We start from the raw sequence: 51,752 nt of genomic DNA, 5'->3' as shown, positions 1-51,752 counted from the left end.
AAAAAATAATTTTGGGCTTAAGGATGAAGACTTTATCCATGGAGAGGTCGACTATGCATTTAACCTGATAGGTGCTTAAATTCAATCTGCATTTGGTTTTCAATCTGACAATCTGAAATTGATGCTAAAAAAATGAATGGATCGGGGTTTAAGGTCAGCTTACTTGAAATCTTATTAGCCTTGTGCTAAATCCTTCTAATTAGTAATACCATCTTGTTCTAAAAATAATACTCTGTTGATCTAAAACGGAAAACATTGATTATTTTAATACTGAATTAAGAATGGCAATATTGAACTGATACAAGGCTTTTTTCGGCCTATTTATTAAAAATTATGAGTAAACTGAACAGACGAAAGTTTATTAGCATGAGCGCTGGTGCGGGTATTGCGACAGCATTATGGGGTCCCTTATTGGAGAGAGCATTGGCTGTTGAGGCACATAATGCGAGCCGATCGATCAAAGACGTCGAACATATTGTTATTCTGATGCAGGAAAACAGATCTTTTGACCATTATTTTGGCACAATGAAAGGGGTAAGGGGTTTCGGAGATCGATTTCCTGTCCCTTTGAAGAGTGGTCAGCGTGCTTTTCATCAATCCGATGGCAATAAGATTGTCCCTCCTTACCGGGCACATGGTAAAACTTCCAATGCGGCATTGGTTACAGGTACTCCGCATAACTTTTCGGATATGCAGGCGGCGTGGAATCAGGGCAAATATGGCTACTGGCCTTTATTCAAGACTCCATTTTCGATGGCTTATTATACCCGTGAAGAGCTTCCTTTTCAATATGCAATGGCCGAATCCTTTACGATTTGCGATGCCTATCATTGTTCCATTGCGACAGGAACCGATCCCAACAGGATTGTATTCTTTTCAGGATCCAATTTTGATCCCGAAAAGCGGGCTGCAGGTATTAACTGTACAGATGAAAATTCCGAACCGGTAAATCTGCGCTGCTGGATTAAAGGTGCCTTACCGGAGCCGGGATATACATACAAGGGAAGTGCATTCAAGTGGCCAACCATTCCCGATGTGCTTGAAGAAAAAGGGATCAGCTGGCGTATTTATCAGAACCCTAATGATAACTGGACAGGAGCAATGCATGGCTGTCTGGCATTTGAAAGTTTTCGAAATGCCAAACCGGGTTCTCCTATTTACGAAAAAGGTATGCGGCACTGGTCTCTGGAGAACCTTAAAAATGATGTCAAAAATGGCACCTTACCGCAGGTAAGCTGGATATTGCCATCACAGAAAAACTCTGAGCATCCTGGCGCGCCATCCAGCCCGTACCGTGGTGCAGATTTTACACATGATGTATTGGAGGCCATCACGTCAAATCCTGAAACATGGAGTAAAACCGTTTTCTTTTTGACCTTTGATGAGAATGATGGTTTTTTCGACCATTTGCCTGCGCCTGCGGTCCCATCTTACAAACTGGATAATACCCTTGCCGGAAAGTCTACAATTGACCTTAAAGGAATGTATTTTGATAATAGCAAGGGACAGACTAATTACCTGGATAAGCGGGATAATATTTCGGGTAATTTACGTCCATGGGGGATGGGGCCACGCGTTCCTATGTATATTTTGTCGCCCTGGAGCAAGGGCGGCTGGGTTAATTCAGAAGTAGCCGATCATACTTCGGTTGCTCAATTTATCGAAAAGCGATTTGGACTAACCATCCCCGCAATTACTCCCTGGCACAGAGCAGTGAGCAGTGATCTTACTTCAGCATTCGATTTCGACAGGCCTAATGATCCTGTCTTTCCTAAAATGCCTGATACCTCAGATCATGCAATGCGGGATGAAGCTTCTAAACGTTTACCAAAGGCCGTGGCTCCTGAAACTCCTTCATCACTTTTTCAGGAAAAGGGGACAAAATTTTCTCGTGCCCTACCATACCGGCTGCATTGCCATTTTCGGACTTTGAAAAACGATAATAAGATAAAACTGATTTTTGAAAATAAAGGCCTGGCCGGTGCCGTCTATCATGTTTATGATTTAAATCGTTTAGATGATATCCCACGACGTTATACAGTAGAATCCGGTAAATCACTTGAGGATGTATGGGAAACAGTATCCGGAGGAAAATATGATCTAGAGGTTTTTGGTCCTAATGGATATTTTCAGAAGTTCTCAGGGAATATCTCAGGGAATGAGCCTCTTGCGACGATAAGCTATGATCATCGCAGAGGCGGTATAATGCTTAATTTGAAGAATGAAGGGAATAGTAAATTACGGTTAAAGCTATCCTCCAATGCCTATGATTATGCAGAACAGGGGAGTTTTGATTTAGAAGTAGGAAAAAGTAAAAGGAAGAATTGGGAACTGAATCAAAGCGGAAACTGGTATGATTTTTCTGTTCAATCAGAAGAGGGCTACCTTCATCGTTTTGCCGGAAGGGTAGAAACTGCCAGACATAGTGTTAGCGATCCTGCGATGGCTACGGAGATTTAATGTATCAAGACAATTTATTAAGGGATTAAATGTCTTTTGAGTTAACAGTATTTCAATCACTGAAAATAGAAAAAACCGCCTCATAGTAAATATGAGGCGGTTTTATTAAAATTGAAATGCTTATTTGAATTGTGCTGAAATATATTCAATTAAGCTATCATCACTCATTTTATTAGATGTACTTTCTGTTGCCACTACATTTTTATACTGCGGAGTTTCTTTTAAATATTTAATAAATTGTTCCTGTACAGTACCAGTTCCGGTCACATGTACTTCGTCAACATTTTGCATATGAGAACTTATGTTTTTAAATAATTTCTGAAGTGAATCCCTTTCAGAATTATTCGCAGCATTTTCACTTGAATTTCCATGCTGATTATCTGCCTTTTCATGGGCTAATACCTTAAAATTTCCGGAATCTACATTTTCTTTACCTACAACAGTTGCATGTTGCGAATCCATCCAAATACCAAATTGTTTTTTGTTTCCTGACATTATCTCTATTTTTTTATTTCATTAAACTTGCAATAAGCATGCCATGAAGGGTTTAATATTTGGCCATTCAGATATTTGGTATGAACTTTGGATTTTTAACAGGAGGATTAGCTGCGCTGATCCTGAATAGGGGGCGTTACAATCGAAAAGCCTGACGCTTCTCGTACCTCGAAGCTGGCTTTGTTGTTTTCCTCCGTCCCTTCAAGCCACGGGCTTGGGGACTTTGTAAAACAACAAAGCCCTTTCTGCTTTGCAGAAAAGGCTTTTCGTTTGTCGGGGTGGCAGGATTCGAACCTACGACCTCCTGGTCCCAAACCAGGCGCGATACCGGGCTACGCTACACCCCGAACATTTAACAAGATTTGCCGAAGCGTTTCAGTTGTTAAGGGACTGCAAAGATAGACTTTTCGGCATTTGTGACAAATATTTTTCAAAATAATTTGAACATATTTTAATGCATTTCTGTAATTGACTGAGAGATAGGCTAAATAATTTGAATGATTAATATTATGCTGATTTTATTTAATTAAAAAACCCCGGAAAGATCCGGGGCTTTTTAATTATTAGGTTAATCTGTTCTTATTTGTTTGAATATGAATTAATGTTTTATAATCTCAATTAATAAATATCTTTACAGCTCACAGCTCACAGCACATATCCCATATCTCACAGCTCAATTCACATGTCCCAAATTAATACCATTATAAACAATATTAAATTCTGTTCTTCTGTTTAATTGTTGTGTGGCCAGTGAGCATGAAGGATCATTATTACATGGATTTCCCATATCAGGTCTGCCATGTTTTTCAATTAGTAAACGATCAGCAGATATACCCTGAGAAATCAGATAATTGATCGCTGATTGGGCTCTGCTTGAAGCAAGTTTTTCATTGTATTTAGACATTCTGCTATCTGAGTAGGCAGTAGTTGCTACGTTAATACCAGGATTATCTTTCATCAGAATCACCAGACTATTTAAAACAGGAATAGCGTCAGGACGAATAGTAGCGTCGTCCAGATCGAAATAGATATCTGCAACTGCAAATGCTTTCTTCAATAAACTTAGATTGTCAAAAACAAATTGCTCAGAGATCATGTACATTGCTTTTCTGTTCAGGATACCATCCGTTTCATTTGCCTTAACATTAGATCTGTTATTTCCGGGATCAAGCACGTTGTCATTTAAATCGATAGCAGAAGTATGAACTGCTATATAATTTGCAGATCCGGAGATTTGTGCAAAAACGCCATTTGATAAAATACTTGTTGAGAGAGTTAATACTGCGATAAATAATTTAGTTTTCATATCACTTGTATTTTTATATACTCTGTTACGTAGAGAATATATCAATGGTTACACAATTATTTGTTTTTTCTTTATATAAAAGATAAAAATATCCTTTATATGCTTTGTGTAAGAATGACACCCTCAGTTATTAAGATATAAATACCTGATAATAAATAAATTAACTAGTTCTCTGTGGATGTAGTGAGAGAAGTGCCAGATGTGTAGTAATGACAAATAAATGACTTAGGGTTTTTCATCGTGCTGAATCGCCGGGAAGATAAGTAACCTCATAATTAGTGAACCGAATACTATCCCAGTAAAAATAACAAGCAATAATACCAGAAATGGCATACTGATACAATTCTCACCTGCACCAAACCATGGGAATCTGTTATCGATATAAAGCCACATGAAAATTGTTATAATAAACAGATTGATTGAGACAATAAGAATTTTTATTAAAAGCTTTTTCCAGCGCCACTTTTCTCCCTTGTCTTTGATCTGATAAATCAAAATAATGATAATTAATAATGAAAGTAATCCGAGAAAAACATTAACGATGGTTAATAGCAGTTCATCCGGATGATCGTATTGAGCATCACATGGAAATTGAAGGGCCCGGTAATAAGCTATTGAATTTCTTTTAATATATCCCCAGACAGATTGGTCTTTGGCTACTACAGGCTTAAGAGGTACCAGTTCTTTCGAAATGGTATCTATTCTAATAAATTTACTGGCCAGTACATCCCATAATTCACCGTAACCTTCATCAGCTCCTAAGTCTCTGATCGCTACCCCGCCAAGCCCGTTCTGAATAATAAAGTCGTATTTTTGCTCCAGAGAGCTTTCATTATCGTAATAAATATGTCCGGTAAGATTCCCATCATCATCTCTTGTTTCAATAGAAGCATAGGCCTGGTCATTATTATAACTAACCGGTGCATACTGATAATTTAATCTGATCTGGCTGTATGGAATATATTGCTTGAATTTTTCAACTCCTGTACGGGCATTTCGCTCAAATTCGGCACCATAATAAGTTAATCCTAAAATAAATTTATAGGGTGGTATTCCAATATTCAGATATCTGGAAACGCTCGACTGAATATTGTAATCACTGTCATCGCTGAGAGGGGCGATAGGTCCCGGGAAATTGGTTGGTTTCTGACTGAAATCAATGATAAACCTGTCTGTCAGTGAATCAAGTGCAGGAATGTTATAGGCATTACTTTCATCATAAACAGGTAAGGTGATTATAACCTGATATTGTTTATTTTTTGACCTGTATGCTTTTGATAAAGCACTGACAAAATCAACAAAATAGGGTCGAAGCTTTTTATTGAGACCTGTTAATGCAATGTTTATTCCTTCGCCATTACGTTGCTCCAGAAGATCCAGGGTATTATTTATCAGGTTGTTTTTTGCCACTTCACTGGTCAGAAATTTTGCTGTTTCGAGTGAGTTTTTATTGCTTACTGTCAGAACAACTTTTGCACCGCCTTCCTGTACATTATTAATGATGGAAGCGTCTTTCCAGCGATTAAAATTTTTGGACAAACCACTTGCAGGATCCAGTTCATAATAATCATAAACCAATGTACTGATTGTACTAAGATTATACTTGCTGGGGATGATCCTGGTATCAAATGGATAAACTCCAAGTACTTCGGCTCTGTGCCCAAGTTTAAGCCGGTATCTTATAACTGTACTATCGTTGATAGTATCTAGAAATGCACTCTTACTCGCATAAACATCCCGCATTAATTTTAACTGTTCCTGTCTGTCTTTTTTCTTCTCCTGCTCTTCTTTATTATCTGTTAATATCGGAAGGAGCCGGTCTACAAGATCATTTATGTATTTATCATTAGGATCAGGTTCTTTTTTTAATTTGAAAGGTTTATTTCCTGTGGAAATGCTGTCAGATTGATCAGAAGCTGGGGGATTTTCAGAAATTTTTAGTTCTTTAATCAGATCAAGTAGAGCTTGAAATTGCTCTTTATTTGATTCTGCAAGTTCCCGTTTAAAATCCTCAAGGTGCTTCACTGTAACAAGAGAAGTATCTTTTTTAATTATTTTTTCAATTAAAACTTTTACCCTTTGCTGCTCTTTTGTAATTGCATTTTTTTTAAATTTTAATGCGTCAAATAGTAATTTAAGCGGATTTGATTTTGGTTTTTCGGCCTTGGCACTATCCTGAAATATGCTGGTTTCCTTATGATAAAAATTGCCACTATCGCTTTTTTCCCTTGAGTAAGAGTGAGTTAACGACAGTGTTATAAGACAGATAAAGCAAAACAGGGATCTAAGCATTTTTGTTCTTCGAAGGACGCAGGTAAAGATGAATAAAAAAAAATATTTTTTTAAAAGTTCAAATTATTTTCTTAATGTTACAATAAATATCTCTTTACATGTTAATTTAAAATGAAAATTTTAATGCAACATGTAGATTGTTTGGAATTAATCTGGTGTTGGTTTAGGATATTTAACAAAATGATTTACGAGGCATTGTCATGTCTGGTTGATGAAATTAATGAACATTTCAGAATCAGGCTTAAAGTTTCAGAAGATAAGGTCAGCTTATCAGCCATTGTAAATCAGGATGGTACCATTGCCATCCAAGGCGAAAATAAAATCCTCCTGACCCTTATTAATATTGAAAAAGAAACTGTAGGAATGAATAATTCCGCTATATCAGGTTCTCCACTCGGTATTAATAAGTCACCTGTATTAACCATTAACCTTTATGTACTTTTTTCGGCTTATTTCAGTAATGGAAATTATCCGGAATCATTAAGGTTTATCTCTTTTATTATCGCTTTTTTTCAACAAAAGAGCGCTTTTAGCAGGGTCAATACCCCCCGTTTAGACCCGGAGATAGATAAGTTAATATTTGAAATGGCAAGCATAAGTCCCGAACAATTAAACAATGTCTGGGGAAGTCTGGGAGCCAAATATATGCCGTCAGTCATTTACAAGGTGAGAATGCTGACATACAACAATAATATAATAAGGGAGATCAGACCAGTAGTGTCGGGTGTGGAAAGCGATAACAATATTGCTAATTCATAAAAATGAAATACCACTATGAAGTGTTGTTAAACGTTTCGTTTAACCACACTTATTTTTCAAACAAGTTGTTTGCTGGACTGGCTTTTACGCCCTCCTCATCTACACAATTGTTATTTTTGAACCACGGGTTGTTTTTTAAAACATATCCCGGCGGTTTTCGAATTGTGTTCGACACAAATTTCAATGGCACTACAAGAAGCAGGGAAGATCTTATATCAAATATACTTGACTGTAGATTTAATGCCTCTCTGACTGATAGCAGTTTTTATAATTATACTGCTGTTGAAAGCACTGATATCAGCAAAAAAATATTTCATTTTTATAATGCAGCTGCGGATGAAACTATGTTGAGAACTTCAGTGCATACAGGTGATTTTGTTTCAGCAAGCGATTTTAAGCTTATCAATGAATTCGCCGAACCTTATTTTGTTAAGCCTTTTGCAGTTTTAGACCTCCGGCTTGCCCCGGGTCTTCCTGAGAATTATACCATAAGTTTTAAAGCCAAAGAAACTATCTGGAGATACGTTTTGATGAGTGAGGATCTGCAATCACTGAATAATCCGGCAATACTTGACAGTACAGGAACCGAACCATTTGAAGGACCCGAATTATTGAAATTCAGTGGTACCTCCGGCCTGGCATTTAAATCTAAACAAGCCATCAGTTTTACAGAAACAAGTACTCAAAATTTTCAGTTGGTTGAGAATTATGATTCCGAAACCGGAAGGTATAAAGTGGTTATGCGTGCATTGCCAAAAGCAAACCCTGAAATGATCACCTTGATTAAAAATGAAAACACATTAGAAAACAACAATTACTCAGAAATATTTATTAACTAAACTAAATTAAAAAATGGCATCAACACTAATGACACCAGGCGTCTACCTGGAAGAAAAGAACGCCTTCCCTAGTTCAGCAGTTGCAGTAGAAACTGCTGTGCCTGCATTCATTGGTTACACATCAATGGCTGAGCGTAACGGGAAATCGTTGGTAGGAAAACCTACCCGGATTACTTCATTTGCAGAATACATCGAATGTTTCGGCGAAGGGTTCAAATCAAAATTTACAATTGAGGATTCGAAAGTAGGTGACGATGAATCTTTTATGCTCGACAGGGCTCCTAAAAAGGTTGCATTTAAAGCAGGTAACATCGCTTACATGTTCAACAGTATCCGTTTGTTTTATGCAAATGGGGGCGGACCTTGTTATATCCTTTCAGTTGGTCTTTACGAAGGAGCTGATTCTCTTGAGATAAAGCCCGGTGATTTTGAAGTGCTGGATATATTGGAAAAGGAATTTGAGCCAACCCTGGTTGTAATTCCTGATGCGATTGCACTGGGTGCAGAGTGCTATGGTATTTACCAAAAGGTACTTGCACATTGTGCAAAAATGCAAAGCCGTTTTGCAATTCTTGATGTTGTGAAGCAGGAGCCTACTGATGAAACTGCCGAAGTAATTAACAACTTCCGTGAAGCTATTGGGATTAACTTCCTGAATTATGGTGCAGCCTATTATCCATGGTTAAACACTTCCATTGTTCAAAATGATGAAATAGATTTCGAAAACGTTGATGCTGATCTTACTAAATTATTACCTGAAGTTGATGCCAAGAACATCTATGCGAAATACAATGAAGATAGTGCCAAGCTTGAAGCAGGTTCAGCTGATTTGCTGACTGCAAAGAAACATTTACATCAGGGTTTAAAGGCTGTTAGTCCTACATACAGCAATATTCTTTCTGAAATTCGTACCAAATTAAACCAACTTCCTCCAAGTGGAGCGATGGCAGGTATTTATACTCAGGTTGACAATAGCAGAGGAGTATGGAAAGCGCCGGCAAATGTTTCTGTAAATATGGTGAATGCACCAGCTGTTAACATTTCAAGTGAAGGTCAGCAAAGTCTTAATGTGGATGTAATGGCCGGTAAATCGATTAATGTTATCCGTTCATTCCCTGGTATTGGTTGCCTTGTTTGGGGTGGTCGTACATTAGACGGAAACAGTCAGGACTGGAGATATATCAATGTGAGAAGAACCCTGATCATGATTGAACAATCAATTAAATTAGCAGCAAGGGCTTATGTATTTGAACCAAATGATGCAAATACCTGGGTAACTGTTAAAAGTATGATTGAGAACTTCCTGATTAATCTCTGGAAGCAGGGGGCACTTGCCGGTGCTGCACCTGAAGTCGCTTTTGATGTCCAGATAGGTCTGGGATCTACAATGACACCAACTGATATTCTTGATGGAAAAATGTTGATTACTGTAAAAGTTGCATTGGTTCGCCCTGCTGAATTTATCGTAATTACTTTCCAGCAACAAATGCAACAATCATAATCAATTAATTAAACTTATTATTTACATTTAAATATTACAATTATGGCAGAAGATGGTGCAGCACAGTCAACGGCAACCTGGCCGTTAGTCAAGTTCTCATTTCAAGTTAAATGGGACGATGCAGAGCTTATATTTCAGGAAGTAACCGGCTTGTCTTCAGAGACTCAGGTTATCGAATACAGAGGTGGTAACAGTAAGGTTTATTCTACTGTAAAAATGCCCGGCATACAGAAATTTGGTAATATTACTCTCAAAAAGGGTATATTTAAGGGTGATAAAGCACTTTGGGATAAGTATAACCTGATCAAAATGAATACAATTAAGCGTTCTACTATTCTGATCAGTTTACTTGATGAAACCAATGCTGTGGCTATGAGCTGGAAACTGTTAAACGCATTTCCATGCAAAATGACTGTTTCAGATATGAAAGCTGACGCGAATGAAATCGCAGTTGAGACAATGGAACTGGCCCATGAAGGCCTGTCATTAAGCGCATAATAATTAATGGGAACTACTGATCAATATTACCCGCCTGTCGGCTTTAGTTTTAAAGTGAATGTTGAAGGAATAACGGGAGTAAATGAAGGTAGTTTTCAGGAAGTTAGCGGACTTAATGTTAAAATAGCTCCAAAAAATATAGAAGAGGGTGGGGAAAATAGGTTTGTACATCGTTTCCCCACCCCTCCTAATTATGAGAACCTCATCCTCAAAAGAGGAATGCTCATTGGCTCACCGCTCATAACCTGGGCCAGAAATAGCTTCGAATTATTTACTTTTACGCCTAAAATTGTTAATCTTAACCTACTCGATCAGACAGGTGCACCAATATCCACCTGGAGGTTCGTTAATGCATATCCTGTAGCAATGAAAATTTCAGATTTCAAAGCTCAGGAAAATACATTGGTTGTTGAAACCATGGAGTTATGTTTTGATTATTTTACAAAAGTAAATTAAGATGCCTATAGAAATCAGAGAACTAGTTATTAAAGTATCAGTCGACCAGAATAATAAGAGTTCAAATCCCGGAATTGATCCAAGGGAACTGGCAGCTCTTAAAAGCAAAATCGTAAAAGAGTGTATGGAAACCATTCGTCTTCGAATGAAAAATACTTCTCAGCGCTGATATGCAAAATCTGGTTAAACTAAAAATACTTGGGTTTAAAGATCCTTCCTGTAAAGGAGTGGAGTCAGATTCTATTGTGGCTTTCATAAACCCCTCTGCTTATGAACGCTCCCTGACAGTTGATTATACTCAGGATCAGACTATTGGATCAAGTGCAAGCACCCAAAGCTTTAAAAGTATGGGTCAGAGTGATCTCAAATTAACATTCTTTGTCGACGGTACCGGTGTGGTTAAATTACCTGCCGGATTCACTGATGTAGATCAATACATTAAAAAATTCACTGATCTGGTAACCAAATATCAGGGTGAAATTCACCGGCCTTATTACCTCCTTATCATCTGGGGAACATTGAAATTTACCGGTGTGTGTTCAAAAATTGACATCAAATACAGTCTGTTTAATCCTGATGGCAAAGCATTAAGAGCTACAATTGATATCACAATTACACAGAGTAAAGATTATAAAACCAAAACTCAGGAAGGAGCGAATTCTTCTCCTGATCTGACACATTTAAGAACTGTTAATGCCGGTGATACACTTCCATTAATGGCTTATCGCATTTATGGCGATAGTTCCTATTATGTTGAAGTTGCAAGGGCAAATGGCCTGAATAGTTTTCAGGATATTAAACCCGGGGATCAGATATATTTTCCACCAATAAAAAAGTAATATGCCGATAGCATCACCCGAAAACACCGCAGGTCAAACAGTAACGTGCAGTATTACTGTAAATGGTTCTGCATTGGAGGATACCTATCCATTGGTTTCTATTCGTACATTTTATGAAATAAATAGAATACCATACGCCGAGGTAATTCTGATAGATGGGGCACCTGATTCAGGTGATTTTGTTCTCTCAGAAAAATCAACTCTTATTCCAGGAACTGAAATTTCAATCAGTGCCGGTTATGATTCAATAAATGAAGTAATATTCAAGGGTGTGATTGTTAAGCAGGCGATTAAAATCAGCAATGATAGTACAAGCAACCTGATTTTAACCTGTAAGCATAAGGCCGTACAAATGACCTATAACAGAAAGGATTCAGTTTTCTTAAAGATGAAAGATTCTGCAATTATTTCTGCAATCATTAGTAAATATTCCTTGACTTCGACTGTTGACGCAACAACTTTTGAGTATGAAAATCTATATCAGAAATCGGCTACCGATTGGGATTTTATCCTATCCAGAGCAGATTTTTGTGGTTTGATTATAAGCTATAATCAGGATTCGGTCCTTGTCAAAAAACCTGCATTAGATGCTTCTCCCGTGCTGGCTGTAACCTATGGCGAATCTATTTTTTCATTGAATGCTGAGTTTGATGGCGAAGGCCAGGCCAGCAGTATTGAAGCTATTGGATGGGATCCTGCAACTCTGGCAGTAAGTTCGGCCTCAAAAGCTTCAGAACCCACTTTGAATGAACAGGGTAATCTGGAGGCGAATACTTTATCTAAAGGATTCGTAAATCAGGATCTCACCATTTATTCCGGAACTCCAATGGATACTGCAAACCTCAAGGTTTGGGCCGATTCAAAACTTCTCAGAATGAGGCTATCTGCTTTAAAGGGATCTATTACCTTTCAGGGAAGTGCAAAAGTAAATGCCGGAGATATGATTCAACTTGCTGGTTTGGGTGACCGTTATAATGGGAAAGCTTTTGTCTCTGTTGTAGAACATATCATTGAAGAAGGAAGCTGGACCACAAAGGCTGATTTTGGACTCGATTCTAAACCAATCTCTGAATTTCCTCAATTCTCTTATTCCCCTTCTGCAGGACAATTTCCAGCAGTTCATGGATTGCAGGTTGGAATTGTAAAAAAATTGGATGCAGATCCGCAATCCCAATATAGACTTTTGGTAACCATTCCCGGAATGACAGGAAATGAGGCCTTATGGGCCCGAATGGCTAGTATTTATGCGACAAATGCTGCCGGTTTTTATTTTCTGCCAGAAATTGGTGATGAGGTTATACTTGGCTTTGTGGATGATGATCCATCACATCCGGTTATATTAGGTTCACTATATAGCAGTAATCATTCTACAGCTTATGCTACAGAAGCCAAGAACAATACAAAAGCGATAACTACCAGATCCAAAATGGAAATTAATTTTGATGAGGATAAAAAGATTATTAAGATTTTTACTCCCGGCGGAAATAGTATTACATTAGATGACGAGGATAAAGGAATTACAATTAAAGACCAAAATAATAATACCCTGAAATTGAATTCCTCGGGCATTGAAATGGAAAGTCCCAAAAATATTGTGCTTAAAGCTACAGGAAATATAACACTGGATGCAAGCGGAAAAATTGCCTTGAACTCAAAACAGGATGTTGCCGTAGAAGGAATGAATATAACAAACACCGCAAAAGTTGGCTTTACTGCAAAAGGTAATGCCTCTGCTGAAATTTCTGCATCAGGTCAGACAGTAGTAAAAGGTGCAATGGTAATGATAAATTAATATGCCACCAGCAGCAAGATTAACAGATATGCATACCTGTCCGATGCTTACGCCAGGTTTACCACCAATTCCCCATGTTGGAGGACCTGTTATAGGACCTGGTATTCCAACGGTATTGATTGGCAAAATGCCGGCGGCAGTAATGGGCGATAATTGTGTTTGTGTCGGTCCTCCGGATGCAATTGTAAAGGGCTCTGCAACGGTAATGATTGGAAAAAAACCGGCAGCCAGGATGGGTGATACTACCGCTCATGGGGGTTCAATCGTCCTGGGTTGTCCAACAGTTATGATTGGCGGATAAGTAACATGGAAGAAGTAAAATCTTTTTTAGGAACAGGCTGGAGTTTTCCTCCTGTGTTTAATAAGTCGGATCATTCGGTTTCGATGGTCTCGGATATTAACGATATTGAAGAAAGTATCAGGATTATACTTAGTACAACACCTGGCGAAAGGATTATGCAGCCTGAATTTGGCTGTGATCTGAAGCGTCTGGTGTTTGAAAAGATTGATTCAACTTTGATTGCAAGCCTCGATCATCTCATATACCATGCGCTATTGAATTTTGAACCAAGAATTACCTTTCTGAATACTGAAGTGCTGGAGCAGAATGATGCAAATGGACTTTTGCATATTAACATCCATTATAAAGTAATTATCACCAATTCCAGACATAATATTGTGTTTCCTTACTATTTAATAGAAGGAACTAATGTTTCATCTGTATAGTCTCTGTATAATAAATGGCTAATGATCAGCTTCTGGATTTAATTGATGGAATGACCCAGGATGAAAGGCGTATCAAAGCGCTCGATCCGGGTTATGTCAAAATTGATGACCGTAAAATTTCTGATTTTTTAAAATTCATGTCTGATTTTGCCGCACAGGTTAATTTCTATAATGAAAAGGATAAAATTGAAGGCGACTGGCAGGACTTTTTTAAATCAGATAAGAACATTCTTATTCTGCTGATTACCCAATTTGATCTTACCAGTCATCTGATTCAGTTTGAGAAGCTTGAGACCAGAATTCATATAGCATCCGGCGATAAAGAAGCCCTTGAAGCCCTTAGAAATTTATTCGCATTTCTGCATAAGATCATTGAAGTTTTCAATTCGACCTGTAAAAGACTTGAATATGGAAATAATTTCGATAAAGTAAGCCTTGAACTCGGAGGAATAATTAAAGGCCTGAGCAAGGAGATCTCTGAGATAATTGCATACAATAAACAGGCTGAACATCATTTCGGTGAACCATTTGCTTTTCTTCATCCCGAAGAGCTGATTGATCTGACTATCACTGTTCCTGAAATATTTCCCGCCGCCGCAGAGATAAAATTAAGGATAATACCTGCTCTGCATTTTATTAAAGAAACCTTTTCTAATCTCAGGTCAAAATATCACAATTTTCTTGCAGTAACAGCCTTCTATTATAAGGATTACGACATCCTTAAAAATGAATACCCGCCACATATTTCGTTATGTATTACTTTTCTTGAGCTATTCAAACATCTTGTTAATCAGATAAATAAACTTAGTTCAGAGCATCTTGATTTTTATTTTAAGAGAGTTCTTGAACTTCAATTGAATGCAGCCACACCAGATTCAGTACATATAGTGTTTGATCCGGCAACACTCGACAGGGTAGTTCTGGAACGAGGTGAAGAATTACAGGCTGAGGTCGATTCTAATCTGCTTTTTTATTCAATTAATGAGGATCTTGCGGTAACCAAAGCCAGAATTCCGGAATTAAGAACTTTAATTCTGGATGAGCACACTCAGGTTATTTCGCCGGATATTGAATATCAGGATGTAAGAGAGATAGAGCTATATAAAGCATCCCACAAAAACATTCAGGCTGCACAATACTCTGATCAGCAATCCGGAATAAAACCCTGGCCTGTGCTCGGAGAAAGCCAGTTTGAATTATCAGATGAAGACCGTACAATGGAGGATACGGAAATAGGGATCATACTTGCCTCTCCGGTACTTTATCAACCAGAGGGACAACGCTGTATAGTGTTGAGCATCTATTTTGAACAGGTATCTTTTTTGCAGATGATTCAATATTTTAAGAATTATGCAAATGTAACCGGCAAGCTTTTACAAACAGTTAGTTATGAATTACTTTCTGATGCCTTTGTAATCAGTTTTACCTCAGCAACTGGCTGGGAGGAGGTAAAATGGTATACCGTAAAAATCAATATGGAGGAAAGAAACTTTGAAATAAAGTTTGAACTTTCTCCTGTGGATAAGGGTATTGACATCTATACAGCAGAAGTTCATGGCGAAAATTACGAGGCAGAATGGCCAATTATTAAGCTGATTCTGAATAATTATTCAACCCATAATCCATTCTCATTTTTCAGAAAGCTGTTGCTGGAACGGGTTACTATTACTGCTAATGTAAGTGGCAGCAGGGCAATAAAACTTCAGAACAATATTGGAAACCTTAGCCCGGACAACCCCTTCCATCCATTTGGTCCTCAGCCTGTTATAGGATCCTATATCGATATCAAGAATACCAATATATTTAACAGATATACGAAGGATTTTTGTATCAGGATGGAATGGATAGATCTGCCCAGGGTTTCAGGTGGCTGGGAGACTTATTTAAAGGAATATCAGGCAAATATTACCAATGATTCCTTCAAGGTAAAGTTGAGTGGATTATCACAGGGTAAATTCAAACCTGCTTTATCTAAAAGACAGGAATTTAATTTGTTTACTACGACCAGAGGTGATTTCGGATCAGAAATATTATCTGAAGTGTCTGAAATTGGGGATATTGATTTAAAGAAGCTTGAATTACCCAATCGCCCTTTATTAAACAAGGAAGGGATAGCCCAGGATGCCAACTTCACAGAAGGTGCTGTAAGACTTGAGTTTTCCGCTCCTGAAGAAGCTTTTGGTTCAAAACTTTATCCCCAGATTTTTCCAGAGGTTGTTCTTCACAATTCAAAGCGCTTTTCCAAAAAGCGCCCCTTACCAAATCCTCCAAATATTCCGGTCGTAAGATCAATAACAGTAGATTATACTCTTGAACATTCAGAAGTACTGATCAAAACAGCCAAGAACGAAGACTCGGGCTTAAAGATCATTCATCAGTATCCATTTGGCTACGAGAATGTTTACCCTGAAAGTGACAAGCAACCTTATAATTTTATTCCTGATTTTGAGTTTGAAAATAACCTGTATATCGGCATACAAGATCTTTATCCAAAACAGGAGCTCAGCCTTTTGTTTCAGTTTCAGGAAGCAAATTTTTCTGATCATGCAAAAGAACCCAAACCAATTATCTGGAGTTATTTGTATGAGAATTCATGGATAAAACTGGATAAAGGAGAAGTGTTATATGATACAACCAATAATTTTATAAATACCGGTATTGTAAGAATCAGAATGCCTGCGGATGTACAAAATGGCAATACAAGGATATTACCCAATCTGTATTGGTTAAGGGCAGCCTCAGGAGGGCAATGGAACTTAAGGTCTAAAATGATAGGAGTTTATCCTCATGCACTAACTGCAACCCGTATCATGGATTACAATTCTCAGTTAAGGGATATTAAACTTCCACACAATACAATCAAATCTTTCAGGAATAAAATTCCCGGAATTACGGGTATTAATCAAATGTTTTCATCTTTTGGAGGAAGGCCTGCCGAGACAACAGATCAGTATTATATCAGAGTTAGTGAGCGATTAAGGCATAAAGACAGAATGGTTACAAACAGAGATATTGAGGAAGCTATTCTGGAGCAGTTCCCCCAACTACTGATGGCAAAAAGCATTTCTCCCGAATCATCCTTTAACAGTATCTATTCATCCGGAAGCAGGAAGATCAGGGTAATTATAGTGCCCAAAGAAGCAGATGAGGCATTTTTTACCAATAATCAACCAAGGGTAAATCTCGCAGATCTTTACAAGATCAAAACATTTGTTAAGGCGGGTATTTCACCATTTGTGGATATTGAGATTGAAAATCCGGTTTATGAGAAGATTAAACTTATAGGGAAGGTCAAATTCGGCGGTAAACAAAGTGGTGATATTGGATATTATATGCAAAAGCTAAATGAAGATATAAGAAGATATTTATGTCCATGGCTTTATGAATCCAGTTCATCATTTAAGATAGGCTCCCAGATTTACATAGCGGAACTCTTGAATTATATCAAAAAAAGACCTTATGTTGAATATCTGACAGGTTTTTCAGTACTTCATTTTTTCAATTGGCATAATGAACGTACCGGCGAAGTGCTCTCAGGGATGAATGATCTGGGAAGAAATAATATGAATTTCATCAGGGGATCAGTTCCGGAGGCTGTTCTAATTCCTTCAGATGAACATATGTTCACTATTATGGAAGAAGCGGAGTACGCTGATCCTGTAGAAATAGGGATTGGTAATCTGGCAATTTCTGAAGAACTAATTGTTTATGACAAAATATTATCCCCAGGTTCAGAGGAAGGGCAGGCTTCAGCCAGCAGTTTGGATGAAAACGAATATATTAACCTTTTTATCAGCCATAATATAAAATAAAGGTATGGGAAAGAAAAAGCAGTATCAAAGCAGAGAGCAGCTTAAAGAGTTCTTTAGAAATGGCAAAGTACCTTCTGAGAAGCATTATTCTGATCTGATCAATTCTATGGTCCATAAGGTTGATGATGGCTTTTCAAAGGACGAAATTAACGGATTACGGATATCTTCTACCGAAGAAGCAAAAAATCTGATCTCATTCTACAAAGACCTGAATGAACAGGATCCCTTCTTTTTGATCGCCAAAGATGAGCTTGATCCTACAAGTCTCGCTTTGAAACCATTTGAGGTTTCGGAGGGAGTGAAAAATGATACCGAAAACAGTTTCTTCTTTCATAATAACGGAAAACTAGGCATAGGTACCAAATGTAATGATTCCTATAAAATGGAGGTCAATGGTTTTGTCGGTATGCAGGGCAGAATCGGTACTTATAATAACGGTTCCAGACCTGCAGATGGTAAATGGCATACCATTCTTGAGAAACTTGATCATTGCCAGGCCTTTGAGATTATGGCCAGAACAGGTAAAAAGGGAACTGGCAGATTTGCTCTGATGCAGGCTGTCGCATTAGGTGTTTACGGACCAAGAGGTAGTAAGATCAAAAAAACTCAAACCTATTACGGCTTTTTCTGGAATAAATTAAATCTCAGGTGGACCGGAACAACACATGATTATAACCTTGAAATAAGATCTAATAGTAATTATGGTGAAGATGTAGCTATCCATTATACAATTACCCGCTTATGGGATGATTTTCTCTTTCTTGATCCAACCGAATAAAATCTCTTAGCTATTAAATGATCAAGCCAGTCACTATAGAAAAAGCCTCCCCGAAAGAACCCTCAATGGATTTTGAGTTTTTACGGAAAAGAGGAATTGAGTTACTTCAGCAGCTATCTGGTAAAAGCTGGACAGATTTTAATCTGCATGATCCGGGTTTAACTATTCTGGAACAATTATGTTTTAGTATTACAGAACTAGCCTATAGAACAGACTTTCCACTTCAGGATCTTCTGGCAAATGAAACTGGCAGGATCGACTATCATAAGAATGCTTTTTTTATAAAGGAAGAAATATTAACAACCAATCCGGTTACCATTAATGATTTCCGAAAGGTTATTATTGATGAGATTGAAGTAGTAAAAAATGTGTGGTTATACCCGCTTACATCTGCTTATTCTGATGGAGCTTTAAGTGGTTTATACAAAATCCTTGTTCAGGTTGATCCCAAAACTGCCGAAAAACTATTGGTGGATGATAATATTTCGGCTGGTATTGCAGATCAGGTTCGTAAGTGTTTTGTTGCAAAAAGAAACCTTTGCGAGGATATTGTTAGTGAAATTGTTATTCTTAAACCTGAGAAGCTGACAGTTGAAGCTGAGATCATGATAGAGCCTCAGCGGCTGGCCGAAGAAGTACTGGCTTATGTTTATCATCAACTCGAAAATTCCCTTAATCCTCCTGTGAAATATTACACGGAGGATGAACTTTTAAGCAGAGGCTTAAGTATTGATCAGATATACAATGGTCCGCTCTTAAAAAATGGATTTATCCCGGACAGCGAATTAACGGACAGGAGAATCTTAATTGATCCAACAGAACTTATTAAATCGGTATCCCAGATTGATGGAGTTCTGTCGGTCAAGAATTTAAAAATAATTAACGGTCAGCAGGGCAGTTATAATAAGCCATTTAAAATTAATGATAACGGGTTTGCGTTGCTTGATATAAAATCTTCAGAGCAGCATATTAAACTGTTTAAAGATAATTTCGAATTAAATGTCAAGCGACCAGTCTTTCGTTCTATCCTCCAGAAGGTAAGGGAAACAGATAAGAGAGACTTCATATCTTCCTTTTATGGTAATTCTTACAGGAATCAGATTGAAGGAAAATTCCGGAATAATAAAGTTTATCATTCTATTCAGAACCAGTTCCCAAAGATATATGGAATCGGCTACGAAGGTCTTACCAATAACACACCCAAATCCAGAAAGGCACAGGCAAAGCAATTGAAAGGATACCTGCTGTTCTTTGAGCAGATCATGGCCAATTATTTAGCTCAGCTTTCAAATATCGGCGATGTTCTGTCTATTGATATTGACAAAGGTGATTCTTATACTTATTATGGAAATCCTTTGTATAATGTTCCGGATGTTAAGTATTTAATCAGGGCATTTACTTCACAATATCCTGAAATGTCTGAACGGGATTGGGAGCTGTTTAAAAAGGACGAAAATAACGGATACATGGAGGCTTTAAATGGGTCACTTGAAACCGAAAAAACATTTGAAGAACGGAAAAACCAGCTTTTTGATCATCTTCTGGCAAGATTTAATGAGTTCGTTACACCTTATCCTGTTCAGCTTTATTGTACACTCTATGAAACCTATCTGAATGATAATAGAATAAGTACTGAATTGAGGTGGAAATCCAATATTCTAAAAAGCCTCCCTAAATTCAGTTCAGGCAGATTCAGGGCTATAAATTACCTCAAAACAAGGAAAACTGGAGATCAATGGGATTTTGCTGCTAAAATGCGATTACTACTTTATATCTCCGATGAAAGTACCGGAAGAAAGCTTGGAGCAGCATTGGATAATGAAAATATCAGTATTGAAGCTTCCGGGGATAAATCACTTTTTACATCCGGGCCGGAAAGTAAACCTTTAGAGGAAGCATCCTGGCAAAGTGATATGCCTCAAATTCTGATTGATAAATCTGAAATTATTTCTCTCTTTAAGGAGGGTAACATAATTAGAAATGAAAATGTCCCGAATGATGCATTTTTATTTCAAAAGCAGGATATCAGTATCCTAAAACATGCATTAGATATCAGAAATTTCAGAATTGGGCCGGATCCTGAAAAAGAAGGCAGCTTCATTATAATCTATAAGGCTCCTGATCAGGAAAAGTGGACACTGATCAGCCGATTTTTGACTCATGCAAGTGCAATGAAATCATTAAAGAGTCTGATTGATTATATCAGAAAGATTAACATCAAATCCGAAGGGTTTTATTTGCTCGAACATGTTCTGATTCGGCCTGATATGAATTCAAATGTATTTGGATTCAAATTCGTGGGGAGAAATGGACAGAATTTAATGGAGCATAGCAAATGGATGACATTTCAGGAGCGCGAGGATGTGCTGGCATCATTACTCCGGCTTTTATCTGAAGAAGAAGTTAATGCAGAGAAACTGGCACCTTACTGTAAAATAAATCTTTATACTCTGGTCTCTGATCTTCCTGACTCGTACTCTGTCGAACACACGGGTTATGAAGATCAAAACTTGTTTAATTATTTAAAAATCTATGCGGGCCAGAAAGAGAAATTTCTTTCCAAATTTCAAATGGTTGTAAAAGGAGAGGATCATCTGATGATCAATGAAGATTTCTTTAGGCTTAAAATGAGTGTCATTTTTCCGTCCTGGCCAGCTCGTTTTCAGGATAAAAGTTTCAGAGATGCTGCAGAAAACCTTTTTCGTTTAAACGCACCGGCACATGTTAAGATCAATTTTATCTGGATGGGATTAAGCCGGATGAAAAGGTTTGAAGCCTGGTATTCCGACTGGAAAAAATTTACTGCAGAACAGATTGATTATGATACCAGAGAGATTCTCAGGAATGCCCTGGTTCATATGCTTTATCAAAACAAATAATATTCAATTCTGATTGGATATGGATAAGCATCCTCATATTATCGGGCGCCAGATTTTCGATATAGATTTCGCATCAAAAGAGGCCAGTGAAGTCCTGCAGGATAAAATAAGTGCGATCTTTAATAATCGCCTGATGGATGAGATGAATAGTTTGTTTGATCGGGTTCTTCCTACAAACAGAATAATTAAACTCGATACATTAAGCATAGATATAGGGAATATTAGTTTTGAATTATTGGATACTGAATTACCAAACAGGGTGATTCAGAAACTCGAGCAGGAGCTGATGCTTATCCTTCTGCATGATAATGCCGCAACTGCCGCTGAATCAGATTTTATTTTTCAGGAAGATAAAAAAGGCAGCTACCTGCAGCTACTGGAGTTTTTTCTACTCAAAGGTTCTTTGCCCTGGTGGGTGTCAGGAACTGAAGGACCAACAATATCTGAGGTATTGGAATTTTTACTGCTGAATTCTTCTCTGAAATTAAAGGAATTAATCATGCGCGTTGGGCAGAGTTCCTATTCCAGGAAGCGCCTGGTTTATCAGTTCTCAGAACAGCAAATCAAATACATTATCGTAATACTTGAACCTGAAGAAGCTGAGTTTATTTTTGACTATCATCAGAATGTAATTCAGGTTCAAAGGGAAGTCTTGCTGGTTAAAAACGAAGAAAGTGATTTCAAAAAGGCAGTTTGGGTATTAATAATTAGCTTTCTGATCGTTGACAGAGGTTCGCATTTCAACAGAAAAGAATTCGTCAGAAACATGCTAAGGGCAATGGCGGATCATTTCAACACTGATTTTAGTGAACTTATTGCCTTGTTTGCTGCAGGACTTAAATCAGGTTCTTCTGAACTCAGAAATATTGATTCACTTCAGTCTATTATTCTTGAATTATTTGTGGAGGTGGAGTCTGTCCCGGAGAGGGAAGCTTTCAGGGATAAAAAAGCTACTGAGAAAGATTTACTTAAACTTTCCCGTGATCTTGATCTCCTCAGATATTACCTGACTTTTGGGAGCTTTCCATGGTGGTCCTCTTATCCTGATCAGCAATCATTGGATATGATTCTAAGCGGGATGCTAAATACTCAGCCCAAAACGATGGCGGTTCTGCTCCGTAATATTGGACAACAACAATACAGCAGGAAGTTATTAGTAAGAACTTTTAGTGAAGAGATTTTACTGTCTATTGTTACTCTGCTAGAACCCGAACAGGTTGAATTCATTTCTGATTACATCACAGAAGCAAAGGATACTAATAACAGAAATTCAAAGCTCAGCGTACAGAGTAAAGATCTGCAGGAAGCAGTATGGGAATTTGTGCTGGAGTATTTACTGGTAGACAGGGGTTCTGAATTCAACCGGCAGATGTTTCTTGAAAGCAATATCCGCAATCTGGCAAACCGTTTTAATGTTAATTATGCCGACATACTGGTCTTTCTTGTTCAAAGTATTGGAGTCAGGCATCAGGCAAGCGCAAGACATATTTCCCTCATTCGCGATTTAAATGCACTTTATACTATTCGTATTAAGGAAACAGAATCGCCAATCTTAACTAATAATGAAAAGCCCACCAGCTCCAGGATTCTGGAGCTTGCAGAAGCTAAAGGTTTAAGGGATGGGCTTTATTACTGGTTAAAATTTGGTCATTTCCCCTGGTGGACAGCAAAGTTCGCTAAGTTAGGTGCATCTCAATTATTGGAACAACTACTCAGGGAATCACCTGCCGATGCTCTTTTATTTTTTAAGTTTAGTGGTCATAGTCTCACTGGCCGGAGAAGGATGCTAAACCAGATTCCTACGGCAATACTCTTTAAGCTTTTTCGAAATTTAGCAGATGGAAATAAGGCTGTCAGGTATACAGAAAGTGTTATTTTACTTTTTTCGGGCAGTACTTTACTCCATTCTATAGAGCGGAAAAGTCTTGAGCAAATCGCTTTAGCTTCTCTGTGGGATATGTACACAGCTAATTATTATGAAAGCTTTAAATCGGGAGATTTCCTGAAATTACTGATTTTAAATCTTTCAATAAACTCTGATTTATCCTTTAAGGATATTGCTTCTTTTCTGAATAATTTAGTGCTTGATAAGCAAATAAGGACTCAATTAAATAAGGTTTTTCGGAATTTAGAGGAGAATGGAAACCATTCTGATATTTATTTATCTAATAGAGAATTACCTGTTTGGTCTGCGCTTCCCGATATTGATATGATATTGACTAAGCAGTTAAAATCTGACAGCTTAGACCATGATCTGATTACAGCCGACAAAGTTTCTAATGAAGCTACTTTTATTTTACGTTATTTTCTTCAGTTTAATAAATTACCTGAAAAATACAAGCAAATTTCAACTGTTTCTATCAATTCCTTTTTAAAGCAACTGCTTCTTTTCCTGCATAAGAACAGTCCTTTTGATCTTGATGGGATTCTGAACTCGGAGAAGTATGCTGCAGAAAATCTTTTTCGTCTGCATGATATCTTCCGGCAATCAAATTCGATTGAGGAAAGTAATCTGAAGAACCTGCTGACAACAAAATTCGAAAAGAATATTCTATTATTTATCCGTCAAAAGGGAGGGATCAGTTTAAGTGAAAGAAGTCTCATTCAATTTATTGAGAAATTAACAAAGAATCCGCTTGCTGAAAATAATATCAGTATTTTCAGATTATTATTAAATTATCCATCAGTAACTGCCCATTTTGCTCGTTTTTTGAAAGCTGCTAGTGTTTATGAATTATTGAATGCTGAACAGAACATAGGAGTTCAGGTACCGGCAGAGATAAAAAACTTGAACATCTGGTTATCAGGACTGCTTACTGACCAACTCGACAAGGAAAGTTTTGAACTCTTTATCCGTAATTTCAATCTGATGATAATTGGAGGAATTATCCAAGCAGGAAATATTAATTCTTACTTTAAACAGTTTCTGGATTTTCTTGCTGAGAGTAATTATCAGTTAATGCTTAAAATTACTTCTTCAATTAGCAAATCACTGAATACAACCGATGGATCAGCTCGTTTAATAGTCGCACAGATTCCTGAGATTGGTAAATTAGTCTCCCACTACCAAAAAAAGGAGGAGATGATGGATGAGTTGAATGAAGCTCTAGAAGAAGCAGACAGATCCTTAATTAATGATATATTAAATACAGACCCCGATGAACTCAGAGAAACTGAGCTAAGACAACTTAAACAGGAACTAAAGGAGCAGCAACAAACTGAACAAAAGAAATCTGCTGATGAAATTTTATCCGATAAGGATTCCATTTATATTCATAACGCAGGTCTTGTTATTCTTCATCCCTTTTTGAGTACATATTTTAATCGGCTTAATATGTTCGAAAATGGAGATTTCAAAACAGAAGAACTGAGACACCGCGCTGTTCATTTGCTTCAGTATCTTGTATTCGGAACAGAAACTAACGAGGAGCATGAATTGGTTTTAAACAAAATACTCTGTAATATACCTATTGATGAACCCGTCAGTGCGGGAATAGTTATGACAGATAACGAAATAGCCGTTTCTGCGGAACTTCTCAATGCCATACTGGTACAATGGGACAAACTAAAAAACACTTCGCCGGCTAGTTTTCAGACCTCCTTTTTGCAAAGAGATGGTGCTTTGTCAAGGATTGAAGAAAACTGGAATCTTAAAGTGGAAAGCAGGGGTTATGATGTATTATTGAATACTTTGCCCTGGGGATTGGGAATGATTAAAACTTCATGGATGCCTGAATTTATATATGTAGAATGGATTTAAAGCCTTTAAAAGCAAATGCTGAAGTATTAGCAAGGGAAATGCAATGGCTCGCACTTGTTATAGACACGCGAATGAAATTATATTTTTCACAGGATTCAGAGTATACGGATATATATAATATTCCTTTACCTGAACTTGTAGCGACTGATTCTGTTTATAGCAATATTGCTGCTTATTATCAGATGACCTTCGATGAGCGAATTATCCTTGCTTTGGCACTTGCTCCTCATATTCAGCCTCATTTATTGGATATTTTCTTTATTAAAAACTCTACGTACGACCGTGGTTTTACAGAAGTAGGGGGTATCAAGGGGCAGAACCATGGAGGATTTATTCCTACCGGCGAAACAGCAGCATTTATTATTGCCGGTCTGGATCTTGAGAAGAGATTTAACCTGATTAACATTTTTAGTGAAGATCATTTTTTTAGAAAATTCAAAATACTTGATCTGGTCCATACACAGCCACATGAACCTTTTTTAAGTGGAGTAATAACCGTAGCCCCTGAATACCTTAGTTATTTCACAAGCGGTGTTTCTCATAAACCTGATTATGGTATTAATTTCCCGGCTAAATTAATAACCACAAATCTTGACTGGAGCGATCTTGTGCTGGAAGAGAATATCCTTGAAGAGGTTAACGAAATAAGAGACTGGATAGATTACGGACATACATTATTGAATGACTGGGGGATGAATAAGAAGATCAAACCCGGTTTCCGAACCTTGTTCTATGGTCCGCCTGGAACAGGAAAAACACTGACTGCCAGTTTGCTGGGTAAATCATCTGGTCTGGATGTTTACCGTATCGATCTTTCAATGGTAGTTTCCAAATTTATTGGTGAAACTGAAAAGAATCTCGCCAATGTCTTTGATCAGGCGGAGAACAAAAACTGGATTCTGTTCTTTGATGAAGCTGACGCCCTATTTGGTAAACGGACCCAAACCAGCAGCTCCAATGACCGGCATGCAAATCAGGAAGTTTCCTATCTTTTACAGCGGGTGGAGGACTTTCCGGGGGTAGTAATTCTGGCAACCAATCTTAAAGCGAATCTTGATGATGCTTTTTCCCGCCGTTTTCAGTCAATGATCTATTTTCCAATGCCAGGCCCTGAACAGCGCAAACGACTCTGGAAACAGGCATTTTCATCTCAAAGTATATTAGAGCCGGGTTTGAATTTGGATGATATTGCCCAAAAGTATGAAATGGCCGGTGGTGCGATTATTAATGTTAGCAGGTATAGTTCTATGAAGTCTCTTAAAAGGGGTAGTAATGTGATTTTAAAAAAAGATATCCTGGAGGGAATTCGAAAGGAGTTCGGTAAAGAAGGAAAGATCGTTTAAAATGGATTTTGTCGACAGATCACTTATATATCGCTTTCATCAGGAACGTATTCAGATGTTCGGTGAAGGTACCAGTGGTGCACTTGGGTGGAAATCTGATGAAAGTCAGAAGATTCGCTTTGAGATTTTATCTCAGATAGGGGATATGAGCGGACTTTCTGTTCTTGACCTTGGCTGTGGCCATGGCGATCTGTGCGGCTATCTCAGAAAAAAGTATTCTGATATGCGTTATGCAGGAATTGATCAGATGGAAGAGTTATTGGATGTTGCAACGGCAAGATATGGTTCAATTCCCGACACCACTTTCTATCTCGGAGATTGCTGGTCGGCAGATCTGCCGAATATGGATTATGTATTGGCATCCGGATTATTCGCTTATAAAAACAGCAGAACAGACTTTATATTCAGAATGATAGATCGTTTATTTGCAAGCTGCAGACTCGGTATCGGCTTTAATCTGTTGAAGAATGTCCATGACCCTGAGGGAATACTTGTAAATTATAATCCACAGGAAATTCTGGATTATTGCCGCCGGCTCAGTCCCAAAGTTGTGTTAAGAGAAGGCTATGCTGAAGATGACTTTACGATATTTATTTACAGGTAAAACTGGTCTTTAAATAATTCTGGAATAAACGGTTTTCAGTTGCAAGCAATTGTATTTCGATTCTCAAGATGATTGAGATTCCTTTCCTGCTCTTGCGGGAATTAGGGCATTTCGATTCCAGGGAAAGCTGGAATCTCCCTATCCATCTCACCGGATTTGTCATTCCAGCGGATGCTGGAACCTCCCCATAGTTCATTTCGAAAGCAGGTATGACAAGGATTGCTTGGGGTTCCTCTTTTCACAGTATCCGAAAGTTTTCGAATGACAAGGGTTGTTTTGGGTGAGGAGATTCCAGTATTCGTCCGAACGACGAATGTTGTTTGAAGGATTGTGGAGGTTCCCACTTTCGTGGGAATGACAAGGGTGTTTTGGGTGAGGAGATTCGAGTATTCGTCCGAACGACGAATGTTGTTTGAAGGATTGTGGAGGTTCCCACTTTCGTGGGAATGACAAGGCGATGTAATATATAACAGGAGATTCCGGCCTTCGCCGGAATCGAAGTGTGAGGTCGTTTCCATTCCAATCCCGGCGAAGGCCCAATGTCATTAGGTTAAGAAGAAAATGAGGTCGTGGCCTCCGCCACGATGACGGTTCAATATTTAATAGTAGGGGAGATCCTGACTTTCGTCAGGATCGGAGTTAGTACCTAAAAAAGGCCTTTTCAATGTGTAAATTGCAGCTATTGATAAAGCTCCAATTCCGGCCTTGAGCCGGAATCTCCTCTCAACACCCAAGGAGTTGTCATCCGATAGCTATCGGATCTCGCGAAAGCGAGAACCTCCTTTGTAATTAACGCGTAATTTATCCTTAAATAATGACATTGGGCGAAGGCCGGGATCTCCCAATTAACAACAAAACGTTGTCATTCCCGCGAAAGCGGGAACCTCTTCATCAATTTGTCATTCCCTCTGGGATCAGCATACTAATTCCTGTCATGAGGAAGAACAATCGAAATTGAATCAAACCTTTTAATTCATCACATTACTCCTAAAGTAATTCTTATCTCAACTAAAACCACGACCGGTTAGAATGGTCCACTATTTTCATAGTCCCGTTTTTGAAGAATTGTAAACGTGCATCTCCACGTCCTTTACCACCAAATGTTGATCCGGCATCCATCGTTGGAACCCCGCCTACACCGAAATGAAGGTTAAATCGCGCTTCACCAGAATTTCTCGCACTTATCCTTTCTTCTATGGCAGCTTTCTGATCCTCAGATAATGAGCCGTTGCTTTCCAGGCTGGATATAGAATACCTTGGTTCCTCATCTTCAGCAGGTTTGTAATTTTTGTTTTTTATTGCCTTGTACAGCTCTGAACAGACCTGCTGGAGCATAACACCGCTATTGATCGCATCAGTAATCCCCTGAATCAGAGAACTGATAAATTCTTTATTTTTTCGTGTGGCATCCGTTGCATCCCTGATAGTGATAGCTTCGGCCTTAATCTCAGCTGCATAGGCTTTTAAAGTCTGATCACCATCCTTATTCCATTCCTTAATCATTTGAACAGGTTCAGCACTTTTCATTTGTAATGCTTTTGAACCCATCACATCTGCTTCATTTTCCAGGCTTTTATCATCATTTACCGGAACACCTTTTTGCAACTGGACAGTTGGTTTAACCCTTCCCTGTTTTTGCTGAACGGTATGCCATGCTTCATGGGGGAGATGCCTTTCCTGACCTGGCGCTATATGAATATCTGATCCCTGGGCATAAGCCAGAGCATTTAGTTGGGCAGGTTTTGACGAATTATAATGCACTTTAACATCAGCCAGACTTATTCCGGATAGGTTTTCTACTCCCGACTTAAGATCATCCGGGAGGCCATTCTCAGAGCTCTTTCTCTGAATGGGATTGAATTTCCCCTGAACAGGATCTTCATCCTTACTCATTTTCTGTACAGACCTGGCAGGGAATGATAAGGCCCCTGATGAAACACGCTCTGCAACAGCGGATTTCCTTACAGGTTCATTTCTTGGTTCCTTTTTTAAAAAAGACATATCAATATTTATTCATTATCCATTGCAAGTTTGCTCATAGCATCGGCAAGAGTAGTTTTTCCTTCGTTTAACCCGCTTAGTAATTCCCTGAAACTTACCATGCAATCCTGAAATAAATTAAAAATTTCAATAAAATTCTCTTTTTCTGGCAAGTCAAAGCGGGATACAGGGAATATATATTTAAAACCAAGTTCAGCCATTTTGTTTACTGATATTGAACCGATTGGTAATTGGGCATTTATCTCATTAATCAGATAAAACAGATCAGTCTTCCTTTCAGGTTTAATTGAAGGAATAATTAAGGAATATAGCTGCATTAACCTTATTTCCTGGAAATGATCTTCAGGTAGCGGCACGTACATCAGATTGGAAGAGCCATTAACAGGATCGGTAATCAGCAATAGATTTACAGGTATTAAATCAGAAGCCTCCAATACTTCTGCACTTAAAGGAAGGTCTTTTAAATATGCTTTAATCTGAGCCAAAGCAAGCTGATCTTTCAAATTTATAAAGTTGTCATTCATGGTGATTGTTTCAAAATTATCTTCCGGCCTTCATTGACTCAACAATCAGACCAACCTGAGTGGTGATTTGGGAACTGTTAGTGTAATCAGTATTGTAAACAGCAGGGAGATAAACCCCTGTCGATTTCAATAATTGCTCAGCTTTTGTTAGCTGTGGCGCCTGGGCAGAGGTAATTGGCTTTTCTATATTGTCTATAAAGTAGTATATGCTTTTCGCGTGATTCACGTATTCCTTGTGTTTGGCTTTTGTTGAACGATTGGCATCACCACCCAATATTGCACGATCGCGGGCTTGCTTTTGGAGAAATTTAGCAGCAGACTGTGCCACTTCAATTCCCGCAGCTGCACCTTTTAATGAACCTGCAACAACACTGCCCGGACCAGGGAAGAAACCGGCTATATCGCCTGCAATTTTAATAAGCCCGGTAAGTATGCTTCGTGCTCCTGCTACTTTTCGTTTCTGATTTATTTCCTGCATTTTACTTCCCAGTTCATAAAATCTGATAGCTATATAGAGCGAATCAAAATTTACAGTTGATGGAATATCAAACAGGGTCTTAAATGCATTTTCACTCGTGGTTTTCGCCTTCGGATCAGCAATTTGCTTGATGAAATCCATTCGTTCCATCATTTCAGGTAATAAACGTAAGTAGGTAATACGGTTACCAAATTTCCCTCTCTTTTCTTCCTGGAAGAGTTTTTTATTGTCTTCCGGCTTTTTCTTAAGTAAATCTTTTAGGTTGGACCTGTATTCTTCGCTCACCGAGGTCATTTCCTTTTCATTCTGCCTGGATGCATAGGCATTGTAAGCATTTACGAGTAAATCAGCAGCATTAATGGCCAGGCCAAGTCCTGGCAGCATACTCACTATACCAGGAGTTACCGAGCCGGAAACAAATTTTTGAATACTCATTCCAGCTTCAAAACCCGATTTTAGAGCTTCCATAAGTGCTCTGGTAGCCGAGACACTCGCTGCAATCTTACTTTCATCGCCTTTGTGTGCACCATAGATTGTTTTTACTACTGAAACAATATTAACTACACTGCTTATTGCACTCCCAATTCCACTTAAAATATCACCCTCTGCTTTGCTTACAAATGCAGAGGAACCCTGAGTCTTTTGAAGTTCTTTTGATTTATCTGCTGAACCTGATAATTCAGTTGTAGCATCCCCACTGAGTGAGGTAACACTGCCAATACCTCCGCCCACTGTAACTCCGGTTCCTACATTGTCTGACCCTGCAACCAGATTGGTCCAGACTGGATCAGCAAGTACTACAGAAGCCTTTTCAGACATGGATATCAAACCTGCATTCTTTGCTTTAAATGCCATGTCGGGATCTTCAGTCGATACTGAACTGCTGCGACCTCTGACAGGGACATCCGTCTCACCCTCCAGTTGGGCGACTAATGAATTGTTCTGTTTTAATTGTGCAGAAGTATTTATTTGAGTGTTTTTTCCAGCCTCAACAGCTTTTGCACCCATTACATCCGCTTCATTTTCCAGTCCCGCATCATCATTGACAGGTATACCGGATTTCATTTGGAGGGTTGGCTTAACACGTCCCTGTTTTTGCTGGGCAACATGCCAGGCTTCATGGGGGAGATGTTTCTCCTGACCGGGAGCAATGTGAATATCGCTTCCCTGGGCATAAGCATGTGCCTGAAGCTGGGCTGGTTTCGACGAGTTATAATGTACTTTAACATCATCCATCGAATAGCCTGATAGGTTCTCTATACCTGACTTCAGACTGTCAGGTAAACCCGTTCTATTGGATTTCCCGGCTACTTCTTCCCTTTGAACCGGATTAATGCTTTCATTACCGGAACTTATGCTCTTTAATTGAACCGCTCCCTTCTTTTTTGCATCAAACTTTCCCTGTAATGGTTCTTCTTCCTCTGCTTTCTGTATGGTGTCAAATTTTCCCTGAAGGGGTTCTTCCTCTTCAACCTTCTGAACGGTCTCAAACTTTCCCTGTAATGGTTCTTCTTCCTCTACTTTCTGTATGGTATCAAATTTTCCCTGAAGGGGTTCTTCCTCTTCAACTTTCTGAACAGTCTCAAATTTTCCCTGTAATGGTTCTTCCTCTTCAACCTTTTGAACGGTCTCAAACTTTCCCTGTAGTGGTTCTTCTTCCTCTACTTTCTGTATGGTATCAAATTTCCCCTGAAGGGGTTCTTCCTCTTCAACTTTCTGAACAGTCTCAAACTTTCCCTGTAATGGTTCTTCTTCCTCCATGAGCTGAGCAGGTATCTTTTTCATTTGTAATTCCTCTTCTGCTCCCTGCCTTTGTAAGGCCGGGACAGCCGGAAATGAAAAACCTTTTCTTAAAGCCACGGCTTCGGATACAGAGCTGCTACCGGAATTTGTTCTTTGAATATTCTTCTTTTGATAAGACATGATCTGAAAATTGAGACCTTAATTCAGCTAAAAATACAGGAATAATAGTATTAAAATTATCAAAAATTTAGACAATTGCAATATATTTTGTGTTCAAAGGAGCTCCAGGGCAGTTCCTGATCCCCTTATCCTGTTTATATAAATTTCCTCAATTTAATATTTCATTAAAACCATAGGTTTTTGCATTTTTAGGAAAAAATCAGGATATGAGTTCACAATCAAACAGTAAACTGGAAAAAATTAAGTTCGTACTCATTTTTTTGTCAGTTCTGCTTGTATTTATCCTTGGCATTCTTGGATTTAAAGAAACTACCGGAGAAGATTTTAACTTTTTTGCTGCAGTTTATTCTACAATATGCCTGTTTCTTATGGGCAATGCAGACCCGGTTCCCGGAAGTACATTTCTTTTAATTGCACAATATCTTGCCGCAATACTTTTCGGACTGGGAGTGTTTTCTCTGGTATTTGATCAGGTTCAAAATGCGTTTGTAATCGCCAGAATCCGATTTACGTATAAGGGTCATATTGTATTGTTTTCTCTTAATGAAATAGGACATAAGCTTGCCAGGGAACTTCTGGAGAAAGGACATAAGGTTGTAATAGTTGAATCTGATAAGGAGAATAGTTTTATTTATCAGGCAAAAGAACTGGGCGGATTGATTATTATAGGAAATGGTTCAGATGGCAATGTCATCAATGATGCCGGTTTGGCATTGGCTAAGACCTGTATTATTTGCGGAGATTCTGATCAGGAGAACATGGAAATTGCGAATGAAGTATTATTCTTTCGCCAGAAAAAGGAAGCTCAGGATTCTTTAAAAATATTATTACATATAACTGATAATAATAATATCAATATTCTGAAAGACTATCTGGATATACATAATCAGGACGAGGATTATGATCTGGAGACCTTCAATGTTTCTCAGCTGGCAGCACGTATGATCTATGATCAGTACCCGCCTCACGAATACCTTAATCCAGGGAAAGACGAAGAAAATGCAATTGCCATTATCGGGTATAATCAGGCTGCTGAAGAGTTTCTACTCGAAAATATCATATTAAGTCATTATCCAGAATTAAATAATCTAAAGGTATACCTTCTTGATAAAGATGCAGATACGCATTACAATGAGTTTAATTTTAAATACCCATTCCAGGCCGAATTCATTGATTTGATTCCTGTTAAACTGTTGAACGCTAGTTTTTACGCCAATTTTGCCTGGCATAAAAAGGACATAGAGAAGTTAAGTAAAGTCAAAGTTGTGTACATGTTTGGAAATAGTGATTCTGAATTACTCACCAGTTCAGCAAACCTTCGTCAGTTTCTCTACAATCAAACCCTTAGCATTTCCCAGATTCCGATCATACTTTGTTTACCGGAAGATGCCGGGATAACTGAGCTCCTGGACTCCAACAGAGATGCTAAAACAAATGCTAGTTTTGTATTCAGCAAACGTCTGAATATTCAGCTTTTTCACCGGATTACAGATACCTGCACCACCCGTAATCTCCTTGAGCAAACTGAGCTTATTGACAAGCTATCAAAAATCATAAACTATTATTATTCAATTAAATATGAGTTTTCATATGAATTAAAAGAACACTGGAAAGTGGATAATGCAGATACCCTGATAAATGAGCTTGAAGTCTTAATGCATGAGATACCAGAGAGAGATGAAAAGATAAGCGAGCGCACGATACAAAAGCAATTGATCAGGCATCTCTCCGAAAAAACGGGTATTCATTATAATTCACTTTATTCCCGCTTATCAGTTGAAAAAAGATGGAATATTTTAACTCACCGGAAGAAAGATTCAAATCGCTATGCCGCCAGACAACTTGCACTAAAATTCAGCTCACTCAAACGAATTGGCTGCGACCCACTGACTATTGAGAATATTACCCGTTTTTATGCCCGCTTGGCTCCAATGGAGCATAAGCGCTGGAGTGCTGAAAAAATGGTTTTTAATTATAAATATGGTCCATTGGTTTCTGATAAGGCCGAACGCTATGTTTTGAAAGATGTTTTGAAAATTCATGATCAGCTAATTTCATATGATAAATTAACTGAAGTTGAGAAAGAGAAAGATCTGAACCTCTTTCTTTTACTGCCTTTATTAAGTCACATTTACAAGTCAAACTGAGCCGGTGCCCATGCAATTCCCCACAGATATATTCATTAGTTATGCTCATATAGACGATGAATCGCTGATCCAGAATCAAAAAGGATGGATCTCCGAATTTCACAGGGCTCTTGATATACGGTTAGCACAGTTATTGGGCAGAAGGCCGGTAATCTGGCGTGACGATTCCTTACAGGGGAATCATGTTTTTGATAAGCAGATCGTTGACCAGTTCTCGAAAGTTGCAATCATGATCTCTATTATTACCCCGCGTTATGTCAAATCCGACTGGTGTATTAAGGAGGTTGATGAATTTTATAATACCAGCCAAACTAATATCGGATTCACTGTAAGTAATAAAGCACGGATTTTCAAAGTCATCAAAACACCTGTGCGCATTGAACAGCATCCTGAGAAGATTTCCGGTGTATTGGGATACGAATTTTATTCTACAGATCCTGGTACAGGTCGGGTGAAGGAACTTTCTCAGGCTTTTGGTAATGAAACAGAACGACTATACTGGGAAAAACTGGATGATCTTGCCCATGATATAAGCTCATTTTTGGAGAGCCTTGAACTTCCTCAGTCAGGCTCAGGTTCTTCTGCTGGCTTATCATCGGCAAGCGTACAGGCCGCTGAAAAAGTATTTCTTGCCGAATCCAGTTATGATACTCAGGACTTTCGGGACAGCCTGAAGCGGGAACTTCAGGGATATGGTTACCATATTCTTCCAGATAAACAGTTGCCGCTTATTGCAACACCCCTAAATGAAAGCCTCATTTCTAATCTCAGTGAAGCAGTTTTAAGTATTCATCTTCTTGGTGAGAACTATGGTGTTGTACCCGAAGGGGCACAGAAGTCTATTGTTGAGATTCAGAATGATGTTGCTGCATCCTATAGTGCTGCGCATTCAATTCCCCGATTTATCTGGATTCCTGAAGGCTGTGAACCTTCTGATGACCGGCAGATTAGTTTCATCAATAAGCTGAATTCAGGAAAAGAAGGAATAGCTGGTGCTGATCTGGTTCAGGGTTCATTGGAAGATTTTAAGAGCGTTGTGATCGACAAGCTGAATTCGATGAAGAAAGAGATTAAGAAAGAAGAGGAGCAGCCTGAGATCTATGATGAATCATCCAAAATTATCTATCTGATTTGCGATCTGTCTGATATTGATGAGATCAGACCCTTAGAGGATTTCTTATTTGACAATGGTTATGAAGTAGTGATACCTATTTTTGAAGGCGATGAATCCGGAATCAGGGAAGATCATATTGAAAACCTTAAAACCTGTTCTGCAGCTATTATATTCTTCAGTAATGCAAATGAGCTCTGGCTGAGGTCAAAAACCCGTGATTTCCTGAAAATAAATGGCTATGGCAGGGCTAAACCTCTGGCTTTTAAAGCCATTTATATCGCTCCGCCTGATAGTATGTCAAAACAAAGGTTCAGAACACTTGATGCTGAAGTAATAAATGCACTGAATGGTCTGCCTGAAGAAAAATTAAAAAGCTTATTGTCCAAAATATAATCAACCTGGTATATGTTAGATGATATAATACAGAATCCCTTTCCGGGACTCAGGGCATTCGAAGAAGAAGAGGATATATTATTCTTCGGTCGTGAAAAGCAGGTTGATGAACTTCTCAAAAAGCTGCGTACACAACGATTTTTAACCGTCATTGGATCATCGGGCAGTGGTAAATCATCACTCGTTAAATCTGGTCTGATTCCTTCTCTGCACAGTGGCTTTATGTCCGGAGCAGGTTCTAACTGGAAAATATGCTCATTAAGACCAGGGGTAAATCCAATTGGTAATCTTGCCCGCGCACTTTCTCAAAAAGGGATTTTATACGATTATGATTCAGCTGATGATGAACAAATGTATTCATCCATTAATGAAAGTGTACTTAGGAGAAGCAATTTTGGGCTAATAGATGCATTTACCCAATCAGGAATAGATCCCAAAAATAATCTGCTGATTCTTGTAGACCAGTTTGAAGAACTGTTTCGCTTCATAAAATTTGAGAAAGAGGCCAGGGAAGGTAAGCGGGATTCGGTAGCCTTTATCAATCTGCTTTTGAAAGCTACCGAGCAGCGCGAATTACCAATTTATGTTGTATTTACAATGCGCTCGGATTTTCTTGGCGATTGTACCGAATTCAGGGGACTACCTGAAGCAATAAATGAAGGGCAGTATCTGGTGCCCAGAATGACACGCGAAGAGCGCAGGGATGCTATTGTCGGTCCGGTTGGAGTAGGCGGAGCAAGTATTAGCCCTCGATTATTAAACCAGCTGCTGAACGATGTCGGAGATAACCCGGATCAGCTACCTATCCTTCAGCATGCGCTGATGCGTACCTGGGATGCTTATAAAAAGAACAATCCCGAGCCATACTCTGAAAAGGAAATCGATCTTGATGACTATATCGAAATAGGAACCATGGAGCATGCTTTATCTCAGCATGCCGAAGAAGCCTATGCCGAACTGGAAAGCCCTGAATTAAAACAAATCTGTGAGTCGATATTCAGAGCCCTTACCGAACGCGGAGCAGATGCAAGAGGAGTAAGACGTCCCAGCCGGCTTTCCGAACTCTGTCAGCTTTCCAATGCAAAGCCCGAACAGGTAATACAGGTTATCGAAATTTTCAGGAAAAAGGGCAGAGGATTTTTGATGCCTCCTGTTGGAGTTCCGCTTACAGAAGATTCAATTATTGATATCTCGCACGAAAGTATTATGCGGGTTTGGGAACGCTTAATGCTTTGGGTTGAAGTAGAAAACCAGTCAGCTTCTATTTATCTTCGTCTATGCGATGCAGCCGATTTATACGAAGCCGGAAAAGGTGGCCTGCTAAGAGATCCTGAATTACAGGTTGCATGGAACTGGAAGGAAGAAAATTCACCAAATGCTGTTTGGGCATCAAGGTATAATGATCTTTTTGACAAGGCAATTCTGTACCTGGACCATAGTAAAGAGCAGAATGAGAAGGAAATGCTCTTTAAGGAAAGAATGCAGAAAGAGCGTCTTAAAAAAGCCAGAAGAATAACAATAATCATTTCAATAATTGCTTTTGCTGCGTTCCTGCTGGCTATATATTCTTTCGAACTGAGGAATCTGGCAACCAAGCAAACTATTTTGGCGGAGAAGGAAAGTGAAGAAGCAAAAAGACAAAGAAAACTCGCAGAAGATCAGAAATTAATCGCCCAGCAAAGTGAAGCCGAAGCCGAGGAAAGTGCGAAACAGGCGCTCATTCAAAAAGGAATAGCCGTTGCTGAACAGGAGAATGCGAAAAAAAGTGAGAAAAATGCCTTGCTGCAAAAACTTATCGCAGAACAACAAAAAGCCTATGCAGAGCGTCAAAAAACTATTTCAGAACAAAATGCAGAAATAGCAAGACAGCAGCAAGGTATTGCTGAAACCCAGACCGAGCTGGCCATAAGCAATGAGAAGATAGCTAAAGAGCAAACTTCAATCTCCTCAAGATTGAAGGATATTGCGCAGGCAAGAAACCTTGCTTATGAAGCAATGATGCTTTTGAATGATAACAAACAGGAGGAAAGCAGAAAAAATATTATTAGTGCCTATAAACTTAATGCAGATAATAATGGTCCGCTTCAGAATAGCGATATATACAATGCACTTCATTTTAACTGGATTCGAGCTATTCAAAATAAAAATCAATTCTCTGCACACAAATTTGCTGTTAGAAGTATTGCACAGGGCCCGGCCAGTAACCAGCTGATTTCAGTAGACGAGGCAGGGATGCTGTATATATTGAAAACTGTAAATGGTGTCCTTGAGCCGCTGACTTCTTACGACCTTAAGGATGAAGCCCGTTCGGTGAGTACCTCTCCGGATGGTTCAAAGGCCCTTGTGGTTACCTCAACAGGTAAGGGAATCTTACTTGATATTGCTTCAGGAGGCAATTCAATCAAAGAAAGCACCCGTTTCAGCTTTACCGGAATTGCAAAACTGGCTATCTTCAAAACTAATTCTGAATTTGCAATCCTCACGAATAAGGGTTTGGGTATTTATCGTACAGGAAATACAGTAGAACAAGTCAGGTTTGCCCCGGGTAATTTCTCAACAATTAGCTATAGCCGTAGTGGTAAATTATACCTGGTATCAGGTAATAAGGCTTCTGTATACAGTAATTCAGAGAATATTCCTGAAAAGCCGGAATCTGTAATTAGCCTGAATTCCAGAATTACAAGCCTTGCAATTAGTCCGGCTGATGATTATTTAGCAGCAGGAACCTACGATGGCGGTATTTATATCCGTGAACTTAATTCTAACAAGGCTGCAATTAGCTTTACACCGCATGCTTCTTCGGTTAACGACCTTAAATTTAAATCAGTTAACGGGAATCTTCAGCTTGCTTCAGCGAGCAGCGATCAAACAATCAAGCTTATGGATGTAAATGCAATTATGACATCTAAAAACACTGAAGATATCCTCACATTAAGAGGTCACAATAAATGGGTTTACAATCTTATTTATACTCCTGATGGAAAATTCCTTTACACAGCAAGTGAAGATAAGCGGATAATTGGATGGCATACCTCAATGAGTGGTATTTATAAATCTCTAACCTCTGATAAAAACTAATTATGATCAATAAATTACGTTTAAGGCTGTTATTGATATTTACCATTTTGATCATTGGCAAAGCTAATGCCCAGGAATGTGGTTTAAATGCATTAAATGACGCTGAGGGCCAGTATAATATTGGCAAATTTTACGAAAGTATAAACAGATTAAATTCATGTATCTCCTCAAAGGGATTTACTTACAGTGAAAAAGTCCAGGCTTACAGACTTTTGTCTATGTCATATCTTGCTTTAGATTCAGTTGAGAAAGCCGATGAAAGTATCGAAAGACTCTTGCTCTTAAAAGATAATTTCGAAGCAGATACCAGGGATCCGGATCGTTTCAGATTGCAGGTATTATTCCTCAGACAGCAAATGCGTGCCAAATTAACTTCTTCGGTATCAAAAAAGGCTGAAAGTATTGAACTGGCGCCTGCTACTATTCAGATTATCACCTACGAAGATATTCTGAACCGGGGCTATACCGATCTGGAGCAGCTTTTTCATGACCTTCCGGGATTTGATATCTCAAGAAACTCAGGATTATCTTATTCTGATATGTACCAGAGGGGATACCGGACTGCTGCCAATACCGACCGGACACTTTTACTCGTCGACGGTGTTGAGGATAATGAGATGTGGTCAAATTCCGCTTTCATCAGTCGCCAGTATGCCCTGAGCAATATCAAAAGGGTTGAGATCATCTATGGTCCCGCATCCACAATTTATGGTGCCAATGCCTTTCTCGGAGTGATTAATATAATAACAAAAAATGAAGAGGATTATTTTAAACAGGAGCGGGCTTGGAATACCGATGAGAAGACTTCCAGATTTGGAGTGACAGGACATGGTGGCATGGGATCATTAAATACAAAATTCGGAGATGTCACAGTTTCCGGAATGGGCAGGGATATGTTCTTTGCAGTAACAGGCAGGGCTTATCAATCAGATGAACATGACCTTTCATCTTTCCCCGACTGGGATAGTAAATGGTCGGCTGATGAATTTGGTCCAAACCGTTATCAAAATATCCTGACTCAGGATTATACCGCTGCAAGAGAAGCTGCTTATTTAGCCAGTGATCCGGGCAGAAGGTATTTTACAGTGAATGCCGATAAGACTAAGATCCTGCCAACAGCAGCAGCCATCTTCAGAGCCGATTCATTAGATCAGGCCAATTATAAAAAGGGCTATAACGGGATAGGTACCCAGTATTCTGATGAAGCAAAAAACTATTATCTGTCTGCCAAACTTCGCGTTGGCGACTTCAAATTTGGATTGGAATACCAAAAATGGTCGGAAGGAGTAGCCCCAATCTATATCGATAAATATTATGCAGTTAGTAAGGAACTTACCCATTGGGAAGTACGCCAGCAATATTTTTATGTGAGATATGATAAGAGTCTTTCTGAAAGGATCTCTTTTTCCAATTTTTCATATTTCCGCACAAGTGATTTTGGTAAAGAATCGGTCGTAACGCGTTTTTATGGTTTTGCAAATGCCGGTATTGCTTTTCAGGATCTGATTACCGGCCGGAATCCTTACTTCTTACCAACTTATTTCTCACAGCAATCCAAACAGTTCAGATCTGAGTCAAAACTGAACTATGTGATTAACGAGAAGATGGACTTTAACCTTGGGGTAGAATTGAGAAATGGTCTTTTACAGGGCGATTATGTCAATTCGACCACTGAAGATCCTATAACTACCGGAACTTCTGCGAATGGAATTAAGGGAGGTAACTATTACTCAATAATGGATCTGGGAGTTTACGGACAGTTAAGTTATCAGGACAGGGCAAGAAAACTGAATATCAGTGCTGCCGGCAGAATGGATAATAATAAGATCAATAGTATTTATGGCTATGGAACGGTATTCAATCCAAGATTGTCTGTGGTTTATTACCCTGGTAAGTTCATTTTTAAATCTATTTATTCAGAGGCCTTCCTCGACGCTTCTGTCTACAATAAATTCGCAACATCTTCGGCCCGATTGGTTAATAATCCCTTATTAGAACCTGAACGTGTTAAGAACCTCGAGGTTTCGGCCCGTTTTACCCCATTTAATCAGACATTTTTTGAAGTAGCCTACTTTAATGCTTCTTACAGTAATACTCTTGGGACTGTCAATATTGATACTTTGGGAGTCAGAACTACCCAGTTCCGGGCGATTGGAAAGTCCCATATTCAGGGTATTCAATTTGCCGGAGAGACAAAACTTCTTGAGAAAGTAAGTCTGTTTGCTAATTTTTCAATTATTGATCCAACCAGGATTTCTGCCGGTACAAGCGGAAGCCAAAAGGTTAGGATAGGGGATATTTCCAATTTTTCGCTTAATGCAGGTGTAAATGCCAAATTCATCAAGGATAAGCTGAATCTGAATATAAGAGCTAATTTTGTTGGAGATAAACCTACCGGAGCCAATACATCAATCAGCGGAAGCCCTTTCAGTGAAACTCCCGGTTATACCCTTATAAACACTGCGGTCAGCTATAACCTGAACAAAATGTTTATGCTCCAGTTAATCACTAATAATTTATTTGATCTGGATTATGTGTCACCCGGTGTAAGGGCGGCCAGCGGTGTTCAAAGCTCAAGGATTCCGCAACCCGGACGAACGCTTACTGCACGTATTATAGCTAATATAGGTAAGTAATATGGCGATTATTAAGGGATTATCGGGAGTAATAAATCTTCGGCCTGAAGAACAAAAATCGTTCAGATCTCTGTTCCTTTTGTCGCTGATTACCGGTATTGGTCTTTCTTATTACTTTGTTGCTGTAAATACCTTTCTGATTCAAAAAGCAAGTGTATCCAATCTGCCTTATGCTTATATTATTTCAGGATTAGGAGGGGTGCTGCTGATTAAGATTTACCAGCAGCGTCAGCGCAGTCGCGGGATAATCAATAGTTACAGGGAAAGTGTGATTGCCTTTTTTCTGGTCGCTGCATTTGTCTTTATGGCTTTCATCAAACTGGGTGATAATCAGGCCTATGCTGTTTATCTTGCCTACCTGGGCTTTTTGTTTAATATGCCATTTACAATCATATTTGCATTAAGTTTTTCTGGTATTTGTTCGCGCCTTTACAATATGGCACAAAGCAAGCGCTTATTGGCACTTGTTGGAACAGGGGAGATCATTGCATCCATTATCGGTTATCTGACAGCACCTTTGATCAGTCAGTTAACCGGAAGCCCTAACTATTTATTACTGCTTGCTGCGGCCTGTATACTTCCTGCTTTAATACCAATTTACAGGCTCGCCTCAAGTAATCATGAAAAGCTGAGCCATATTGTGGTAGCAAAGACAGCACTAAAGAAGTTGAATTTGTCTTTCTTCAGCAATGAAAAGTTCTACCTTCTGATTGCGGTAGTTTCTGTCTTCTCAGTTTCAGCAATTTATTTTGTCGACTATTCATACCTCGTCTCTGTGAGATTTATGTCGGCATACAGTGGTATTGAAATTGCAACTATTGTGGGTTTTTTCTTTAGTATAGTAAAGGTTGGTGAACTTGTTTTTTCTTTTCTGTCAGGTCATATTTTAAGTACCAAGGGAGTTAAATTTTCAATACTGCTGCTGCCGGCTTTACTGACAGGATGTTTTGTCTTTGCAATAACAGGCAGTCTACTGTTTAAGGGTGAACCAATCTTTATTCTCTCATTCGTATTTCTCGCAAAATTTGCTGAAAGAGTGATCAGAAAAGCGATCTCAACTCCTGCAATAAAAGTTTTATACCAGGTTACAGGCCCGGATCGTTTGAGAATTGAAGCCACAATTGAAGGGGTATTGAATCAGGTGGCAACAGTAATATCGGGTCTGCTGCTGCTTGTGTTTTCAGGTCTTTTTGCAGGTTTTGAACCTTTGTTTTTCCTGAGTATTATCTCAGGCGTCTGTTTTATATTATTTTTAGCCTGGACTGGCTTAAGCCTGAAATTGCATGAGAATTATAAAAAGAAAATATGGACCTATCTAACTGAGATCAGATCAGATACTGGTTCAAAAAGAAAAGAAAACCGGGAGATTGACCTTGAAAATTCAGGTAGTATCATTGCTGCAGGAGATCAGCACCCATTATCTGAAGCTTTAAACAGAGCTTTAAGTGCAATTTCTGAATCCAGAAATACCGGGGATATAGATCAGCTAAAAAACTATTCACCAAGAGATTTAAGTCACATTGAATCAGATGATAAAGATCTTTTAAGCCGTAAGATTATATCATCTTATTACTCTACAGATAATTTCTTTCACAGGCTGCTTGTAATTAATTTCTTAAAAACTGGCGGGCAGAGGCTGTCTACAAAATTATTAAAGGAGCTTGGTGAAATATCAGATCTGCAACTGAAATATGAACTTTTGTTAACATACAACCTCGACACCAGGAAGCCCGAAACAGCCGATATTTTTTACTTTGAGAATCTTTGTGAAAAATACTCCAATGAATTAATTCTGGCAATGTCAGCACAGTTTGATCTGCAGGAAATTGATGATGCTGAATTACAAGCGGAATTGAAATCATATACTGATATGTTAATCAGAATTTTATTCGAATTACTGAAAGTATTGTATGACCCTTCCGCAATTCAGGTTATTTATGAGATTATAACTAATGATGAGAACCAGGATATCGAAAACAGACTATTTGCTCTTGAGTTACTGGACAATATCCTGAATGATGAATTAAAGAAAAGGCTTATACCTATTTTTGAACCGGCACCCTTTGATCAGAAAATTCACAGACTACAGCAATTCGTTCCCGTTCATTCTGAAAGTAAGGAGAAGAAGCTTAAGGAATTATTGATGAAAGATTTCACATTGGTGAATCCGGGTTTGAAGGAAGCCTGTCTGATTGCATATTTTAATCTGACGAAGGATGAGTCTGTACTCAATGCTTTCTTTACCAGTAAGATCAGAAATTTACATTCAAAGGCTTCTCAGCTTTTAAACAATGATGATCGCAGTACAAAAGATATAATGATCGCAGAACTAAAAAAGACCTATAAATTAAGTTCATTGCAATGTTCCTACCTGTTTAATCAGGCTGTACAGATTCCCGGGACTAAATCGGATAAGATAGGAACTGCTGCGAAAGCTAAAATGGGCAACCCTTATTCAGTTAATATGGGACCTGCCAATGGAGGATTGATACTCGATGCTTATGCTCTTGCTTTATTTATTGATAGAAATCAATCCGGGGCATAGCCAATCATCAGAAAACGATCTGCATTCTCTTCTCTAAGATTGAAACGTTGAAAAACATCCATGCCAAGGTTTTCAGTTGCCTGAATTAGCCTTTGTTGTTCACTTAAGGAATATAAAGTATTTTCTGCTACAGAACGTAAAATAAATGGATGCTGTTTATCTACAGGTATTCCATTAAATTTTTCGGCAATGATTCCACGTACTATTTTTTCACCTTGTTCATCGTAATTTCCATTCATATCCGGTTGTACAGCAGATACATATTTATTAAACCAGTAATAAACAATAGGGGTGGCAGTTGTCCACCATAACAGAAATTTTCTGTTTTCCTGCTTTTCTCTTTCGCGGCAATCTTCCATGAACTTCAGATAGAGTGATTTGCCGAGGCCTTTTCCTTTAAGATCATCCCTGCAGCCACTTAATCCGAGATAATAGGTGTCTTCACCATTCACCTTCTCAAAGTTGATCATGAAAAATGCCAGGAGTTCATCCTGATCATTATTTATAATATAAATATCCTGATTATGTTCAATCTCACGTTCAATAAGCTGAGTATTGGTAATATAAGTAGCATTTGTAAGTTCAAGAATCCGGGAAACCAAACCGGTATCAGATTTGAAATTTGTACGTAGTTGAATTGTTGAGATTTGTTCCATTTATATTTTTAAAGATAAATAAATTGAACAAAAAGGAAATATATTTATTGGGGAGTGGGAAATGGGCAATGGGCAATGGGAAATGGGAAATAGGGAATAGGGAATAGGAACCCGATAGCTATCGGGTAGGGAATAGGAAATATTACTATCGGTATTCTCGAATCTCACATCTCATTGCTCACATCTCATATCTCATTGCCCATATCTCATTGCTCATTGCTCATTGCTCATATCTCATTGCCCACATCTCACCTCTCATAAACCCCAATAGTCCCCCGATGCAATTTATCTGCATTGGCTTTACTATCAGCAATAAATAGCTTTTTGCTGGAGTATCCAACGATTCCCAGGGATACATTGAAGTCGTTTTTATCAAGAATTTTAAATTTTGCATCTGTTTTAATGAGTTTAGGGCTACCATAGCATCCAAACCACCATTGACCTTCATGAAATTCGGCTGTTTGAATTCCCTTATAGGTATAGCCGCTTGCAATCACATGGCGTTTAATGAACTTAAAATCTTTATTGTACTCGTAGATATAATTTTCAGTAGCTCCCTTTGGTAATCCACCTACGACAAAGAAATTTCCCTTATAAGTAGAAATACCACCGGCACCATGAACCAATTCAGGCACTTTATACCTCCCAAGTTCTTTTAGGTTCGCGGCATCATACACAAAAACCCATGAATCTTCCTGACCTGGAAGTTCATTAAATTTACCCAGGTTGACTGCGACATATACTTTCCCTCCCTCAAAACACAGATCACCATGATGGTTCAAAACCTTAATACGGTCCAATATCTTGCCTTTGAGATCTGTTCTGACCAGTTCGTTTGTAAAACTCCAATAGATATTGCTTTTCTTATCGGTACTGATACCCTGTAAATGCATAGGGTATAGGCCCTCGCATTGAATAGTCTCAGTTAGTTTGTAATCATAAATTACACCGTCTTTGGCTGTCGCTGAATTGGGTATTGAGCTTAGAGCTTTACCTGGCAAATTTTTAAAGGCAGGGGCTAATAAAAAAAGTAGAAATAACAGATTTTTCATCTCAATTGAATTTTTATAAATGGTTGATTCCTTTTTTCATTTATTAATTAAAGCTGCAAAGTACCAAATGAATGATAAACTAATCATTAACATATCGTTAACAGGGCACAAATTAAGTATTTAAAGCGTATCTTTAAATATATCAGGTTTCCCTGAATTATTCGTTTAACTTCTGTTACCATTAAATAATTTAATCCTATACCTATGAAAAAGATATCTATTTTATTTACATGTATTGCTTCCCTGTTTATTTACAGTTGTAATCAGGGTGCTAAAAAGAATCAGGAAGCATCTGCTGATGCAGTATTAATTACTAACTGTTATATCGCAGTATTTGAAAAAGACACAGCCCATTTAAAGACTCAAACCGATACGAGTGGTAAGATAACCGGCGACCTTACAATGAAATATGGTGAGGTACAAGCTAATGCCCTTGAAAAAGTAATTAATGTTGGCACCATAGCCGGTGAATTCAGAGGAGACACGCTTTTTGTGGATTATACTCATACCAGTGGTTCAATCAATAAAAAGGGATTTAAAAACCCATTGGCATTTTTGAAGGTAGGCGAAAACCTGATTCTTGGTGTAGGCCAAATTGAAACACATCTTGGAAGATCCTATTTTGTCAAAGATAAACCGATTGATTTTGCAATTGGCAGGTTTAAGTTTGTGCCAGTCGATTGTGAGAAATAAAGATTATCATAAATATTAAAATTGACATTAAACAGATCAAGGCAAGTTTGATAGCGGTTATTTTTGTGTATTATACAAATTAAACATTAATAAAATATGAAAAAGTTAAGTCTGTTTGCCCTTGTGGCATTATTTGCATTCACAGCATGCAACAGTAACACAGAAAAATCAGAGAGTACAGGTACAGATACTGTGGCTCAGGAAACTGTAACTGCACCGGTTGAAAAAGAAGTCTCAATTACTATCAATGCCGGAGATGATATGAAATATGATCTTGCTGAAATTAAAGTTAAAGAAGGTCAAACGGTAAAACTAACACTGAATCATACTGGTAAATTAGCAAAAGAAGCGATGGGACATAACTGGGCATTACTTGCTCAGGGAACAATAGTTTCTGACTTTGCAGCTAAAGCCATGCAGGCAAAGGATACAGATTATATTCCTGCTGGCGCAACTGAGGTAATCGTACATACAAAACTGATCGGTGGCGGTCAGTCTGATACCATCGAGTTTACTGCTCCTGCAAAAGGAGTTTATGAATTTATCTGTACTTTCCCAGGACACTCAGCAGTGATGAAAGGTACTTTCTATGTTGAGTAATCTTTAATAGTAAAATGAATTTTAAAAGCCCGGAATTTAGATTTCGGGCTTTTGTGTTTACTAAAAGGTATCCATTTCCTATTCCCAATTCCCCTAGCTCTTTTTTTCGCTATTTACTATCCCACAACATCCACAGAGCCTAAATACAAACTATCCGACCACCTCTTACCTCTTTTCTCAACCAGATATAGATATACATGCACCGTATCATCCTTATGCCAAGAATCCAATTCCAGTTCAGTTTCTGCCTGAATGCGGGTAATTTCCTGGTCAGAGAATTGATAATCAAACGATTTTGGTCGATAGATCAGTATCATAACCTGATCATCCTTAAAAGATTTGTAATTGTCAGTCTCTGTACCCCAGCTCAGCTTCAGCTTCAATCCATTGACTTCCATTTTCAGATTTTCAGGTAATGTCAGTTTTCCCAATGCGAATACTACTGAAGGATAAAGGATTTCCAAATCTGGATGTTTCCCTTTAATGGAATGTTGAAGCATATGACTGATTGCCATATTATACCCGGTGGCACCACGCGGATTAACATTGCTGAAACCCATATCAACAATTGGTTTTACATAGCACAGAAATTTTACAGCCAAAGCAAATCGCTGTTGTTGTTCAATCTGTAAGGGGCTGCGGGCTTTCGTGATCTTTTTCTGTAAACCTTTGATATAATAGATCCCCCTCCAGCTACTGCCAATAATGCTTCCGGCTTTGCCGGAGAAAGGGCCATTTGGACCCCGGTTAAGTCTTCCCATTTTTTAAGTATTTGAATAAAAAATATAATCGACTATTTAACTTTAACGATAATTCTTAATAATTTTTCATTTCCCTGCCTCGCTTATTTTTATTTTGTTAGGCCTCTGGCTATATATTGTGGCAGTCATGTGGAGAAATGCTATATAAGAGAACCGAGAAAGATCCAGTAAGGATTTGGGAAACATTCGGTATTTTCCCGAAGCCTTCCCGGAACTGTCCCGGAACCATCCCGGAACTGTTACGAACCAGATAAGAACAATTTCCCTACGATTCCCGAAGGAAACTTGCATAGCTTAAGATCAGAAATTGTGGGATGGATGATATTTCTTAAAAGTTAAATGGCTTTCAAGAAATTTACGGCTTATATAATAATCGCTTGAGATTGCAGATATTCTAAATGAATATAGGTTTTTTTGGGGAGATTTGCAAATGGGATTAGGTTTGATAGTGGGGAGTGCTTGTTTTATGAAGTTTTTTTTGTGAATAAGGAGGTTTATGCCTTCACATTGTTATTGAGCAATAGCTATATATCGTCTGATTTAAATCCAATTCTTTTCCGTGGCTTAGGTTCTGATTTCTTTTCAATCAGTTCATCCATATAGTGGAAAACAAGCTCTATATTTTTACCCTGGCTATCCAGTTTGTTTTTGATATTTTTAACCTCCAATCGTATTCTGTATTTTCCATCAGCATTTGACGGATTCGGGTAAATATCCGGATGATCTGAATGTTTACATTTATGGCTCTGCTGCTGCATTCTCTTCCAAAAAGCCTTGTAATACCAATGAGTGATTATGCTCTTTATCGCGGGCAGCATACAGGAGAGTAACTGTTTTTGACATTTTAACCCGGTCCAATAAGTTTGCTATTGCTTTATTCCCTTCAAGTTCAATTATGTAGCGTTTTTTAAATTCCTGCCACTTGTCGGGGTCATGATCAAACCATTTACGCAGGTCGACAGAAGGAGCTGCCTCTTTAAACCATAGGTCTATTTGGGCATCTTCTTTCTTCAGGCCACGTGGCCACAAGCGATCGACCAGAATTCTTAATCCATCCGATTTCTCTGCTGGATCATATATTCGTTTAATCCGGAACCTTGTCATCTATATGATTTGTATTAAGGTTTAATATACTTGTGTATTCAATTGCAAGTAATTCAGGAACTCATTTTTACGAACAGTCTCAAGAAACATCCCACTATATTCAGCAGTTATTGTGCTGCTGCTTACATCTTTAATCCCCCGTGATGAAACACAAAGATGTACCGCATCGATCACTACTGCAACATCTTCCGTATTCAGAATAGCTTTAAGTTCATTTGCTATTTGTAATGTGAGCCTTTCCTGAACCTGCGGCCTTTGTGCATAATACTGAACAATACGGTTAAGCTTTGACAAACCTATAACTTTTCCTGACGAAATATAAGCGACATGTGCCTTACCAATGATGGGAACGAAATGGTGCTCACAATTCGAATACAGTATAATATTCTTTTCGACAAGCATTTGGCTGTACCTATATTTATTATCAAATAAAGCTATATCAGGTTTGTTCTTTGGATTTAATCCGCTGAAAATCTCTTTCACATACATCTTCGCCACACGCCCGGGTGTGCCATTTAAACTATCGTCACTTAGATCCAGGCCAAGAGTGATCATAATTTGACGAAAGTGACCGGATATTATCCTGATCTTTTCCTCATCGCTTTGGTCAAAAGCATCATTTCGCAAAGGGGTATCGTATGAGGTTCCAATGTGCTGTTCCCCTAAAAGATCCTCCAATTCTAAGAGCGATTGGCTATTTCCCGGTTCACTTATATTTGTATTAAGTTCCATGCTATTTTTCATAAATAATATGTGATTTATCAACTCCCAGATTTTCCAGGTTCGCCATCATGTTGAAAGTGAATTTATCGGGGCCGCAGATATAGTATTGGCTAAAATTCCCAACATATTGCTTTAACATACTCAGGTCAATGATATGCCTGCCGAAGCCCGCTCCCTGATCCTCAATCACATCGGAATAATTCCCGCCAAGCATTTCATGTAATTCATCCCGGAGAATGATATCGTCGACTGTACGGTTGGCAAAAAGCAGGTGGTTACCATAAAGTAGTTTATCATGCTTTAGCTGGCGCAGGATTGAGATGAACGGGGTAATGCCAGCCCCGGCAGCAAGAAATAAGCCGGGGCCATGATAGGTAATGGTGCCAAAAACGTCATGTATAATCAGCTCGTCGCCTGCATGAATATTAGCAAGTTTCTCTGTTATACCATTATGCCCATAATAGATCTTGATTGAAAACTCAAGATGCTCTGATGTATTTATAGAAGTAAATGTAAATGGCCGGAGCTCTTCTTCCAGTCCCGGCTTGTTAATAGAAACATCCGTTGCCTGGCCGGATATAAAAGTAAATCCGGCAGGCCTTTCTACAATAAAGCGTTTTACATTGTGTGTCAGAAAATCTGTTTCCAGCACTTTGACTATTTGGCTGCTCATTGGTGTTTACTGGCTTTAATAATCTTTGAAATCTCTGCTAAAGAATAGGCTCCTATCGCCATCACAATATCCCGCACAGCTACATCCAGGTATTTGCCGGAGGAGATTAAAGTCAGCGCTATCAGAACTAACCAGACAGATACCAGATAAGCACCTTTTTGTGCGTCGATAAAAACCAGCAATCCTGCGATAATTTCTATTGCTCCAACAATTAGCATGAATGTGGCAGCACTGAATGGGAGCATTGCAGCGACGGCAGGATTCAGATAATCAGACCAGTTTGTCAGTAAATTTGTAAATTTATCTGCCCCGGCCACAATCGGGACCAGACCATAAGTAAACTTCAAGATCGTTTGGATCTGACTTAATCCTGCTGATGAATTTTCCATAATTGTATATTTTTTGGTTAAAGTATACATGTTAGAGAGAGGCAAATAATAAAGGGTTACAATATTTATTTTGGAGTTGTTTGTAACCCTTTACTTATCAGAATACTCCATTATATATAATACTTAACAGATCATGCCATTAAAAGCCGCTACTGAAACTAAGCTTAACAGCGATGAAGAAACTGTTGAACGCATTCTGAATGGAGAAATAAAATTATACGAAAGCTTAATGCGGAAATATAATCTTCGCATGTACAGGGTTAGTATGTCTATCATTAATGATGATATGGAGACTGAAGATATTATGCAGACTGCCTATCTGAATGCTTACCTGCAACTTCGAAACTTTCAAAACAGGTCGAGCTTTGGAACCTGGTTAACCCGTATAGTCATTAACGAGAGCCTGCTGCATAAAAAGAAGAAATTAAAACTAGAGCAATTATTCTCTAATAAGGAAGAGGATATTCCGCATAGTGAAACACCATTAAAGGATCTTATGAATAAAGAGTTGAAAGCCATACTTGAGAAAGCAGTTTCTGAGCTTCCCGAAAAGTATAGGATGGTATTTGTTATGCGGGAAATTCAGGAAATGAGTACCAGTGAAACAATGGAAGTTCTTGAAATTGGGGAATCTAATGTTAAGATCCGATTGACCCGCGCCAAGGAAATGCTTCGCGACCAATTGAGCAATTATTACAAACCAAATCAGCTCATGGAATTCAACCTCATCCATTGTGATAAGGTTGTGGATTTTGTAATGAGCAGGATCAATATGGAGAAGGGGATATGATCTCTCTTTAAGGTACCAATCTGGCTCCTTAATAATTGTACATCTCTGGTGTTTATTCAAACAGAGAAACATTCTGCATTCTTTTTAACTGCCTGGTCTTTACCTGATAGAAAATAAATATGGTTCATAATGATTTCATCTGCTAATTTCTGAATAGATAATTGCTCAGGATATGGGCGTTATGTATAAGTATTGGTTAGAATAAAGAAACAAGTTTACCTCATAAATCATCAGGTTTATAACCGATTCGTTTTCTTGGTAAGGACTCTGTTTTTCGCTCAATCAGCTCGTCGAGACAGCGGAAAACAAGCTCCATGTTTTTACCCTGGCTAT

Annotated in this window: 39 protein-coding genes and 1 tRNA gene; 25 read left to right on the top strand and 15 right to left on the bottom strand. The window is 38.5% G+C overall.

The window, feature by feature from the left end; translation table 11 throughout:
• Positions 1-333: 333 nt before the first annotated feature.
• On the top strand, positions 334-2,460 hold the full coding sequence (locus tag VGE44_RS01785) for a phosphocholine-specific phospholipase C (RefSeq protein WP_331076051.1): 2,127 nt from the start codon (positions 334-336) through the stop codon (positions 2,458-2,460).
• A 120-nt stretch (positions 2,461-2,580) separates the two neighbouring features.
• On the opposite strand, the gene VGE44_RS01780 is transcribed toward VGE44_RS01785, so the two are convergent.
• The 4 genes from VGE44_RS01780 to VGE44_RS01765 all read right to left on the bottom strand — a co-directional run bounded on the left by VGE44_RS01780 (position 2,581) and on the right by VGE44_RS01765 (position 6,553).
• Positions 2,581-2,955 (bottom strand): hypothetical protein, encoded by a 375-nt coding sequence (locus VGE44_RS01780; protein WP_331076050.1) that lies wholly within the window; start codon positions 2,953-2,955, stop codon positions 2,581-2,583.
• Between the two features lie 273 nt (positions 2,956-3,228).
• Positions 3,229-3,302, bottom strand: a tRNA-Pro gene (locus tag VGE44_RS01775).
• Between the two features lie 326 nt (positions 3,303-3,628).
• Positions 3,629-4,261, bottom strand: coding sequence for an OmpA family protein (locus tag VGE44_RS01770; RefSeq protein WP_331076049.1), 633 nt, complete (start codon positions 4,259-4,261; stop codon positions 3,629-3,631).
• Positions 4,262-4,486: 225 nt separating this feature from the next.
• A complete protein-coding gene (locus tag VGE44_RS01765) occupies positions 4,487-6,553 on the bottom strand; it encodes a glycoside hydrolase family 18 protein (RefSeq protein ID WP_331076048.1) in 2,067 nt (688 codons plus the stop codon).
• Between the two features lie 180 nt (positions 6,554-6,733).
• On the opposite strand from VGE44_RS01765, the gene VGE44_RS01760 reads away from it, so the two are divergent.
• The 16 genes from VGE44_RS01760 to VGE44_RS01685 are packed head-to-tail and all read left to right on the top strand — an operon-like array spanning position 6,734 to position 27,139.
• Positions 6,734-7,312 carry a DUF4255 domain-containing protein gene (locus tag VGE44_RS01760; RefSeq protein WP_331076047.1) on the top strand — a complete coding sequence of 193 codons (579 nt, stop codon included), beginning with the start codon at positions 6,734-6,736 and terminating at the stop codon, positions 7,310-7,312.
• Between the two features lie 2 nt (positions 7,313-7,314).
• On the top strand, positions 7,315-8,151 hold the full coding sequence (locus VGE44_RS01755; protein WP_331076046.1) for a hypothetical protein: 837 nt from the start codon (positions 7,315-7,317) through the stop codon (positions 8,149-8,151).
• 13 nt (positions 8,152-8,164) lie between these two features.
• Positions 8,165-9,652, top strand: coding sequence for a phage tail sheath family protein (locus VGE44_RS01750; RefSeq protein ID WP_331076045.1), 1,488 nt, complete (start codon positions 8,165-8,167; stop codon positions 9,650-9,652).
• Between the two features lie 42 nt (positions 9,653-9,694).
• On the top strand, positions 9,695-10,150 hold the full coding sequence (locus VGE44_RS01745; protein WP_306550161.1) for a phage tail protein: 456 nt from the start codon (positions 9,695-9,697) through the stop codon (positions 10,148-10,150).
• Positions 10,151-10,156: 6 nt separating this feature from the next.
• Positions 10,157-10,606, top strand: coding sequence for a phage tail protein (locus tag VGE44_RS01740; protein WP_331076044.1), 450 nt, complete (start codon positions 10,157-10,159; stop codon positions 10,604-10,606).
• Position 10,607: 1 nt separating this feature from the next.
• Entirely contained in the window at positions 10,608-10,775 is a 168-nt protein-coding gene (locus VGE44_RS01735; protein WP_331076043.1) for a DUF5908 family protein, read from the top strand.
• Position 10,776: 1 nt separating this feature from the next.
• Positions 10,777-11,445, top strand: a complete 669-nt coding sequence (locus VGE44_RS01730; RefSeq protein WP_331076042.1) for a hypothetical protein — start codon at positions 10,777-10,779, stop codon at positions 11,443-11,445.
• Between the two features lies 1 nt (position 11,446).
• Entirely contained in the window at positions 11,447-13,237 is a 1,791-nt protein-coding gene (gene vgrG / locus VGE44_RS01725; protein WP_331076041.1) for a type VI secretion system tip protein VgrG, read from the top strand.
• Position 13,238: 1 nt separating this feature from the next.
• On the top strand, positions 13,239-13,538 hold the full coding sequence (locus tag VGE44_RS01720) for a PAAR domain-containing protein (protein ID WP_331076040.1): 300 nt from the start codon (positions 13,239-13,241) through the stop codon (positions 13,536-13,538).
• A 5-nt stretch (positions 13,539-13,543) separates the two neighbouring features.
• The gene (locus tag VGE44_RS01715) at positions 13,544-13,963 is read left to right on the top strand and encodes a GPW/gp25 family protein (protein WP_331076039.1); all 420 of its coding nucleotides are present in this window, start codon (positions 13,544-13,546) and stop codon (positions 13,961-13,963) included.
• Positions 13,964-13,977: 14 nt separating this feature from the next.
• Positions 13,978-17,775, top strand: coding sequence for a hypothetical protein (locus tag VGE44_RS01710; protein ID WP_331076038.1), 3,798 nt, complete (start codon positions 13,978-13,980; stop codon positions 17,773-17,775).
• A 4-nt stretch (positions 17,776-17,779) separates the two neighbouring features.
• A complete protein-coding gene (locus VGE44_RS01705; RefSeq protein WP_331076037.1) occupies positions 17,780-18,553 on the top strand; it encodes a hypothetical protein in 774 nt (257 codons plus the stop codon).
• Positions 18,554-18,570: 17 nt separating this feature from the next.
• Entirely contained in the window at positions 18,571-21,432 is a 2,862-nt protein-coding gene (locus tag VGE44_RS01700) for a hypothetical protein (RefSeq protein ID WP_331076036.1), read from the top strand.
• A gap of 19 nt (positions 21,433-21,451) precedes the next feature.
• Positions 21,452-25,192, top strand: a complete 3,741-nt coding sequence (locus VGE44_RS01695; RefSeq protein ID WP_331076035.1) for a contractile injection system tape measure protein — start codon at positions 21,452-21,454, stop codon at positions 25,190-25,192.
• Positions 25,183-26,535 carry an ATP-binding protein gene (locus tag VGE44_RS01690; protein ID WP_331076034.1) on the top strand — a complete coding sequence of 451 codons (1,353 nt, stop codon included), beginning with the start codon at positions 25,183-25,185 and terminating at the stop codon, positions 26,533-26,535. Before VGE44_RS01695 ends, VGE44_RS01690 begins: the two co-directional genes overlap by 10 nt.
• A gap of 1 nt (position 26,536) precedes the next feature.
• Complete coding sequence (locus VGE44_RS01685; protein WP_331076033.1) at positions 26,537-27,139, top strand: class I SAM-dependent methyltransferase; 603 nt, start codon at positions 26,537-26,539, stop codon at positions 27,137-27,139.
• Between the two features lie 1,008 nt (positions 27,140-28,147).
• On the opposite strand, the gene VGE44_RS01680 is transcribed toward VGE44_RS01685, so the two are convergent.
• The 3 genes from VGE44_RS01680 to VGE44_RS01670 are packed head-to-tail and all read right to left on the bottom strand — an operon-like array spanning position 28,148 to position 32,065.
• A complete protein-coding gene (locus tag VGE44_RS01680) occupies positions 28,148-29,140 on the bottom strand; it encodes a DUF4157 domain-containing protein (RefSeq protein ID WP_331076032.1) in 993 nt (330 codons plus the stop codon).
• An 8-nt stretch (positions 29,141-29,148) separates the two neighbouring features.
• Positions 29,149-29,664, bottom strand: coding sequence for a hypothetical protein (locus VGE44_RS01675; RefSeq protein WP_331076031.1), 516 nt, complete (start codon positions 29,662-29,664; stop codon positions 29,149-29,151).
• A 16-nt stretch (positions 29,665-29,680) separates the two neighbouring features.
• Positions 29,681-32,065, bottom strand: a complete 2,385-nt coding sequence (locus VGE44_RS01670) for a DUF4157 domain-containing protein (RefSeq protein WP_331076030.1) — start codon at positions 32,063-32,065, stop codon at positions 29,681-29,683.
• A 206-nt stretch (positions 32,066-32,271) separates the two neighbouring features.
• Between VGE44_RS01670 and VGE44_RS01665 the strand changes: the two genes are divergently transcribed.
• The 5 genes from VGE44_RS01665 to VGE44_RS01645 are packed head-to-tail and all read left to right on the top strand — an operon-like array spanning position 32,272 to position 43,978.
• A complete protein-coding gene (locus tag VGE44_RS01665) occupies positions 32,272-34,212 on the top strand; it encodes an NAD-binding protein (protein ID WP_331076029.1) in 1,941 nt (646 codons plus the stop codon).
• A gap of 10 nt (positions 34,213-34,222) precedes the next feature.
• The gene (locus VGE44_RS01660) at positions 34,223-35,719 is read left to right on the top strand and encodes a hypothetical protein (protein WP_331076028.1); all 1,497 of its coding nucleotides are present in this window, start codon (positions 34,223-34,225) and stop codon (positions 35,717-35,719) included.
• 12 nt (positions 35,720-35,731) lie between these two features.
• On the top strand, positions 35,732-38,797 hold the full coding sequence (locus VGE44_RS01655) for a hypothetical protein (protein ID WP_331076027.1): 3,066 nt from the start codon (positions 35,732-35,734) through the stop codon (positions 38,795-38,797).
• Between the two features lie 2 nt (positions 38,798-38,799).
• Positions 38,800-41,433 (top strand): TonB-dependent receptor plug domain-containing protein, encoded by a 2,634-nt coding sequence (locus VGE44_RS01650; RefSeq protein WP_331076026.1) that lies wholly within the window; start codon positions 38,800-38,802, stop codon positions 41,431-41,433.
• 1 nt (position 41,434) lies between these two features.
• Positions 41,435-43,978 (top strand): hypothetical protein, encoded by a 2,544-nt coding sequence (locus tag VGE44_RS01645; protein ID WP_331076025.1) that lies wholly within the window; start codon positions 41,435-41,437, stop codon positions 43,976-43,978.
• Here the strand turns inward: VGE44_RS01645 and VGE44_RS01640 are convergent.
• Together VGE44_RS01640 and VGE44_RS01635 are read right to left on the bottom strand one after the other, a co-directional pair.
• A complete protein-coding gene (locus tag VGE44_RS01640) occupies positions 43,963-44,634 on the bottom strand; it encodes a hypothetical protein (RefSeq protein WP_331076024.1) in 672 nt (223 codons plus the stop codon). The genes VGE44_RS01645 and VGE44_RS01640 overlap by 16 nt on opposite strands.
• A 248-nt stretch (positions 44,635-44,882) precedes the next feature.
• Positions 44,883-45,686: a hypothetical protein gene (locus VGE44_RS01635; protein ID WP_331076023.1), complete on the bottom strand. Its 804-nt coding sequence runs from the start codon at positions 45,684-45,686 to the stop codon at positions 44,883-44,885.
• A gap of 204 nt (positions 45,687-45,890) precedes the next feature.
• Here VGE44_RS01635 and VGE44_RS01630 point away from each other — a divergent pair, with 204 nt between their 5' ends.
• Together VGE44_RS01630 and azu are read left to right on the top strand one after the other, a co-directional pair.
• Positions 45,891-46,379 carry a hypothetical protein gene (locus VGE44_RS01630; protein WP_331076022.1) on the top strand — a complete coding sequence of 163 codons (489 nt, stop codon included), beginning with the start codon at positions 45,891-45,893 and terminating at the stop codon, positions 46,377-46,379.
• A 96-nt stretch (positions 46,380-46,475) separates the two neighbouring features.
• Positions 46,476-46,979 (top strand): azurin, encoded by a 504-nt coding sequence (gene azu, locus VGE44_RS01625; RefSeq protein WP_331076021.1) that lies wholly within the window; start codon positions 46,476-46,478, stop codon positions 46,977-46,979.
• Positions 46,980-47,095: 116 nt separating this feature from the next.
• Here azu and VGE44_RS01620 read toward each other — a convergent pair whose 3' ends face one another.
• From VGE44_RS01620 to VGE44_RS01595, 6 genes are all read right to left on the bottom strand, one after another.
• A complete protein-coding gene (locus VGE44_RS01620) occupies positions 47,096-47,740 on the bottom strand; it encodes a DUF6266 family protein (RefSeq protein WP_331076020.1) in 645 nt (214 codons plus the stop codon).
• 524 nt (positions 47,741-48,264) lie between these two features.
• Complete coding sequence (locus tag VGE44_RS01615) at positions 48,265-48,498, bottom strand: hypothetical protein (RefSeq protein WP_331076019.1); 234 nt, start codon at positions 48,496-48,498, stop codon at positions 48,265-48,267.
• The gene (locus VGE44_RS01610) at positions 48,479-48,844 is read right to left on the bottom strand and encodes a DUF488 domain-containing protein (RefSeq protein WP_331076018.1); all 366 of its coding nucleotides are present in this window, start codon (positions 48,842-48,844) and stop codon (positions 48,479-48,481) included. The genes VGE44_RS01615 and VGE44_RS01610 overlap by 20 nt, the downstream gene beginning before the upstream one ends.
• A 21-nt stretch (positions 48,845-48,865) precedes the next feature.
• Positions 48,866-49,576, bottom strand: coding sequence for a GTP cyclohydrolase I FolE (gene folE, locus VGE44_RS01605; protein ID WP_331076017.1), 711 nt, complete (start codon positions 49,574-49,576; stop codon positions 48,866-48,868).
• A gap of 1 nt (position 49,577) precedes the next feature.
• The gene (locus tag VGE44_RS01600; protein WP_331076016.1) at positions 49,578-50,240 is read right to left on the bottom strand and encodes an FAD-binding oxidoreductase; all 663 of its coding nucleotides are present in this window, start codon (positions 50,238-50,240) and stop codon (positions 49,578-49,580) included.
• Entirely contained in the window at positions 50,237-50,629 is a 393-nt protein-coding gene (locus VGE44_RS01595) for a hypothetical protein (protein WP_331076015.1), read from the bottom strand. Before VGE44_RS01595 ends, VGE44_RS01600 begins: the two co-directional genes overlap by 4 nt.
• A 133-nt stretch (positions 50,630-50,762) precedes the next feature.
• On the opposite strand from VGE44_RS01595, the gene VGE44_RS01590 reads away from it, so the two are divergent.
• Complete coding sequence (locus tag VGE44_RS01590; RefSeq protein WP_331076014.1) at positions 50,763-51,419, top strand: sigma-70 family RNA polymerase sigma factor; 657 nt, start codon at positions 50,763-50,765, stop codon at positions 51,417-51,419.
• The last annotated feature ends 333 nt before the right edge of the window (positions 51,420-51,752 follow it).

Origin of the sequence: Daejeonella sp., from assembly GCF_036405355.1 — a bacterium.
Classification (GTDB): Bacteria; Bacteroidota; Bacteroidia; order Sphingobacteriales; family Sphingobacteriaceae; genus Daejeonella.
Note: the sequence above shows the minus strand (reverse complement) of the source record. Positions and strands in the feature narration are given on the sequence as shown.

What these genes read in the sequence shown, in the direction of transcription:
- folE (WP_331076017.1), bottom strand. Translation starts at nt 49,576, where the DNA reads ATGGAACTTAATACAAATATAAGTGAACCGGGAAATAGCCAATCGCTC.
- VGE44_RS01720 (WP_331076040.1), top strand. Translation starts at nt 13,239, where the DNA reads ATGCCACCAGCAGCAAGATTAACAGATATGCATACCTGTCCGATGCTT.
- VGE44_RS01670 (WP_331076030.1), bottom strand. Translation starts at nt 32,065, where the DNA reads ATGTCTTATCAAAAGAAGAATATTCAAAGAACAAATTCCGGTAGCAGC.
- VGE44_RS01730 (WP_331076042.1), top strand. Translation starts at nt 10,777, where the DNA reads ATGCAAAATCTGGTTAAACTAAAAATACTTGGGTTTAAAGATCCTTCC.
- VGE44_RS01635 (WP_331076023.1), bottom strand. Translation starts at nt 45,686, where the DNA reads ATGAAAAATCTGTTATTTCTACTTTTTTTATTAGCCCCTGCCTTTAAA.
- VGE44_RS01750 (WP_331076045.1), top strand. Translation starts at nt 8,165, where the DNA reads ATGGCATCAACACTAATGACACCAGGCGTCTACCTGGAAGAAAAGAAC.
- VGE44_RS01735 (WP_331076043.1), top strand. Translation starts at nt 10,608, where the DNA reads ATGCCTATAGAAATCAGAGAACTAGTTATTAAAGTATCAGTCGACCAG.
- VGE44_RS01685 (WP_331076033.1), top strand. Translation starts at nt 26,537, where the DNA reads ATGGATTTTGTCGACAGATCACTTATATATCGCTTTCATCAGGAACGT.
- VGE44_RS01645 (WP_331076025.1), top strand. Translation starts at nt 41,435, where the DNA reads ATGGCGATTATTAAGGGATTATCGGGAGTAATAAATCTTCGGCCTGAA.
- VGE44_RS01615 (WP_331076019.1), bottom strand. Translation starts at nt 48,498, where the DNA reads ATGCAGCAGCAGAGCCATAAATGTAAACATTCAGATCATCCGGATATT.
- VGE44_RS01695 (WP_331076035.1), top strand. Translation starts at nt 21,452, where the DNA reads ATGGATAAGCATCCTCATATTATCGGGCGCCAGATTTTCGATATAGAT.
- VGE44_RS01665 (WP_331076029.1), top strand. Translation starts at nt 32,272, where the DNA reads ATGAGTTCACAATCAAACAGTAAACTGGAAAAAATTAAGTTCGTACTC.
- VGE44_RS01590 (WP_331076014.1), top strand. Translation starts at nt 50,763, where the DNA reads ATGCCATTAAAAGCCGCTACTGAAACTAAGCTTAACAGCGATGAAGAA.
- VGE44_RS01780 (WP_331076050.1), bottom strand. Translation starts at nt 2,955, where the DNA reads ATGTCAGGAAACAAAAAACAATTTGGTATTTGGATGGATTCGCAACAT.
- VGE44_RS01700 (WP_331076036.1), top strand. Translation starts at nt 18,571, where the DNA reads ATGATCAAGCCAGTCACTATAGAAAAAGCCTCCCCGAAAGAACCCTCA.
- VGE44_RS01710 (WP_331076038.1), top strand. Translation starts at nt 13,978, where the DNA reads ATGGCTAATGATCAGCTTCTGGATTTAATTGATGGAATGACCCAGGAT.
- VGE44_RS01675 (WP_331076031.1), bottom strand. Translation starts at nt 29,664, where the DNA reads ATGAATGACAACTTTATAAATTTGAAAGATCAGCTTGCTTTGGCTCAG.
- VGE44_RS01690 (WP_331076034.1), top strand. Translation starts at nt 25,183, where the DNA reads ATGGATTTAAAGCCTTTAAAAGCAAATGCTGAAGTATTAGCAAGGGAA.
- VGE44_RS01740 (WP_331076044.1), top strand. Translation starts at nt 10,157, where the DNA reads ATGGGAACTACTGATCAATATTACCCGCCTGTCGGCTTTAGTTTTAAA.
- VGE44_RS01595 (WP_331076015.1), bottom strand. Translation starts at nt 50,629, where the DNA reads ATGGAAAATTCATCAGCAGGATTAAGTCAGATCCAAACGATCTTGAAG.
- vgrG (WP_331076041.1), top strand. Translation starts at nt 11,447, where the DNA reads ATGCCGATAGCATCACCCGAAAACACCGCAGGTCAAACAGTAACGTGC.
- VGE44_RS01600 (WP_331076016.1), bottom strand. Translation starts at nt 50,240, where the DNA reads ATGAGCAGCCAAATAGTCAAAGTGCTGGAAACAGATTTTCTGACACAC.
- VGE44_RS01620 (WP_331076020.1), bottom strand. Translation starts at nt 47,740, where the DNA reads ATGGGAAGACTTAACCGGGGTCCAAATGGCCCTTTCTCCGGCAAAGCC.
- VGE44_RS01660 (WP_331076028.1), top strand. Translation starts at nt 34,223, where the DNA reads ATGCAATTCCCCACAGATATATTCATTAGTTATGCTCATATAGACGAT.
- azu (WP_331076021.1), top strand. Translation starts at nt 46,476, where the DNA reads ATGAAAAAGTTAAGTCTGTTTGCCCTTGTGGCATTATTTGCATTCACA.
- VGE44_RS01610 (WP_331076018.1), bottom strand. Translation starts at nt 48,844, where the DNA reads ATGACAAGGTTCCGGATTAAACGAATATATGATCCAGCAGAGAAATCG.
- VGE44_RS01650 (WP_331076026.1), top strand. Translation starts at nt 38,800, where the DNA reads ATGATCAATAAATTACGTTTAAGGCTGTTATTGATATTTACCATTTTG.
- VGE44_RS01640 (WP_331076024.1), bottom strand. Translation starts at nt 44,634, where the DNA reads ATGGAACAAATCTCAACAATTCAACTACGTACAAATTTCAAATCTGAT.
- VGE44_RS01705 (WP_331076037.1), top strand. Translation starts at nt 17,780, where the DNA reads ATGGGAAAGAAAAAGCAGTATCAAAGCAGAGAGCAGCTTAAAGAGTTC.
- VGE44_RS01770 (WP_331076049.1), bottom strand. Translation starts at nt 4,261, where the DNA reads ATGAAAACTAAATTATTTATCGCAGTATTAACTCTCTCAACAAGTATT.
- VGE44_RS01765 (WP_331076048.1), bottom strand. Translation starts at nt 6,553, where the DNA reads ATGCTTAGATCCCTGTTTTGCTTTATCTGTCTTATAACACTGTCGTTA.
- VGE44_RS01745 (WP_306550161.1), top strand. Translation starts at nt 9,695, where the DNA reads ATGGCAGAAGATGGTGCAGCACAGTCAACGGCAACCTGGCCGTTAGTC.
- VGE44_RS01760 (WP_331076047.1), top strand. Translation starts at nt 6,734, where the DNA reads ATGATTTACGAGGCATTGTCATGTCTGGTTGATGAAATTAATGAACAT.
- VGE44_RS01630 (WP_331076022.1), top strand. Translation starts at nt 45,891, where the DNA reads ATGAAAAAGATATCTATTTTATTTACATGTATTGCTTCCCTGTTTATT.
- VGE44_RS01785 (WP_331076051.1), top strand. Translation starts at nt 334, where the DNA reads ATGAGTAAACTGAACAGACGAAAGTTTATTAGCATGAGCGCTGGTGCG.
- VGE44_RS01655 (WP_331076027.1), top strand. Translation starts at nt 35,732, where the DNA reads ATGTTAGATGATATAATACAGAATCCCTTTCCGGGACTCAGGGCATTC.
- VGE44_RS01715 (WP_331076039.1), top strand. Translation starts at nt 13,544, where the DNA reads ATGGAAGAAGTAAAATCTTTTTTAGGAACAGGCTGGAGTTTTCCTCCT.
- VGE44_RS01755 (WP_331076046.1), top strand. Translation starts at nt 7,315, where the DNA reads ATGAAATACCACTATGAAGTGTTGTTAAACGTTTCGTTTAACCACACT.
- VGE44_RS01680 (WP_331076032.1), bottom strand. Translation starts at nt 29,140, where the DNA reads ATGTCTTTTTTAAAAAAGGAACCAAGAAATGAACCTGTAAGGAAATCC.